This is a genomic window from Patulibacter sp. NPDC049589 (assembly GCF_040675535.1).
Classification (GTDB): domain Bacteria; phylum Actinomycetota; class Thermoleophilia; order Solirubrobacterales; family Solirubrobacteraceae; genus Patulibacter.
This window is the reverse complement of record NZ_JBFAPC010000022.1, coordinates 1-46,970: the sequence shown is the minus strand read 5'-3', so window position 1 is coordinate 46,970 and position 46,970 is coordinate 1. Positions and strand designations below refer to the sequence as shown.

The 46,970-nt window shown below is 73.9% G+C and carries 43 protein-coding genes, 1 pseudogene and 1 riboswitch; of the genes and pseudogenes, 18 read left to right on the top strand and 26 right to left on the bottom strand.

Annotated features, from left to right (window positions below):
* The 3 genes and pseudogenes from AB0L40_RS06395 to glpX form a co-directional block, all read left to right on the top strand.
* Positions 1-640, top strand: a pseudogene (locus AB0L40_RS06395) (hypothetical protein); the annotation flags it as partial.
* 330 nt (positions 641-970) lie between these two features.
* Positions 971-1,140: riboswitch (cyclic di-AMP (ydaO/yuaA leader) on the top strand.
* A 79-nt stretch (positions 1,141-1,219) separates the two neighbouring features.
* Positions 1,220-1,999 (top strand): septal ring lytic transglycosylase RlpA family protein, encoded by a 780-nt coding sequence (locus tag AB0L40_RS06390; RefSeq protein ID WP_364350908.1) that lies wholly within the window; start codon positions 1,220-1,222, stop codon positions 1,997-1,999.
* 214 nt (positions 2,000-2,213) lie between these two features.
* The gene (glpX, locus tag AB0L40_RS06385) at positions 2,214-3,203 is read left to right on the top strand and encodes a class II fructose-bisphosphatase (protein ID WP_364350905.1); all 990 of its coding nucleotides are present in this window, start codon (positions 2,214-2,216) and stop codon (positions 3,201-3,203) included.
* Between the two features lie 75 nt (positions 3,204-3,278).
* Here the strand turns inward: glpX and AB0L40_RS06380 are convergent, their stop codons facing one another.
* Together AB0L40_RS06380 and AB0L40_RS06375 are read right to left on the bottom strand one after the other, a co-directional pair.
* Positions 3,279-4,082 carry a hypothetical protein gene (locus AB0L40_RS06380; RefSeq protein WP_364350902.1) on the bottom strand — a complete coding sequence of 268 codons (804 nt, stop codon included), beginning with the start codon at positions 4,080-4,082 and terminating at the stop codon, positions 3,279-3,281.
* A gap of 62 nt (positions 4,083-4,144) precedes the next feature.
* Positions 4,145-5,062, bottom strand: coding sequence for an NAD(P)H-binding protein (locus AB0L40_RS06375; RefSeq protein WP_364350899.1), 918 nt, complete (start codon positions 5,060-5,062; stop codon positions 4,145-4,147).
* A 97-nt stretch (positions 5,063-5,159) separates the two neighbouring features.
* Between AB0L40_RS06375 and AB0L40_RS06370 the strand changes: the two genes are divergently transcribed.
* The 9 genes from AB0L40_RS06370 (at position 5,160) to AB0L40_RS06330 (ending at position 15,681) form a co-directional block, all read left to right on the top strand.
* On the top strand, positions 5,160-6,077 hold the full coding sequence (locus AB0L40_RS06370) for an ROK family protein (protein WP_364350896.1): 918 nt from the start codon (positions 5,160-5,162) through the stop codon (positions 6,075-6,077).
* Positions 6,074-7,744: a glucose-6-phosphate isomerase gene (locus tag AB0L40_RS06365; RefSeq protein WP_364350893.1), complete on the top strand. Its 1,671-nt coding sequence runs from the start codon at positions 6,074-6,076 to the stop codon at positions 7,742-7,744. The genes AB0L40_RS06370 and AB0L40_RS06365 overlap by 4 nt, the downstream gene beginning before the upstream one ends.
* A complete protein-coding gene (gene gnd / locus AB0L40_RS06360; protein WP_364350890.1) occupies positions 7,744-8,682 on the top strand; it encodes a phosphogluconate dehydrogenase (NAD(+)-dependent, decarboxylating) in 939 nt (312 codons plus the stop codon). The genes AB0L40_RS06365 and gnd overlap by 1 nt, the downstream gene beginning before the upstream one ends.
* A 27-nt stretch (positions 8,683-8,709) precedes the next feature.
* Positions 8,710-10,233 carry a glucose-6-phosphate dehydrogenase gene (gene zwf / locus AB0L40_RS06355; RefSeq protein ID WP_364350887.1) on the top strand — a complete coding sequence of 508 codons (1,524 nt, stop codon included), beginning with the start codon at positions 8,710-8,712 and terminating at the stop codon, positions 10,231-10,233.
* A gap of 2 nt (positions 10,234-10,235) precedes the next feature.
* On the top strand, positions 10,236-11,351 hold the full coding sequence (locus tag AB0L40_RS06350; protein ID WP_364350884.1) for a glucose-6-phosphate dehydrogenase assembly protein OpcA: 1,116 nt from the start codon (positions 10,236-10,238) through the stop codon (positions 11,349-11,351).
* Positions 11,342-13,249, top strand: coding sequence for a glycoside hydrolase family 15 protein (locus tag AB0L40_RS06345; RefSeq protein ID WP_364350881.1), 1,908 nt, complete (start codon positions 11,342-11,344; stop codon positions 13,247-13,249). The genes AB0L40_RS06350 and AB0L40_RS06345 overlap by 10 nt, the downstream gene beginning before the upstream one ends.
* The gene (gene pgl, locus AB0L40_RS06340) at positions 13,249-13,992 is read left to right on the top strand and encodes a 6-phosphogluconolactonase (RefSeq protein WP_364350878.1); all 744 of its coding nucleotides are present in this window, start codon (positions 13,249-13,251) and stop codon (positions 13,990-13,992) included. Before AB0L40_RS06345 ends, pgl begins: the two co-directional genes overlap by 1 nt.
* Complete coding sequence (locus AB0L40_RS06335; protein ID WP_364350875.1) at positions 13,992-14,696, top strand: histidine phosphatase family protein; 705 nt, start codon at positions 13,992-13,994, stop codon at positions 14,694-14,696. The genes pgl and AB0L40_RS06335 overlap by 1 nt, the downstream gene beginning before the upstream one ends.
* Positions 14,697-14,910: 214 nt before the next feature.
* Complete coding sequence (locus tag AB0L40_RS06330) at positions 14,911-15,681, top strand: SDR family NAD(P)-dependent oxidoreductase (RefSeq protein WP_364350872.1); 771 nt, start codon at positions 14,911-14,913, stop codon at positions 15,679-15,681.
* 9 nt (positions 15,682-15,690) lie between these two features.
* On the opposite strand, the gene wecB is transcribed toward AB0L40_RS06330, so the two are convergent.
* From wecB to AB0L40_RS06315, 3 genes are all read right to left on the bottom strand, one after another.
* The gene (wecB, locus tag AB0L40_RS06325; RefSeq protein ID WP_364350869.1) at positions 15,691-16,785 is read right to left on the bottom strand and encodes a UDP-N-acetylglucosamine 2-epimerase (non-hydrolyzing); all 1,095 of its coding nucleotides are present in this window, start codon (positions 16,783-16,785) and stop codon (positions 15,691-15,693) included.
* A 23-nt stretch (positions 16,786-16,808) separates the two neighbouring features.
* The gene (locus AB0L40_RS06320) at positions 16,809-17,843 is read right to left on the bottom strand and encodes an ATP-dependent 6-phosphofructokinase (protein ID WP_364350866.1); all 1,035 of its coding nucleotides are present in this window, start codon (positions 17,841-17,843) and stop codon (positions 16,809-16,811) included.
* A 186-nt stretch (positions 17,844-18,029) separates the two neighbouring features.
* Complete coding sequence (locus AB0L40_RS06315) at positions 18,030-18,752, bottom strand: hypothetical protein (RefSeq protein ID WP_364350863.1); 723 nt, start codon at positions 18,750-18,752, stop codon at positions 18,030-18,032.
* 272 nt (positions 18,753-19,024) lie between these two features.
* Here AB0L40_RS06315 and AB0L40_RS06310 point away from each other — a divergent pair, with 272 nt between their 5' ends.
* Positions 19,025-19,546 carry a MarR family transcriptional regulator gene (locus AB0L40_RS06310; RefSeq protein ID WP_364350860.1) on the top strand — a complete coding sequence of 174 codons (522 nt, stop codon included), beginning with the start codon at positions 19,025-19,027 and terminating at the stop codon, positions 19,544-19,546.
* A 164-nt stretch (positions 19,547-19,710) separates the two neighbouring features.
* Here the strand turns inward: AB0L40_RS06310 and AB0L40_RS06305 are convergent, their stop codons facing one another.
* The 3 genes from AB0L40_RS06305 to AB0L40_RS06295 all read right to left on the bottom strand — a co-directional run bounded on the left by AB0L40_RS06305 (position 19,711) and on the right by AB0L40_RS06295 (position 22,198).
* Positions 19,711-20,337 carry a metallopeptidase family protein gene (locus AB0L40_RS06305; RefSeq protein WP_364350857.1) on the bottom strand — a complete coding sequence of 209 codons (627 nt, stop codon included), beginning with the start codon at positions 20,335-20,337 and terminating at the stop codon, positions 19,711-19,713.
* A gap of 146 nt (positions 20,338-20,483) precedes the next feature.
* Entirely contained in the window at positions 20,484-21,641 is a 1,158-nt protein-coding gene (locus tag AB0L40_RS06300) for an acyl-CoA dehydrogenase family protein (RefSeq protein WP_364350854.1), read from the bottom strand.
* Between the two features lie 119 nt (positions 21,642-21,760).
* On the bottom strand, positions 21,761-22,198 hold the full coding sequence (locus AB0L40_RS06295) for a Fur family transcriptional regulator (protein WP_364350851.1): 438 nt from the start codon (positions 22,196-22,198) through the stop codon (positions 21,761-21,763).
* 91 nt (positions 22,199-22,289) lie between these two features.
* Here AB0L40_RS06295 and AB0L40_RS06290 point away from each other — a divergent pair, with 91 nt between their 5' ends.
* Positions 22,290-22,646: a rhodanese-like domain-containing protein gene (locus AB0L40_RS06290; protein WP_364350848.1), complete on the top strand. Its 357-nt coding sequence runs from the start codon at positions 22,290-22,292 to the stop codon at positions 22,644-22,646.
* Between the two features lie 84 nt (positions 22,647-22,730).
* Here the strand turns inward: AB0L40_RS06290 and AB0L40_RS06285 are convergent, their stop codons facing one another.
* The 10 genes from AB0L40_RS06285 to AB0L40_RS06240 form a co-directional block, all read right to left on the bottom strand.
* Positions 22,731-23,456: a TIGR00730 family Rossman fold protein gene (locus tag AB0L40_RS06285; RefSeq protein WP_364350845.1), complete on the bottom strand. Its 726-nt coding sequence runs from the start codon at positions 23,454-23,456 to the stop codon at positions 22,731-22,733.
* Between the two features lie 36 nt (positions 23,457-23,492).
* A complete protein-coding gene (locus AB0L40_RS06280) occupies positions 23,493-24,656 on the bottom strand; it encodes a M20/M25/M40 family metallo-hydrolase (protein ID WP_364350842.1) in 1,164 nt (387 codons plus the stop codon).
* A gap of 51 nt (positions 24,657-24,707) precedes the next feature.
* On the bottom strand, positions 24,708-26,288 hold the full coding sequence (locus AB0L40_RS06275; RefSeq protein WP_364350839.1) for a cellulase family glycosylhydrolase: 1,581 nt from the start codon (positions 26,286-26,288) through the stop codon (positions 24,708-24,710).
* 200 nt (positions 26,289-26,488) lie between these two features.
* Positions 26,489-27,775: a Fe-S cluster assembly protein SufD gene (gene sufD / locus AB0L40_RS06270; protein ID WP_364350836.1), complete on the bottom strand. Its 1,287-nt coding sequence runs from the start codon at positions 27,773-27,775 to the stop codon at positions 26,489-26,491.
* Entirely contained in the window at positions 27,772-29,223 is a 1,452-nt protein-coding gene (gene sufB / locus AB0L40_RS06265) for a Fe-S cluster assembly protein SufB (protein ID WP_364350833.1), read from the bottom strand. Before sufB ends, sufD begins: the two co-directional genes overlap by 4 nt.
* Positions 29,223-29,537: a non-heme iron oxygenase ferredoxin subunit gene (locus AB0L40_RS06260; RefSeq protein WP_364350830.1), complete on the bottom strand. Its 315-nt coding sequence runs from the start codon at positions 29,535-29,537 to the stop codon at positions 29,223-29,225. Before AB0L40_RS06260 ends, sufB begins: the two co-directional genes overlap by 1 nt.
* 232 nt (positions 29,538-29,769) lie before the next feature.
* Complete coding sequence (locus AB0L40_RS06255) at positions 29,770-30,594, bottom strand: MBL fold metallo-hydrolase (RefSeq protein ID WP_364350828.1); 825 nt, start codon at positions 30,592-30,594, stop codon at positions 29,770-29,772.
* A gap of 52 nt (positions 30,595-30,646) precedes the next feature.
* Positions 30,647-31,177 (bottom strand): cysteine dioxygenase family protein, encoded by a 531-nt coding sequence (locus AB0L40_RS06250; RefSeq protein WP_364350825.1) that lies wholly within the window; start codon positions 31,175-31,177, stop codon positions 30,647-30,649.
* On the bottom strand, positions 31,174-32,163 hold the full coding sequence (locus tag AB0L40_RS06245; protein WP_364350822.1) for an amidohydrolase: 990 nt from the start codon (positions 32,161-32,163) through the stop codon (positions 31,174-31,176). Before AB0L40_RS06245 ends, AB0L40_RS06250 begins: the two co-directional genes overlap by 4 nt.
* 124 nt (positions 32,164-32,287) lie before the next feature.
* On the bottom strand, positions 32,288-32,902 hold the full coding sequence (locus AB0L40_RS06240; protein ID WP_364350819.1) for a TetR family transcriptional regulator: 615 nt from the start codon (positions 32,900-32,902) through the stop codon (positions 32,288-32,290).
* 108 nt (positions 32,903-33,010) lie between these two features.
* Here AB0L40_RS06240 and AB0L40_RS06235 point away from each other — a divergent pair, with 108 nt between their 5' ends.
* Positions 33,011-34,480 (top strand): MFS transporter, encoded by a 1,470-nt coding sequence (locus AB0L40_RS06235; protein ID WP_364350816.1) that lies wholly within the window; start codon positions 33,011-33,013, stop codon positions 34,478-34,480.
* Positions 34,481-34,523: 43 nt separating this feature from the next.
* Here the strand turns inward: AB0L40_RS06235 and sufU are convergent, their stop codons facing one another.
* Positions 34,524-34,961: a Fe-S cluster assembly sulfur transfer protein SufU gene (gene sufU / locus AB0L40_RS06230; RefSeq protein WP_364350813.1), complete on the bottom strand. Its 438-nt coding sequence runs from the start codon at positions 34,959-34,961 to the stop codon at positions 34,524-34,526.
* A 127-nt stretch (positions 34,962-35,088) separates the two neighbouring features.
* On the opposite strand from sufU, the gene AB0L40_RS06225 reads away from it, so the two are divergent.
* Positions 35,089-36,342, top strand: a complete 1,254-nt coding sequence (locus tag AB0L40_RS06225) for an esterase-like activity of phytase family protein (RefSeq protein ID WP_364350810.1) — start codon at positions 35,089-35,091, stop codon at positions 36,340-36,342.
* 54 nt (positions 36,343-36,396) lie between these two features.
* On the opposite strand, the gene AB0L40_RS06220 is transcribed toward AB0L40_RS06225, so the two are convergent.
* From AB0L40_RS06220 to AB0L40_RS06205, 4 genes are all read right to left on the bottom strand, one after another.
* Positions 36,397-37,647, bottom strand: a complete 1,251-nt coding sequence (locus AB0L40_RS06220) for a SufS family cysteine desulfurase (RefSeq protein ID WP_364350807.1) — start codon at positions 37,645-37,647, stop codon at positions 36,397-36,399.
* A gap of 57 nt (positions 37,648-37,704) precedes the next feature.
* Entirely contained in the window at positions 37,705-38,541 is an 837-nt protein-coding gene (locus AB0L40_RS06215; RefSeq protein WP_364350911.1) for an undecaprenyl-diphosphate phosphatase, read from the bottom strand.
* Positions 38,542-38,668: 127 nt separating this feature from the next.
* Positions 38,669-39,457 carry a Fe-S cluster assembly ATPase SufC gene (sufC, locus tag AB0L40_RS06210; RefSeq protein ID WP_364350805.1) on the bottom strand — a complete coding sequence of 263 codons (789 nt, stop codon included), beginning with the start codon at positions 39,455-39,457 and terminating at the stop codon, positions 38,669-38,671.
* 102 nt (positions 39,458-39,559) lie between these two features.
* Positions 39,560-40,072, bottom strand: a complete 513-nt coding sequence (locus AB0L40_RS06205) for an Rrf2 family transcriptional regulator (protein ID WP_364350802.1) — start codon at positions 40,070-40,072, stop codon at positions 39,560-39,562.
* 130 nt (positions 40,073-40,202) lie between these two features.
* On the opposite strand from AB0L40_RS06205, the gene AB0L40_RS06200 reads away from it, so the two are divergent.
* Positions 40,203-40,403 (top strand): hypothetical protein, encoded by a 201-nt coding sequence (locus AB0L40_RS06200; RefSeq protein ID WP_364350799.1) that lies wholly within the window; start codon positions 40,203-40,205, stop codon positions 40,401-40,403.
* 77 nt (positions 40,404-40,480) lie between these two features.
* On the opposite strand, the gene AB0L40_RS06195 is transcribed toward AB0L40_RS06200, so the two are convergent.
* The 3 genes from AB0L40_RS06195 to AB0L40_RS06185 all read right to left on the bottom strand — a co-directional run bounded on the left by AB0L40_RS06195 (position 40,481) and on the right by AB0L40_RS06185 (position 45,370).
* On the bottom strand, positions 40,481-41,701 hold the full coding sequence (locus AB0L40_RS06195; protein ID WP_364350796.1) for an FAD-dependent oxidoreductase: 1,221 nt from the start codon (positions 41,699-41,701) through the stop codon (positions 40,481-40,483).
* A 106-nt stretch (positions 41,702-41,807) separates the two neighbouring features.
* A complete protein-coding gene (locus tag AB0L40_RS06190) occupies positions 41,808-44,162 on the bottom strand; it encodes a bifunctional diguanylate cyclase/phosphodiesterase (protein WP_364350793.1) in 2,355 nt (784 codons plus the stop codon).
* Between the two features lie 107 nt (positions 44,163-44,269).
* Positions 44,270-45,370: a mechanosensitive ion channel family protein gene (locus AB0L40_RS06185; protein ID WP_364350790.1), complete on the bottom strand. Its 1,101-nt coding sequence runs from the start codon at positions 45,368-45,370 to the stop codon at positions 44,270-44,272.
* A gap of 358 nt (positions 45,371-45,728) precedes the next feature.
* Between AB0L40_RS06185 and AB0L40_RS06180 the strand changes: the two genes are divergently transcribed.
* Positions 45,729-46,970, top strand: a 1,242-nt coding sequence (locus AB0L40_RS06180; RefSeq protein WP_364350787.1) for a DEAD/DEAH box helicase, incomplete at its 3' end; no start/stop codon positions are given.

Genomic DNA, 46,970 nt, shown 5'->3' with positions numbered 1-46,970 from the left:
CAAGGCTCCCGCGCGCGCCCGGGCGTCGACGCCCGCCAAGCCGCGGGCCGCCGCCAAGCCGCGGGCCGCCGCCAAGCCGCGGGCCGCCGCCAAGCCACGGGCGGCGACCGCGAAGGCGGCCGGCGGCACCGGGTCCGCCGCGAAGCAGAAGGCCGCCGCCTCGAAGACCGCCGCCACCCCCAAGGCCGCTGCGAAGCCCAAGGCCGCCGCGGCCCCCAAGGCCGCGACGCCGAAGGCGCCCGCGGCTTCGAGGGCCGCCGCGAAGCCCAAGGCCGCCAAGCCCAAGACCGCCGCGGCCCCGAAGGCCGCCGCCAAGCCCAAGACCGCCGCGACCCCCAAGGTCGCTCCGCAGACGAAGGCCGCGCCCGCGAAGCCGCCGGCCGACGCCTCCCCCGCGCGCCCCGCCCGCGGGACACGACGCGCCGCCGCCCCGGCCACGCCTCCCGTGCAGCCGCCGGTCCCGCCCGCGCCCAAGTCCGGCTGGGCGACCCCCTCGGGCGCGGACGCCCCCGGGTCGGGGCTGTCCGTCGGCGGGCTCGTCGGCGGCGCGGCGCGCCAGGGCGAGAAGCTGGCCGTGGACGCCGCGAAGCAGGGCGAGAAGCTCGTCCGCGGCGTGCTGAAGCGCCTCGGGCGCGGCTGAGCGCCGGGGCCCGCCCGCCACGCCGCCGGCTGCATCGAGTTCGGTACCTCAGCGGTACCGAACCCGACGACCACCGACGACCACCGCCGCCCGCCCTACCCGCGCCGCCGGTCGCATCGACTTCGGTACCTCAGCGGCACCGAACCCGACGACCACCGACGACCACCCTCCCGCGCCCACCCCACCCACGCCGCGGGTCGCGTCGGGCTCCGTACCCGAGCCTGGGGCGATCCGAAGCGGGTCGCCCCGCCTCCGGCCGCCGCGCCCCCGGCGCGCCGCGCCGTCCAGGCGGTTTGCAGGGCGGTTATGACGCCCCGGGGTCCTGTGCCATACTTCTCGACGCCGAGCGCGGGACGACCTGTTCGACCCGCGGCGGGGGACCCAATGCGAGCAGCCTGAAGAGGCCGCTCGTCGGGGCGAATCGGACCGGTTTCAGGTCCGTAGCGCACTCGTTCAGCGCGAGCCCGACAGCTCACCCCGTAGGCACGGAACGAGAACCAACTGGATGACGTGATCGCACCCATGCCCGTGCGGCGTACGGCCCTTGCCGGCCTCGTAGCGCTGCTCGCACTCCCAGCCGTGGCCTCCGCCACGGACTACCGCTCCGGCGGAGCCGCCCCTGCGGCGGCCACGACGGCCGCGCCCGCGACCCCCGCGGCGCCCGCGACGGACGGTCCGACGCCCACCCGCGCGTCCGCCGAGCTCGCCGGTGCCGGCACCTGGTCGGCGCTGCCGACGAAGGACGCCTCCCGCCCGGTCAAGGTCAGCGGCTCCTTCACGACGAACCTCGCGGACCGCCGCGTGAACGTCGAGCGCAAGACCCCGACCGGCCGCTGGGTCCGCGCGGCCACGGCCCGCGTGCGCTCGACCGGCCGCTTCGCCACCACCTGGAAGACGCGCTCGACGAGCGTGCACGAGCTCCGGGTCGTCCTCGCCCCGGACGCGGACGCGGACGCCGCGGTCGCCGGCGGGTCCACCGAGGCCGCCGCCGCGAGCACCCGCGCGACCACCGACGCCCCGACGGTGAGGATCGCGATCCTCGGCCGCGCGAAGGCCACCTGGTACGGCCCCGGCTTCTACGGCCAGAAGACCGCCTGCGGCGTCACGCTGCAGGCCGACACGGTCGGCATCGCGCACCGGACGCTCCCGTGCGGCACGCAGGTCGAGATCCGTCGCGGCGGCAAGTCGATCGTCGTCCCCGTCATCGACCGCGGACCGTTCGCCAACGGCGCGACCTTCGACCTCACGAAGACCGCCGCCGACGAGATCGGCGTCGACGGGGTGAACGCCGTCTCCTTCGTGCAGCGCGACGACCTCCCCCGCATCGCCACGCCCTCCAGCGCCCCCGCCGGGCGCTGAGGGTCCGCCACGGCGGGCGACGGGCCCACCGGACGGCGGATCGCCGTCGCCCCCCGGCGCCTGCCGCGACCCCTGCCGGCCGGGCGGGATCCCTCGAGACGGACCGCGTGATCACACGACGAGTCCATAAGCTGCCCGGATCGCCGTGCCGGAAGCGTCGTCCGTCCCGAGCGGGCGGCGCGTCCGGACACCCACCTCAGACGACCGAGAGCGCATGACCACCACGCCCGACCGCACCCTCGCCATGGAGCTCGTCCGCACGACGGAGGCGGCCGCCCTCGCGGCCTCCCGTCTCGCGGGACGCGGCGACAAGATCGCCGCCGACCAGGCGGCCGTCGACGGCATGCGCCACGTGCTCGAGTCCGTCGCCATGGACGGCGTCGTCGTCATCGGCGAGGGCGAGAAGGACGAGGCCCCGATGCTCTACAACGGCGAGAGCGTCGGCAACGGCGAGGGCCCGAAGGTCGACATCGCCGTCGACCCGCTCGAGGGCACGACCCTGACGGCGAAGGGCCAGCCCAACGCCCTGGCGGTCATCGCCATCGCCCCGCGCGGGTCGATGTTCGACCCGGGCCCCTGCGTGTACATGGAGAAGCTCGCCGGCGACCGCGACATCGCCGACCTGCTCGACCTGGACCGCCCGGTCGTCGAGACGATCGGCCTCATCGCCGAGCGCCGCAAGAAGAACATCTCCGAGGTCCTGACGGTCGTCCTCGACCGCCCGCGCCACCAAGAGCAGATCGAGGCGATCCGCGACGCCGGCGGCAAGGTCCGCCTGATCACCGACGGCGACGTCGCCGGGTCCCTGTTGGCCGTCATGGACGAGTCCGCCGTCGACCTGCTGTGGGGCATCGGCGGCACGCCGGAGGGCGTCATCGCCGCCGCCGCGATCAAGTGCCTGGGCGGCGCCCTCGTCGGCCGGCTCTACCCGCGCAACGCGGCGGAGCGCCAGGCCGCGATCGCCGGCGGCTACGACCTCGACCGGCAGCTGACGCAGGACATCCTCGTCAACGCCGACGAGTGCATGTTCTCCGCCACGGGCGTCACCGACGGCGAGCTGCTGCAGGGCGTCCGCCGCACCCCGAAGGGCGGAGCGACCACCGAGTCCGTCGTCATGCGCGCCGGCTCGGACACCGTCCGCCGCGTCCACGCCCGGCACCGCCGCCTGAAGCTGGCGGACATGCCCGGCTACGGCATCTCCTAGTCCGATCGGCCGGGCCTCGCGGGGCCCGGCGGCTCCCCCGGCGGGCGGCGACGTCCGCCCCCGGCGCGGGGGGGGTCAGCCCGACAGGCCCCGCGGGGTCGTCCCCGTCGGCTCGTCCTCGGACGCCGTCCTCCGGCGGCCCCGGCGCGGGATCCGCTCCGGCGACTCCTCGTCCCCGGCACTCTGGATCCCGGCGGCGAAGCGGCCGATCTTCGACGGCGCGAGGTCGGCGCGCGCCAGCGAGCGCATGAAGCCGTACGCCAGGAGCACGTGGTACCGCGACTGCGTGTGCTTGTAGACGAGGTAGGCGAGCCCGGAGTTCAGCGTCGGGTAGAAGCCCGAGACCTCGAGCTCGACGTACGCGCGGCTCAGCGGCGTGCCGTCCTTGCCCACCCCGTCGCGGCGGTGGACCTCGATCTCCAGGTAGCCGCGGCCCCGGCCCTTGCGCGAGATCAGCAGCCCGCGGTCGATCGGCCAGCGCACGACGCCGAGCGTCTCCCCGAACTCGTACTCGGGCTCCTTGAAGCCCAGGAGCGGGATGTGTCGCGACAGGAAGCAGACGTAGCGGCCGCGGTCGTCGTAGTGCACGCGCACGAGGCCGAGCGAGAAGCGCTCCATGTACAGCCAGTAGGAGCGCGCGAGGCGCTCGAGGTGGTGCGTGGACCACATGCCGTCGAGCCGCTCGGTCGGCGTCGTGATCGACGCCGTCTGGATCGAGTAGACCGCGCCGGTCTCCGCGTCGAGGCCCGTGTGGTTGACCAGCCGGCCGACGGTGATGTTCTCCCGTCGCTCCTGCGCCCGGAGCCGGGCGCGCGTGATCTTCAGGGCCACGTAGGTCGTGACCATCATCACGACCGCGACCAGGGGGACGAACGGCATCGGGGTGCAGTCAAGCAGCCGCGGGCGCCCCGGGCCACCGCCCCGGGCGCCGCGGGCGGCCGTCAGTCGCCGGCGATCGCCTCGGCGACGGCCGCGTCGAAGCCCAGCGGGGCGTCGTTGACCCCGGCCGGCGGGGGCGCCGTGACGATCATCTCGGCGCGCAGACCCTCGACCAGCGGCCGCACGAGCGGGTACTCCACCCCGCCGAACAGGCTGACCCAGAGCGACGACAGCCGCGGCGTCATGAACGGCACCGGCACCATCGGCGGACGGCGCCGCTCCAGCGCGTCGGCGGTCCGCAGCATCATCTCGCGGTAGGTCAGGACCTCGGCGCCGCCGAGCTGGACCTCGTCCGGCACGCCGTCGACGGCCGCCAGCGCCAGCAGCGCCGCGGTCACGTCGCGCGCGGCGATCGGCTGGCTGCGGGTGCCGACCCACTCGGGGCAGATCATCACCGGCAGCCGGCTGACGAGGTGCTTGAGGATCACGAACGACTGGCTGTCGGACGCGATCACCATCGCGGCGCGCGCATGGACGGGCTCGGGCACGTGGGCGGCGAGGATCTTCGCGACCTCCGCCCGGCTCTGCAGGTGGTGGGACTCCTCCGCCTTCTTCCCGCCGAGCCCGCCGAGGTAGATGATCCGGCGGACCCCGGCGCGCTCGGCGGCCTCGCCGAACTTCCACGCGCCGCGCCGGTCGAGGTCCGCGAAGTCCCCCTTGTTGCCCCGACCCATCGCGTGGATCAGGTAGTAGGCGACGTCGACGCCCTCCAGCGCGGCGTCGAGGCCCTCCCCCGCGAAGACGTCGCCGCGGACGACGTCGACCGCGTCCGGGAGGCTGGCGCGCGCCGGGTCGCGGACCAGCGCCCGGACCGCCGGACCCGTCCCGTCGCCGGCCACGAGGCCGGGCACCAGTCGCCCCCCGATCGCCCCGGTCGCGCCGGTCAGGAGGATCCGCTCGGGAGCCGCGCTCTGCACCATCACCGCAGGGTACGTGCGCGTCCGTCCAATGGTTGTCGGTGCGGAACTTCACCTGCGGACAGCGAGAGCCCGGCGGCGATGTGCGAACCTCGCCGGGATGGATCGCACGGCCCGGACCGCGGGAGTCGACGTCGGAGGGACCAAGGTCGCCGTCGGCCTGCTCGACGGCACCACGCTCACCCCCCAGGGGCTCGAACCGACGCAGGTCGACGAGCCCGAGGCGCTGCTCGCGCAGATCGTCCGGATGGTCCGTGATCTCGGGCCCGTGGACGGCGTCGGGATCGGCGTCCCGTCGGTCGTGCGCATCGCCGACGGCCGGGTCGTCTCCAGCGCGAACATCGACGCGTTCCGCGACGTCGCGCTGCGCGACGAGCTCGCGCAGCGCCTCGGCGTCCCCGTCAGCGTCGACAACGACGCGAACCTCGCCGCGCTGTCGGAGGCGTGGGACGAGGACCTGCGCCTGCTGTTCCGCTCGCTCGTCTGCGTGACGGTCGGGACCGGCATCGGCGGCGGCGCCGTCATCGAGGGCCGCCCCTTGCACGGGTCCCGCACCTCGGCGTTCGAGCTCGGACACCTGACCGTCGGCGCCGACCTCACCGACGGCGCGCCGCCCGCCGGCGACGCGCCGCTCCCGGGCTCGCTCGAGCACTGGGCCAGCGGCCGTGCCCTGGACCGCCTCGCGCGGGACCGCGGCTTCGCCGACGGCCCGGCGCTGACCGACGCCGCCGAGACCGGCGACGCGACCGCGATCGACGGCCTGCGGGTGCTCGGCGAGCGCCTCGGCGTCGGCATCGCCGCGGTGATCACGCTGCTGGAGCCCGAGGTCGTCGTCGTCGGCGGCGGCGTCTCCCGCGCCGGCGAGCTGCTCGTGGCCCCCGCCCGCGCCGCCGCCCGCCGCCTCCTCCTTCCCGGTCTCGGCAGCGAGACCGAGATCCGCGTCGCCCAGCACGGCCCCCAGGCCGGACTGCGCGGCGCCGCCCTGTTGGCCCGACTCGAGGAGCTCCCGTCCCGATGAGCGACCCCACGCCCCCCGCCCTCCGCTGGCACCTGACCGACGAGCAGCGGCTCGCCGTCGACGCGGAGGTGGCGCGCGCCGCCGAGGAACGCGTCCCCGAACGGCTGTGGGACCGCGACGACACGCTGTGGGGGCCCGCCGGCCAGGCGGAGGTCTCGGACCGGCTCGGCTGGCTCGACGCGCCGGCCCGCGGGCTCGAAGAGCAGACCACGCTCGAGGACCTGGCCGCCGCCGTCGCGAGCGAGGGCTTCACCGACGTCGTGCTCGTCGGCATGGGCGGGTCGTCGCTGGCCCCGGAGGTCGTCTGGCACTGGAGCGGCCCGCAGAACGGCCGCCTGCGCCTGCGCATGCTCGACTCGACGGACCCCGACGCGGTCGCCACGGTCGACGCGGCCACGGAGCCGGAGCGCACGCTCGTGCTCGTCTCCACGAAGTCCGGCGGCACGCTCGAGACGGTCTCGCTCTTCCGCCACTTCTGGTCGCGCAACCCGGACGGCAAGGCGTTCGTCGCCGTCACCGACCCGGGCTCCGGGCTCGAGGCGATGGCCAAGGCCCACGGGTTCCGCGCGATCTTCCACGGGGACCCCGAGATCGGCGGCCGCTACAGCGCGCTCTCGCCGTTCGGGACCGTCCCCGCCGCGCTGACCGGCGCCGACCTCGGAGCCCTGCTGCACGGCGCCGTCGGCGCGCTGGAGGCGTCGAGGGCCCCGGTCGAGCAGAACGCCGCCGTCCGGCTCGGCGCCGCGATCGCCGCGCTCGCGAAGACCGGCCGCGACAAGCTCGCGCTGCGGGTGCAGGACCCGCGCCTCGGCTCGTTCGGCCTGTGGCTGGAGCAGCTCGTCGCCGAGTCCACGGGCAAGCACGGCCACGGCGTCCTGCCGGTCGTCGACGATCCCGCCGCCGACCACGGCCGGCTCCCGACGGTCTCCTCCGACCGCCAGCTGCTCGTGCTGCGGGGGACGGAGGACGACGCGGAGCTGACCGCGGCGATCGAGGAGTCGACCGCCGCCGGCGTGCCGGTGCTCGAGCTGATCGTCGCGGGCGACGGCGCGCTGGGCGCCGCCTTCGCCGCCGCCGAGGTCGCCACCGCGGTCGTCGGCTGGGGCCTCGGTATCAACCCGTTCGACCAGCCCGACGTGCAGGCCGCCAAGGACGCCACGAAGGTCGTCCTGGCCGAGGTCGCCGACGGCACGCCGATCCCGGGCGCCGACGAGGTCGACCCGGCCGCCGTCCTCGCGTTCGTGGACGGCCTCGCCGCCCCCGAGTACCTGGCGATCCTGGCCTACCTGCCGCCGAGCGCCGACGCCGCCGCCGAGGTCGGGCGCCTGCGCACCGCGCTGGCGGGCCGCACCGACGCCGCGATCACGACGGGCTTCGGGCCGCGCTACCTGCACTCGACCGGGCAGCTGCACAAGGGCGGGCCGGCCGTGGGCCGCTACCTGATCCTCGAGCACGACCCGCGGGCCGAGCGGACCATCCCCGCCCCGGACTCGGAAGACGAGCCGTCCAATCCGACCACCTCGTTCCGCACGCTCTTCCACGCCCAGTCGCAGGGAGACCTGCGCACGCTGGGCGCCCACGACCGACCCGTCCTGCGGGTCAGCCTGGGCAGCGACTGGCTCGAGAGCCTGGCCGCACTGACCACCGCCATCCAGGGGGACTCCTGATGCAGATCGCGTTCATCGGACTCGGCAAGATGGGCGGCAACATGGTCCGCCGGCTGCGCCGCGACGACCACGACGTCGTCGCGTACGACCGCGACGCCGACCTCGCCGCCGCGCTGGCCGAGGAGACCGGCGCCCGCGCCGTCGGCTCGCTCGAGGACCTGGTCGGCGCCCTGGAGGCCCCGCGCCACGTCTGGGTGATGGTCCCCCACGGCGACCCGACGATCTCGACCGTCCAGGCCCTCGGCGGCCTGCTGTCGTCGGGCGACGTGATCATCGACGGCGGCAACAGCCGCTGGAGCGACGACGCCGCCCGCGCCGACGAGCTGTCGGGCAAGGGCATCCACTACCTCGACGTCGGCACCTCCGGCGGCGTCTGGGGCCTCGACGTCGGCTACTGCATGATGGTCGGCGGCCCGTCCCAGGCCGTGGAGACCCTGTCCCCCGTGCTCGACTCGCTGGCGCCCGAGACGAACGAGAAGTCGCGTCACGTCATCGGCGACCGCGGCTGGGAGCACGTCGGCGGCTCCGGCTCGGGCCACTACGTGAAGATGGTCCACAACGGCATCGAGTACGGGATGATGCAGGCGTTCGCCGAGGGCTTCGCGCTCCTGCACAAGAACAACCCGGAGCTCGACCTCGCCCGCGTGGCGCACCTCTGGGAGCAGGGCTCCGTCGTCCGCTCGTGGCTCAACGAGCTGTCCGCCCGGGCGTTCGAGCAGGAGGGCACCGGCCTCGACGCGCTGCAGCCGTGGGTCGACGACTCCGGCGAGGGCCGCTGGACGATCGAGGCCGCGCTCGACGAGAGCGTGCCGCTGCCCGTGATCACGGCGTCCCTGTTCGCGCGCTTCGCGTCGCGGACCGAGGACGACTACGGGTCCAAGGTGCTCGCCGCGTTGCGCAACCAGTTCGGCGGACACGCCGTCAAGCGGAACGACTGACCGCCCGCGCGCCGGTCGCCCGTCTCCATGAGCACCGAGATCACGCAGGACGCCAACCCCCTCGGCGAGGGGCTCGACCAGCTGCCCCCGCCGTCGTCGGTCCTCGTGATCTTCGGCGGCACGGGCAACCTGTCGAAGCTCAAGCTGCTGCCGGCGCTCTACAACCTCGCCCACGACGGGGCGCTGCCGGAGCGCTTCGGGCTCGTCGGCGTCGCGATGGACGACCTCGACGACGAGGGCTACCGCGCCCTCGTCGAGGAGGCGATCCGGGAGCACTCCCGGCGCCCCTGCGACGAGCTCGTCATGGAGACCTTCCTGAGCACGGTCTCGTTCGTCTCCGGCGGCTTCGAGGAGGACGCCGCCTACTCCGAGCTGGCCCCGCGGCTGAAGGCGCTGGACGACCGCGCCGGACAGGCGCTCAACCGCGTCTTCTACCTCTCGACCGCCCCGCGCTTCTTCGGCCCGATCATCGAGCAGCTCGGTGCCCACGGTCTGTCCGATCGCGCCGAGTCCGACGTGCGGGTGATCATCGAGAAGCCGTTCGGGACCACCAAGGCCGAGGCCCTCGCCCTCAACGCCCGGGTCCTGGGCGTCCTGCGCGAGGATCAGGTCTACCGGATCGACCACTACCTGGGGAAGGAGACGGTCCAGAACCTCCTGGCGCTGCGCTTCGCCAACGGGCTGTTCGAGCCGCTCTGGAACCGCAACCACATCCAGTCGGTGCAGATCACGGCCGGGGAGTCCGTCGGGGTCGGGGGTCGCGCCGGCTACTACGACACCTCCGGCGCGCTGCGCGACCTCGTCCAGAACCACCTGCTGCAACTCCTGTGCAACCTGGCGATGGAGCCGCCGACGACGTTCACGGCCGACGACATCCGCACGGAGAAGGTGAAGGTCCTCCGGGCGATCACGCCGATCGACCCGGACCGCATCGAGGAGGTCGCGGTCCGCGGGCGCTACGGCCCGGGCTCCATCGGCGGCGAGGACGTCCACGGCTACCTCGAGGAGCCGGACGTCCCAGAGTCCTCGACGACCGAGACGTTCGTGGCGCTCCGCCTGGAGGTCGACACGTGGCGCTGGGCCGGCGTGCCGTTCTACATCCGCACCGGCAAGCGGATCTCGCGCAAGCTGACCGAGATCGCGGTGACGCTGCGGCCCGTGCCGCACAACGCGTTCGACGGCACGACCGTCGAGCCCAACCAGATCGTCTTCTCGATCCAGCCCGACGAGCACGTGTCGATCAAGCTCGCCGCGAAGGTCCCGGGATCGGGCATGAACCTGCGCCCGGTGACGATGGACTTCTCGTACGGCACGGCGTTCCTCTCGGCGTCCCCGGAGGCCTACGAGCGGCTGGTCACCGACGCGATGCGCGGGGACGCGACGCTGTTCACCCGCGCGGACGAGGTCGAGGCGCAGTGGACGGTCATGGACCCGATCCTCACCGCCTGGGGCCGGTCGTCCGGGGCCCCCGACGAGTACCCGGCCGGCACCGCCGGCCCGAAGACCGCCCGCCGGATCCTCCTGCCCGGCGACCGCTGGCGGGCGATCTGACCATGGCCCCCGAGCGCACGGACACCGCCCGTCCCGGGGTGTCGAACCCGGACGGCCTGGCCGTCGAGCACACGGTCTGGCAGCAGGACGACGTCGACCCCGGCGCCGTCGAGGAGGCGATGCTCGCGCTCGAGCGCGAGCGCTTCCACCGCGCCGGCGGCAAGCTGCCGGCCCGCGCGCTGAACCTCGTCGTGGTCGTCGACGCCGACTACACCGGCGAGATCGTCCGGCGGCTCGACGCCGTCGGCCGCAACGCGCCGTCGCGGACCGTCCTCGTCCGGGTGCACGGCCGGCGGAAGGGCCTGTCGGCGCGCGTCACGATCGCGACCGTCCACGAGGGGACGCCGGACGAGGCATCGACCGAGCTCGTCACGCTCGACGTCGCCGAACGGCACCTCACGCGGCTGGACTCGATCGTCGACCCGATGGTCATGACCGACGTCCCGACCCTCCTCTGGGCGCCCCACGGCCACGTCGTGGCGCTCGAGTCGCTGGGGGCCCTGGGGCAGACCGTTCTGCTGGACTCGGGCGACGCGGCGGAGTTCACGGCGGGGCTCGACGGCGCGCAGCGGCTGATCGACGACCACGGCCTGTCGATCGTCGATCTGTCGTGGTTGCGGGCAACCCCGTGGCGACTGCGCCTGGCGGCCCACTACGAGCCGGCGCAGCGCCGCGCGGAGCTGCGGTCGATCGCCGACGTGCAGGTCCGTCACCAGCCGGGGTCGGAGACCGCCGCGTGGCTGTTCCTCGGCTGGCTCGGCGACCGCCTGGGCTGGACCGCCGAGCTCGGCCGGACGCGCGACGCGTCGGGTGCCGAGGTGGCGCTGCGGCTGAGCCCCGCCGACGTCGGCGTGCAGGGCCTCGCCGGCGCGACGATCACCTCGCGCGACGGCGCCGTCTTCTCCCTGGACCGCAACCGCGGTGGCCTGCGGGCCAGCCGCACGGACGTCTACTCGTCCGTCGGCGAACACACCAGCACCGAACGTCATTGGACCGTCCTCGGCGCCTCCCGCGGGGAGGCGGGCGTGCTCGGTCGCGCGCTCCGCCGCACCCTCGTGCCCGACGACGGCTACATCGGCGCCCTCGCCACAGCCCGGAGGCTGCTTTCGTGCACCTGAGTCCCGTCGATCGACCGAACCCCAACTCGGCGTACCCCCCGATCGCCGACTACGCGTTCGTCTCGGACTGCGAGAGCAACGCGCTGATCGCGCCATCGGGCAGCGTGGAGTGGATGTGCCTGCCGCGGCACGACAGCCCCTCGGTGTTCGGCGCGATCCTCGACCGCGACGCCGGGCAGTTCCGGGTCGCGCCGGTCGGCCAGGCCGTCCCCGCGGGCCGGCGGTACCTGCCGGGCACGATGATCCTGGAGACCACCTGGGGCACCCGCACCGGCTGGGTCGTCGTCCGCGACGCGCTGCTCGTCGGCCCCTGGCACCACGAGGCCGAGCGCTCCGAGAGCCACCGCCGCTCCCCCACCGACGACGACGCCGACCACGTGCTGCTGCGGACGATCCGCTGCGTCAACGGCTACGTCGAGATGTACATGGAGTGCGAGCCCGTCTTCGACTACGGCCAGCGCCACGGCCGCTGGGAGTACGGGTCGGAGGGCTACGGGATCGGCAAGATCAAGGACCCCGAGGGCACCACCGAGCTGACGCTGACGACCGACCTGCGCCTCGGCTTCGAGGCCCAGCGCGCCCGCGCCCGCACGACCGTCCGCGCCGGCGACACGCACTTCATCGCGCTGTCGTGGTCCCACCACGGCGGGCCGCAGACGTACGAGGACGCCCACGCGCGGCTGAACTACACGGCCGACTTCTGGCACGAGTGGCTGAGCCACGGCGAGTTCCCCGACCACCCGTGGCGGACGCACCTGCAGCGCTCGGCGATCACGCTGAAGGGCCTGACCTTCGCGCCGACCGGCGCCATGCTCGCCGCGGCGACGACGTCCCTGCCGGAGACCCCACAGGGCGAGCGCAACTGGGACTACCGGTACTCCTGGATCCGCGACTCCACGTTCATGCTCTGGGGCCTCTACACCCTGGGCTTCGACGAGGAGGCCAACGACTTCTTCTACTTCATCCAGGACGTCGCGAAGGGCGACACGCCCCTGCAGGTGATGTACGGGATCCGGGGCGAGCGGCAGCTCGACGAGTTCGAGCTCGACCACCTGGAGGGCTACGACGGCGCCCGCCCGGTGCGCATCGGCAACGGCGCGTACCACCAGAACCAGCACGACGTCTGGGGGGCGATGCTCGACTCGATCTACCTCCACACGCGCTCCCGCGACCAGCTGCCGGAGTCGATCTGGCCGATCCTGAAGAAGCAGGTCGCCGAAGCCATCGCGCACTGGCGCGAGCCGGACGCCGGCATCTGGGAGGTCCGCGGCGAGCTCCAGCACTTCACCTCGTCGAAGGTCATGTGCTGGGTCGCGCTCGACCGCGGCGCCCGCCTGGCGGAGCTGCGGGGCGAGCACGAGATCGCCGTCGGCTGGCAGGCGATCGCCGACGAGATCCACGCCGACATCTGCACGAACGGCGTCGACGAGCGCGGCGTGTTCCGCCAGCACTACGACACCGACGCGCTCGACGCGTCGCTCCTGATGATGCCGCTGGTGCGGTTCCTGCCGCCCGACGACCCGCGCATCCGCGCGACGGTCCTGGCGATCGCCGACGAGCTGACCGAGGACGGCCTCGTCCTGCGCTACAAGGTCGAGGAGACCGACGACGGCCTGTCGGGCGAGGAGGGCACGTTCACGATCTGCTCCTTCTGGCTCGTCTCCGCGCTGGTCGAGATCGGCGAGGTCGAGCGCGGCCGCGCCCTCTGCGAGCGGCTCCTGAGCTTCGCCTCGGACCTGCAGCTCTACGCCGAGGAGCTCGACCCGAAGACCGGCCGGCACCTCGGCAACTTCCCCCAGGCGTTCACCCACCTGGCCCTGATCAACGCGGTCATGCACGTGATCCGCGCGTCGGAGGCCACCGGGCCGTTCGGCCCGACACCCCCGGAGGCACGCTGATGCCCGACCCGATCGTCCGTCCCACCGACCTCACCGCCACGGGCGGCTTCCGGGTCGTCCCGGTCGCCGACGCCGAGGCCGCCAAGGACGTCGCCGCCCGCGCGCTGGCCGAGGCGATCGCCGCCGTCCGGGCCGGCGGCGCCGCGCGCGTGCGCCTGGCGCTGTCGGGCGGCGGGACGCCGGTCGGGGCCTACGAGCGCCTCGCGTCGCTCGTGGAGGACTGGCCCGCGGTCGACGTCTTCCTCGCCGACGAGCGCTGCGTGCCGTACGGCGACGACGACTCCAACGCGCGGCTCGTCGACGACGCGATCGGCCGCGACCGCGGCTACGTCCTGCACCGCCTGCCGGAGTCCGGGACCGCCGCGGACCGCGCCCGCGCGTACGCGCACGACCTCGGCGCGGAGCCCCTCGACGTCGTCCTGCTCGGGCTCGGCGAGGACGGCCACACCGCATCGCTGTTCCCCCGCCACCCGGCGCTCGAGGCCGACGGCGTGACGGTCGCCGTCGTCGACTCCCCCAAGCCGCCGCCGGAGCGCGTCTCGCTGACCCTGCCGGCGCTGCGGGCCGCCCCACACCTGATCCTGCTCGTGACCGGCGAGGGCAAGTCCGAGGCGCTCTCGCGGACGCTCACGACGCAGGGCGTCGAGGCGCCCGCGAGCCTGCTGCCCGCGGAGACCCTGCTCGTGATCGCCGACGAGGCCGCGCTGACCCAGGCGCGGGCCGACGGCGCCTTCGAGGCGTGATGGCGGGCGGGTCCGGAGCCCCGGGCGCCGAGCGTCCCGCGCCGGGCCCGGCGGGCACGCCCGGCGCCGAGGCCGGGTCCTCCGAGGCCGTCTCGGTCCGCCTCTGGCTCGTCCGCCACGGCGAGACCGAGTGGGCGCGCGACGGCCGCCACACCGGCCGCACGGACATCCCGCTGACGGACAAGGGGCGCGAGCAGGCCGCGTCGCTGCGCGGCCGCCTGGAGGCCGAGCGCTTCGCGGCGATCCGCTGCTCGCCGCTGTACCGCGCCCGCGAGACGCTGGAGCTCGCGCTGCCGGGCGCGGTGCCGGAGCTCGACGACGACCTGCAGGAGCGCGACTACGGCGCCGCGGAGGGCCGCACGACCGCCGAGCTGCGCGAGGGGCAGCCCGGCTGGACGTCGTGGACCACCGCGACCCCGGGGGCCGAGTCGATCGACGACGTCGGCGTCCGCGCGGACCGGGCGATCGCGCGCGCCGTCGCCGCCGGCCGGCACGCCGTCGACGACGCCGACCCGCGCGCGCCGCACGACACCCCCGGCGCGGCGGTCCTCGTCGTCGCCCACGGGCACCTGCTGCGGATCCTGGCTGCGCGCTGGCTCGAGCAGCCGGCCGGGTTCGGGGCGCAGCTGGTCCTCGGGACCGCCACGGTGTCGGTGCTCGGAGCGGAGCGCGGACGGCCCGCGCTCGTCCGCTGGAACGCCTGAGCGAGGAGGGTCCGCCGGGCGCCGGCGCGCCCGTCCCGGCGTCCGCCCTCCGCACGTGGAGCGCCCGTCATGGGTCCCACGGGCGGTCCGCCGTGGCACCTCGACGCCGTCCGCCGTGGGTCCCCGGGCGGGTCGGTCGCGGGCGCCGCGGGGCGTACGCCGTGACGGTCGGCGGCTCCTGGCCGCGCGGCCAGCCGCCGCTAGTGTGGGTCGCATGGCTGATATCAAGGGCAAGAGCGCCCTCATCACCGGCGGCGCTTCCGGACTGGGCGAGGCGACCACCCGCCGGCTGCACGCCGAGGGCGCGTTCGTGACGATCGCCGACATCCAGGAGGAACGGGCCACGGAGCTGGTCGCCGAGCTCGGCGAGCGCGCGCGGTTCGTCACGACCGACGTCACCGACGAGGCCCAGGTCCAGGCCGCGGTCGACGCCGCCGTCGAGGCCGCCCCGCTGTGGGCCACGGTCTCGTGCGCCGGCATCGGCCACCCGCAGCAGACCTACCACCACAGGAAGGGACCGCTCCCGATCGCCTCGTTCGAGCGCGTCGTGCGGATCAACCTCTTCGGCACCTTCAACGCCGTCCGCCTCTCCGCCGCGGCGATGGCCGACAACGAGCCCGACGAGAACGGCGAGCGCGGCGTCCTCGTCAACACGGCGTCGGTCGCCGCGTTCGACGGCCAGATCGGGCAGGTCTCCTACTCGGCGTCGAAGGGCGCGATCGTCGGCATGACCCTGCCCGTCGCCCGCGACCTCGCGCGCTACGGCATCCGCTGCATGACGATCGCGCCGGGACTCTTCGACACGCCGCTGCTGGCGGAGCTGCCCCAGGACGTCCGCGACGCGCTCGGCGCCCAGGTGCCGTTCCCGCCCCGCCTCGGCAAGCCCGCCGAGTACGCCGACACCGCGGCGTTCATCATCAGCCAGCCGCTGCTCAACGGCGAGACGATCCGCCTCGACGGCGCGATCCGGATGGCGCCGAAGTAGGAGCGCTCGTCAGCCGAACGCGCGCTCGAGCGCCGTCACGACGCGCTCCCCCGCCTGCCCGTCCCCGAAGACGTCCGGGCGGACGGGCGGCAACGGCACGTCGATCGCGTCGACGGCGGCGCGGGCGTTGAGGTCGACCAGCGCGTTCCAGCCGGCGGTCACCGTCTCGCCCCACTCCGTCGTGTCGCGCAGCGTGACGCAGCGGACGCCCGCGAGGTACGCCTCCTTCTGCACGCCGCCGGAGTCCGTCAGGACCGCGTCGGCGCCGACGAGGAGCGTCGCGAAGTCCAGCGGGCCGACCGGGTCGACGAGCCGCACGCCGGGCGCGCTGCGCAGGCGCTCGTCGAGGCCGTGCTCCCGCAGCCGGGCGGCGGTGCGCGGGTGCAGCGGCAGGACCAGCGGGCGCTCCGCGGTCGCCGCGGCGGTCAGCACGTCGACGAGCGCCGCCAGCCGCGCGGGGTCGTCGACGTTGCCTGCCCGGTGGGCGGTGGCGAGCAGGTAGCCGCCGGGCGTCAGGTCGCGCTCCGCGAGCCACGCGTCGGCGCGTTCGCGGGCGCGCGGGTGGACCAACAGCGTCACATCCGTCATCACGTCGCCGACGTCGACGGTGAGGTCCGCGAGGCCCTCGCGCTCGAGGTTGCGCGTCGCGGTCGGGGTCGGGACGAGCAGCAGCTGCGCGAGATGGTCGGTGACGACGCGGTTGCGCTCCTCCGGCATCCGGCGGTCGAACGAGCGCATCCCCGCCTCGACGTGCGCGATCGGGATGCCGAGGTCCGCGGCGACCAGGGCGCCGGCGAGGGTCGTGTTCGTGTCGCCGTAGACCAGCACCGCGTCGACCGGCCCGGCGTCGCGCGCGGCGACGATCAGCGCCTCGAGCTCGGCGATCATGCGCGAGGTCTGCTGCAGGTTCGTTCCGCCGCCGAGCCGCAGCTCGTGGTCGGGCGCCGGCAGGTCGAGCTCGCGGAAGAAGACGGCCGACAGCGCGTCGTCGTGGTGCTGCCCGGTGTGGATCAGCACCTCCTCGTGCCGCTCGCGCAGCCGCCGCGAGACGGCCGCGGCCTTCACGAACTGGGGCCGGTTGCCCACGACGGTGACGATCCGCATCGCGCCGGATCCTCGCACCTCTGTCAGAAGAAGACCTCGGCCAGCTCCAGCAGCCGCAGGTCGATGCCCTTGACGCCCACGACGGTCTCCAGGGGGATCGGCTCGATCTCGGCGCCGCGCAGCGCGACCATGGTGCCGAAGGTGCCGGCGAGGACCGTCTCGGCGGCCGCGACGCCGTAGCGGGTGGCGAGCACGCGGTCGGTCGCGGTCGGCGTGCCGCCGCGCTGGATGTGGCCGAGCACGACGACGCGGGTCTCGTAGCCCGTCGCCGACTCGAGCTCGGCGGCGAGGGCGTTGCCGATGCCGCCGAGGCGCTCGTAGCCGTACTCGTCGGTCTCGGCGTTGGCGACGACCTTGTGGCTGCGGCCGTCCTCGAACGCCAGCCGCGCGCCCTCGGAGACCACGATGATCGAGAAGTCCTTGCCGCGGTCGTGGCGCTGGCGGATCGTCGCGGCGATCTTCTCGACCGGGACGTCGACCTCGGGCACGAGCACGCCGTCGGCGCCGCCCGCGATGGCGGCCGTCACGGCGATCCAGCCGGCGTTGCGGCCCATCACCTCGACGACCATCACGCGGTCGTGCGACTGCGCGGTGGAGTGCAGACGGTCGATCGCCTCGGTGGCGACGTGGACGGCGGTGTCGAAGCCGAAGGTGCGGTCGGTGCCGACGATGTCGTTGTCGATCGTCTTGGGCACGCCGACCACGGGCAGGTCGAGCTCGTCGTGCAGCTGCCGGGTGATCTCCATCGTGTGCTCGCCGCCGATCGCGATCACCGCGTCGACGTCGCCGCGAGCCATCGCGTCGCGGACCAGCTGCGGGCCGTCGTCGTGACGGAACGGGTCGTAGCTCGACGTCGAGAGGATCGTGCCGCCCAGCGGCAGCAGGCCCGAGAGCGCGTCGTGGTCGAGCTCCCGGTGGTCCTGGTAGGCGAGCCCGCGGTACCCGCGCAGCAGCCCCACCGGCTGGTGGCCCTCCCGCAGCAGCTTGCGCCCCGCGGCGCGGATGACGGCGTTGAGGCCGGGACAGTCGCCGCCGGCGGTGAGGATCCCGATGCGCATGGACCGACCCTACGGGCGCGACCGGAGCCCCCGACAGTCCTGACGTCCGACGCACCCGCCGTCCGGGGCGCCGCGGCGGACGGGTGGTCCAGCGGCCGGGGCCGTTGCGGGGCTCCCCGTCCCCGACCGTTCCCGCCGTCATCGGCGACGACCGTCCCTGGCCGGCGTCCCGCCCGGCGATCGCCCCTAGACCGGCGTGCCCTGGTTGATCGGGGCGTCGTCGGCGCCGACCCGGACCCAGTCGTCGATCTTGCCGTCCTTCACGTGCAGCGAGACGGCGACCGGGTTGCCGGCGCCGTCGCACGGGGGCTGGCCGGCCTTGTTGACGAGCTTCAGCGTGAGGACGACGTAGCCGCCGCGGGCCCCGCCGACCGCCGTCGGCACGGCGCCGCACGGGAGGCTCTCCGCCGCCTCGGTGCGGGCCGCCCGGTCAGGCAGCAGCGCGACGGCGACGTTGGCGAACCGCGAGCCGTTCGCCATCAACGCCCCCGCCTGCGCGTCCTTGCCCTGCCGCACGAGCGAGAACCACCGCTCGGCGATCCGCCGGGTCGTCGCGTCGGCGTCGCGATCCGCGGTCTGCGGGACGCGCTTGAGCGGCACGACGTTCGGGAAGACGCGGCGCTCGACGTCCGGCGGCACCGCGCTCGGCGGGTCGGCACCGGTGGGCGGCGTGGCGTCCGTCGTCCCGCCGGGCGGCACCTGCTCGGTCGTCGTGCCCGTCCCCGGCGTGGCCTCCGTCGTCGTGGCGCCGCGCGGGGCGGTGGTGGTCGCCGGAGACGCCGTCGTGCCCGTCACCGCGGCCGAGGGCCCGGCGTCGTCGTCCCCGCCGCAACCGATCAGGCCGGCGCCGGCGGCGATCGCGGCGACGCACGCGGCGGCGCGGAGGGACGTGCTCAGGGGTCCGGCCATCTCCTCGAACCTACGCCCCCGTGCGGCGAACGGATGCGGCACGGCGTCGGCGTCGCAGGGCGGCGCACCGTCCCGGCCGGGACGCGGGCGCCGTCTCTCCCGTCGGCGCGACCGGCGTCGACCCGGCCTCAGCGCTCGGCGACGGGCGTCGACTCCGCCGTCGGCGAGGTGCGCGCCGATCGTCAACACGCGGCCCGGGCGGCGGTGACGGTCGGCAGGCGCATGTCCGCTCCTCCGCTCCGCACCGGGACACGCCATCATCCCGGGGACCGATGCCGCAGACCGAGCCCGCAGAGCCCGGCGCCCCCGAGGGCGCCCCCGCCGCCCCCGGGCCGCTGGTGCAGCAGATGACCCGGCTCACGCGCGCCCTGCGCCGGGTCCGCGGGCACGGCAACCAGCACCTCGGTCTGCTCTCGATGCCGCAGTACCACCTCGTCGAGCCGCTGCTCGATGCGCCCGAGCCGCTGGCCGTGGGCACGCTCGCGGAGATCGCGGGGATGGCGGCGCCGACGGCGACGACGATGGTCCGCAAGCTGGAGTCGCAGGGACTCGTCGAGCGGTCGCGCGACGCGGCCGACGGGCGGGTCGTCCTGCTCGCGCTGACCGACGAGGGCCGCGCGGCGACCGCGGAGCGCCGGGTCAAGGTCCGCGCCTGGCGGCAGGGGGTCGCCGACAGCGTCGCGCCCGAGGACCGCGAGGCCGGGGCGCGGGCGCTGGCGGCCCTCGCCGACGCCGTGGAGGCGTCCGCGGACGCGCTGGCCGCGCTCGGGCGGCCGCCGGCCGACGGCTCCTAGATGATGGATTCCACGATCTCGCGGCGTGGTGCACGTCCCGGACGGCACCTGACGCCACCCGGCACCTCCGTCAGACTTCCAGTCTGGCTCTCGGCATCGTGCGACCCAGGACACCGCCCGGAGCGCACCCCACATCCACGACCGCGGTCGAATCAACCATCGAGCTACAGCCCGAGGTCGCGCACGCCGAGCTCGTCGAAGCCCACGTGGTGGGCGAGCTCGTGGCGGACGGTGATCGTGACCTGCTCGCGCAGCAGGTCCGGGTCGTGCCCGAAGTCGCGGCGCAGGGTGTCGCGGAAGATCATGATCCGGTCGGAGTGGTCGTCCCGGGTGGCGCCGTCGCCCATGTAGAGCCCGTAGGCCCCGTGGCGCCGGCCGTCGTCGGAGATGACGACCGCGACGTTGCCCTGGAGCACGCCGATCAGGAGGTCGGGGAGGTCGTCCAGCGCGTCGCGCACGAGCTCCGCGAAGTCGGTGTCGTCGTACGGGTCCTTGGCGAGGAACTCCCCCTCGTCGGGCTCCACCGCGAGGCCCTGGGCGGCGAGGTACTCGGAGCGCGCGACGACCTTCTCGAACTCCTCGTCGCTGGCGGGCTCCCGGTAGTCGGCCAGCCGGCCCGTGATCAGGGCCAGCGCCCCGACGATCACGCCGACGACCGTCCCGATCACGCCGATCTGCTGCACCAGGCGGACGCCCTCGGTGCTCGTCCACCTGCCCATCAGCAGGTACGCGACCGTCGATGCCACACAGACGCCCGCCACGGCGACGACGAGGGGCAACCGAGCGTTCATACGCCCAGCGTACGCCACGCGTACCGTCGGCAGGGAGGGACACGGGATCCGTCGCCCCGCGGCTGCGTCGCGCCCGGCCGACGGCCCGCGAGCGGCCCGTCCGACACGCCCGCGGGCACCCCGGCGGACGCGCCCGGCCCCACCGCTCAGCCGACCATCGAGCGGGCGATCACCACCCGCTGGATCTCGTTGGCGCCCTCGTAGATCTGGGTGATCTTCGCGTCGCGCATGAAGCGCTCCATCGGGTAGTCCTTGACGTACCCGTAGCCGCCCAGGATCTGGAGCATGTCGACCGTGACGTCCATCGCGGTGTCCGACGCGAAGAGCTTCGCCATCGACGACCACTTGCCGAAGCCGTCGCCGCGGACCGAGCGGTCCGCCATCGCGCAGGCCTTGTAGAGCAGCTCGCGCGCCGCGGCGGTCTTCGTCTCCGCGTCCGCGAGCTTCCACTGCAGGCCCTGGAACGTCGAGATCGGCTTGCCGAACGCGATGCGGCCCTGCGCGTACTCCGTGGCGTAGTCGATCGCGCCCTGGGCGATGCCCACGGCCTGGGCCGCGGCGCCCAGGCGCGTGCGCTCGAGCGTGCCGAGGGCGACGGACATGCCGCGGCCGACCTCACCGACGACGTTCTCGTGCGGGACGCGGACGTCGTCGAAGACCGGGGAGCCCGTCGGCGAGCCCTTGATGCCCATCTTGTGCTCGAGCGGCCCGTACGAGAAGCCCTCGCGCTCCTTCTCCACCACGAACGCCGTGACGCGGCCGGACTCGAGATCGGTCTTCGCGAAGACGACGTAGAAGTCCGCGATCGACGTGTTGGTGATCCAGTTCTTGCCGCCGTTGATGACCCACTCGTCGCCGTCGCGGACGGCGTGGGTCTTCATCGAGCCCGGGTCGGACCCGGCCTCGGGCTCCGACAGCGCGAACGCCGGCGACCACTCACCGGTCGCGATCTTCGGCAGGAAGCGCTGCTTCAGCTCGTCGGACCCGAACAGCCGGATCGGCAGCGAGCCGAGCTCCTGGATCATCAGGATCAGCGCACAGGAGGCGTCGACCTTGGCGATCTCCTCGACGGCGATCTGCAGCATGAGCGTGCCCATGTGCGTCCCGCCGTACTCCTCCGGGACGGCGAGCCCGAGGATGTCCTGCTCGCCCAGCAGCTTGCGAATGTCCCACGGGTACTCGCCGGTCGCGTCGATCTCGGACGATCGCGGCTTGATCTGCTCCTGGGCGATCTGGCGGACGAGGTCGCGGAACTCCACGAACTCCTCCGGGATGGCGTACAGCGAGGACCCGAGATCGGACATGACCCCGATCCTACGACGCCGCCGGGATCCGTCCCGTGTGGCGGCGGACCACGGCGTACACCCGGCCGTGGGCCCCAGACCTGCGCCGCGCCGGTCGCCCGTGACCGGTGGCGCGCTGCTCAGGCGAGGCAGGCGGCGCAGACGCCGCTGACCACGACCGTGGCCGACTCGACCGCGTGGCCGGCACCCTCGGCGGCCCGGCGGGCCGCGGCGCGGCCGGCGCTGGTGTCGAGGTCGTACAGTTGCCCACAGCGCACGCACGTGAAGTGGTCGTGCGGGGACGGGTCGGTGTCGTAGCGGGCGGCGCCGGGCGCGGCGACGCGTCGGACGACGCCGAGCTCCGCGAAGAGCTCCAGCGCCGAGTAGACCGTCGGCAGCGCGAGCCCGGGGAGCTCCGTCGCCGCCTCGCGCAGCAGCGCCTCGGCCGTCAGGTGCCGCGGGCTCGCGGCGATCAGGCGGTGCAGGGCGAGCCGCTGCGGAGTGACGCGCAGCCCGGCACCGCGGAGGCGGGCGACGAGCACCGCGTCCACGTCGGCGGGGGTGGCGATCGACTCCATACCAGCATTCTACGGGTCCTGCTTCCGCGCGGGCCGCCCGACTCGCGCAAGCGGCCCCGGGTCCGTTCCCGCCGCCCGATACCGTGCGCTGATGTCCTCCCGCGTCTTCGACCATCCCGGCCTCGAGGTCGACGGCGACCAGCTCGCGACGGCGCTGCAGCGCGGCACCGTGGTGCTCGTCGACGTCCGTGAGACCTACGAGTGGGACGCCGGCCGCATCGACGGCGCCGTCCACCTGCCGCTCGGCGAGCTCGGCGCCCGGGCCGGCGAGCTGGACCGGGACGCCACGATCGTCGTCAACTGCCGGGTCGGCGGCCGCTCGGGGATCGCCGCCCAGGCGCTGCGCGACGCGGGCTTCGACGCCTGGTCGCTGCGCGGCGGCCTCCTGGACTGGGACCGCGAGGGCCGCCCGCTCGTCCCCGAGGGCGGCACGGTCGCCGACCACTGAGCGGTCGCCCGGCGCCGCGCCGGGCGAGCGCCCGGTGCTCCTCGCCAGGGGAGGAACGCCGCGTCGCCGACCGAGAGCGGCCGCTCAGGCCGGCGGCGCGACCGACCCCGACCGCAGGTCGCAGGCCTCGCCGCAGATCCGGACGACCTCGTCGAGGTCGTCGGTGCAGGTGATGAGATCCTCGTCGCCGGGCGAGATCAGGCCCTCCGCGAGCACGCGCTCGCGAATCCAGTCGACGAGCCCGCCCCAGTAGGCCGTCCCGACGAGGATGACCGGGTACCAGCGGATCTTCTTCGTCTGGACCAGGCAGAGGACCTCGAAGAGCTCGTCGAGGGTGCCGAAGCCGCCGGGCATGGCGACGAACGCATCCGAGTAGCGGACGAACGAGACCTTGCGGGTGAAGAAGTAGTGGAAGGGCACCTCGAGCTCGACGTACGGGTTCGCGCCCGTCTCGAACGGCAGGTCGATCAGGAGCCCGATCGAGCGGGCGTCCCCCTCGTGGGCGCCGCGGTTGGCGCCCTCCATGATCCCGGGGCCGCCGCCGGTGATCACCGACGCGCCGGCCTCGGTCGCCAGCCGGCGCGAGAGGGTGCGGGCCAGCTCGTACTCCGGGGTGCCCTCGCCCAGCCGCGCGGAGCCGAACACCGTGATGCCGCGGCGCACGTGCGAGAGCGTCGAGAACGCCATGTCGAGCTCGGCGGCGATCCGGTCGATCCGCTGCGGATCGGTCAGCTCGGTCTCGACCTGCGCCCATTCGGCGCTGAGCAGCTCCTCGTCGGCGGATTCGGGACGGCGGGCGGGATCGGTCACCGGCGCGACTCTAGCGGCCCGTCCCCATGGGGTCGATCAGGGCACGAGGACGCCCGCGAGCACCGCGAGCGCGACCGCGGCACGGTCCCGCAGCGTGCCGGCGTCGACGTGCTCGTCGATCGCGTGCGCCCCGCCGCCGAGCGGCCCCAGGCCGTCGATCGCGACCCGGGTCCACGACGCGAGGTGGCTGGCGTCCGAGGCGCCGCCGCGGCTGGACGCCACGATCGGCCGGCCGAGCAGCGCGCCCGCCCGCGCCAGCACGGGCGCCGACGCGGCCCGGTGGTCCATCCCCGGCCACACGCGGCTGAAGCGCGGCGCGAGCGCCACGCCGTCGAGCTCCGTCGGCAGGCTCGCGAGGAAGCCCTCGAGCGAGCCGATGGCCGCCGCCCGGACGTCGATGACGAGCTCGCCGTCGTCGGGGACGACGTTCAGGGCGGTGCCGCTCCGGACCATCGTCGGCACGACGCTGAGCAGCTGCGGCCCCGAGGGGTCGTGGGCCGCGGCGGCCGTGGTCGCGACCCGGGCGAGCGCGAGCAGCGCGTTGCGGCCGTCGTCGGGCTTCGACCCGGCGTGGGCGGAGACCCCCGCGGCGACGACGGTGATCGCGGCCGCGGCCTTGCGCCGCACGACGACCGCCTCCTCGCCCGTGGCGGTCCGCTCGCCGCCCTCGAAGCAGAGGCACGCGTCCCAGTCCTGGAAGCGCGGCCCGTGGGCGAACTCCTCGGTCCGCCACTCCTCGTCGGCCACGAGCAGCAGGGCGGCCTCGGCGAACAGCGCCCGGGCGCCCGGCGTCGCGGCCAGCGCGCGCAGGACGCCGATCGCCAGCGCGTCGCCGCCCTTCATGTCGAACGTGCCCGAGCCGGTCCAGCGGTCGCCGTCGACCTCGACGGGCCGGTGGCGGTCGTGCGGGATCACGGTGTCGAGGTGCCCGAGGAGGACGATGCGGGCGGTGCCGGAGCCGCGGATCCGCGCGAGCAGGTCCGGGGCGCTGCCGGTCGTCGAGCACGGGAGGCGCTCGACCTCCGCGTCGGCGGGGAGCGCGGCCACGACGAGCTCGACGCACGCCTCGAGGCCGGTGTGGTCGCCCGAGGGCGAGGAGACGGCGCAGAGCGGGCCGACGAGCGCCGCGGCGTCGGCGGCGACCGTGTCGGCGGCGCCGAGCAGCGACCGGACGGTGGTGTCAGTCGCGGGCGCGGCCATGGCCCCACCTTCGCACGGCGCGCGTCCGGGCCGCGCGCCGACCGGCGGCGATCAGGGGCGCAGGCGCAGGGTGTGCTCGCCGGCGGGGAGCGTCACGCGCAGCCGCTGGCCGCCGAACGTGGCCCCCGGCACGGTCGTCGCCACCGAGCCCGCGCGGACGGTCATCGCCGCCGTCGGCAGCGCGCCGTCGACGGTGAGCTGCGCCGCGCGCCCGCGGCTCGCGAGGCCCCCCTGGGCCATCCCGTTCCAGAGCTCGACGTCGCCGGCGCCGCGCGTCACGACGGTGAGCGTCGTGCCGTCGAACGCCTGGCTGACCACGCCCGGGGCGGAGTCCACGAGCCGCGGGCGGCCGAGGTCGAACGCGGCCTGCCCGTCGGGCTGCAGCGCGCCGGACGGCTGCAGGATGCCCCAGCCGTAGTCCTTCGTCGGGTGCTGCTTGAGGATCCAGACGATCGAGCCGACGAGGGTGCGGTCCTGCGAGCGCATGCCGTTCTGCCGGTAGGACTCCCAGATGCCGCCCCGGGCGCCGGGGTACTCCCCCACCACCGGCGCGGCGCGGAAGGCGCGCGCCTTGCGCTGGACGTCGTCGTACGCGGCGCTCAGGCGGGACGGGGTGCCGTCGTTCGGGAAGCCGCCGAAGACGTCGGTGTAGACGTGGGGCGCGTAGACGAGGTCGTCGTCGGCGTTGAAGCGCGAGGCGGCCTCCCCCGGGCTGTCGAACCAGATCGGTGCCGTCATGCCCGCGCCGCGCAGGCGCTTGATCAGCCGGTCGTAGAACGGCCAGAGCTGCGGGGCGAGCCAGGCGTCGGACTGGCTCGGGTCGGTGCTGCGCGGCTCGTTGTAGAGCTCGACGCCCGCGAACGCCGGGCCGAGCGTCGCCCCGACCCCCGCGACGGCCGCGACGGCGTCGCCGTAGGAGTCCTGGAGCGGGCGGCCGGCGACGGTGCGGTTCTGGAACAGGCCCTCGGCGGCCTTGGCGGCGCACGCGGTCGTGTAGTACGTCGCGTTCCCGCCCAGCGTGCCGAGGAGCAGGTCGCAGGAGGCGCCCTGCGCGTCGATCGCCCAGCGCGGGGCGCCGTCGGACTCGGTGAGGGACGGCTGCCCGAGGCCCGCCGCGTAGCGGTCCTGGTGCATGTCGATCAGGACGTAGATCCCGCGGTCGGCGAACACGCGGGCGGCGCTCTTCACCTGCGCGAGGTAGGCCTGGTCGATCGTGTTCGGCGCGGGCTGGATCCGCGACCACGAGACGGCCAGGCGCACGACGTTCAGCCCGAGCGCCCGGGCCTGGTCGCCGTCCGGCGCGGTGACCGCCACGGCGCCGTGGGCGCCGCCGTAGTCGACCAGCCCGTTGACGTTGGCGCCACGCAGCAGGACGCGCTTGCCGGACGTGGTGCTGAGGATGCGGGAGCCGTCGGGCGCCGAGCGGACCTGCAGCGCGTCGGACGCGCTGAACAGGCCCGGAGCGTCGGCCTCGGCGGCGCGGGCGCGGTCGGCCCACAGCGACGCGGTCCTCGAGGACGCGACGCGCGGCTTGCCGTCGGCCCGCAGGCGGTCGGCGGCGGACACCGGCGCGACGGACACGGCACCGATCGCGGCGGCAGATACGACGGCGGCGCCGACGACGCGGAGCACGCGACCCCGGGAGGACCGGGGACCGGCAGAGCGGGCGGCGGGAGGCCGACCGTCCGCCGTGGCGCGGCCTGTCGGTGGGCGTCGTGCGACCCGGGACACGGCGCGCATGCTGCCAGACCGGGACACCGTCCGCGCCGGGGACGGGACATCGCCCGGCCGGACGGGGGCCGAGGAGGGCGGCCCCGGTCCCGCCCTCCGTCCTAGATCAGGACGGCGTCGAGGCGACGCTGGAGGATCTCGCCGAGCGCCTCGCGCACGGGGCCCTCCTCGAACCGCGTGACGAGCTCCGCGAGGAAGCCCTCGATCACGAGGCGGCGGGCCATGTTCAGGCCCAGGCCGCGCGAGCGCAGGTAGAAGAGCTGCTCGGGATCGATCTGCGCGATCGCCGCCGCGTGGGTGCAGCGGACGTCGTTGGCCGCGATCTCGAGGCCCGGGATGTTGTCCGCGTGGGCCTTGCGTCCGAGGAGCAGGTTGCGCGACTCCTGGAAGGCGTCGGTCTGCTGGCCCAGCTCGTCGACCTTGATCATGCCGCGCCAGACGGTGGAGCTCTTCTCCGCCAGCACGCCGCGGAAGGCGAGGTCCGACGTCGTGTTGGGCGCCATGTGCGTCTGCAGCGTGTCGAAGTCGAGGTGCTGCTTGCCGTGCGTGGCGTAGCCGCCGGTCACGCGGCCGTGGGCGCCGGCGCCGTCGAGCGACGTCTCCTGGAAGACCTTGCCCTTGGCCGAGCCGAGGCCGAGGGTGATCCAGTCCATCCAGCCGTCGCGCTCGATCGTCGCGCGCTGGGCGCCGAAGATCCACGACTTCTCCGACAGGTCCTGCACGTCGACGAAGCGCAGGCGCGCGTTCTGGCCGACGTGGATCTCGACGACGCCGTTGACGAGCGCCTCGAGGTCCGGGGTCGCGGACGTCGTCTGCGACCAGACCTCGGCGGATGCGCCGTCCTCGAGCACGATCAGGGTGCGTGGCGCGACGCTGCGGCCGGCCTGCTCCTGGATCAGGGTCAGGAGGACGGGGGCGTCGAGCTGCACGCCGCGCGGGACGTAGACGAAGAAGCCGCCGGTCCAGTCGCGGTCGTTGCGGGCCGTGAACGGCGTGCGGGCGGTCTCGATCTTGCCGAGGTACCGCTCGACGAGGTCGGGGTGCTCGGCGGCGGCGACCTCGAGCGGCAGGACGATCGCGCTGTTCGTCGCCGGATCGCGCAGCGCGGCGGACTCCGGCACGACGGCGTGATCGACCTGCGTCAGGCGGATCGTGCCCTCGGGCAGGTGGTCGAAGACGCGCGGCGCGTCGTCGGCCGCGGAGCCGACGAGCGACGGATCGACCGTCTGCGCCGCGGGGAAGGCGTCGAGGTCGAGCTCGGGGATCTCGGTGAACTCCCACCCCGGCGTGCCGCGGAAGGTCGGCATGGCGATCTGCGGGAGCTCCTCGGCAGCACCGCTACGGAGAGCCGAGAGCCAAACAGGTGCAGGTGCGGTGGTCGTGCTCAACCGATGCTCCCTTCCATCTGGAGCTCGATCAGGCGGTTCATCTCGACCGCGTACTCCATCGGGAGCTCCTTGACGATCGGCTCGATGAAGCCGTTGACGATGAGCTTCGCGGCCTCCTCCTCGTCGATCCCGTGGGACTGGAGGTAGAAGAGCTGCTCGTCGCCGACCTTCGAGACCGTGGCCTCGTGACCGATGTCGACCTGGTCCTCGTCGATGCGGATCGTCGGCCACGTGTCCGTGCGCGACTGGTCGTCGAGCAGCAGGGCGTCGCAGACGACCTTGGACTTGGAGCCGACGGCGCCCTTGCCGACCTCGAGCAGACCGCGGTAGCTCGAGCGCCCGCCGTCCTTGGAGATCGACTTGGCGAAGATGTTCGACGTCGTGTTCGGCGCCGCGTGGACGATCTTCGCGCCGGCGTCCTGGTGCTGGCCCTTGCCGGCGAAGGCGATGGAGAGGACCTCGCCGTGCGCCCGCTCGCCCATCAGGTAGACGGCCGGGTACTTCATCGTCAGCTTGGAGCCGAGGTTGCAATCGACCCACTCGACCGTCGCGTCGCGCTCGGCGATCGCGCGCTTCGTGACGAGGTTGAAGACGTTGTTGGACCAGTTCTGGACGGTCGTGTAGCGGATGCGGGCGCCCGGCTTGGCGATGAGCTCCACGACGGCGGAGTGCAGCGACGAGCTGGAGTACGTCGGGGCGGTGCAGCCCTCGACGTAGTGCACGTAGGAGCCCTCGTCGGCGAGGATGATCGTCCGCTCGAACTGGCCCATGTTCTCCGTGTTGATGCGGAAGTAGGCCTGCAGGGGCATCTCGACGTGGACGCCCGGCGGGACGTAGACGAACGAGCCGCCCGACCACACGGCGCTGTTGAGCGCGGCGAGCTTGTTGTCGTTCGGCGGGATCACCGTGGCGAAGTACTCGCGGACGAGCTCGGGGTGCTCGCGGAGCGCCGTGTCCATGTCGGTGAAGATGACGCCCTGCTTCTCGAGCTCCTCGTTCACCTGGTGGTAGACGACCTCGGACTCGTACTGCGCGCCGACGCCGGAGAGGAACTTGCGCTCGGCCTCCGGGATGCCCAGGCGGTCGAACGTCTTCTTGACGTCCTCGGGGACGTCGTCCCAGGAGCGCTCGGAGCGCTCGGACGCGCGGACGAAGTAGTGGATGTCGTCGTAGTCGACCTCGGCCAGCATCGGGCTGCCCCAGGTCGGCTGCTCGCGGGCGAGGAAGTAGTCCAGCGCCTTCAGGCGGAAGTCGCGCATCCACTGCGGCTCCTGCTTGAACTCCGAGATCTTCTCGACGATCTCGCGGTTGATGCCCTTCGGCGCCTTGTAGAGGTAGTTCTCGGCGTCGTGGAACCCGTACTTGGCCGTGTAGTCGGCGTTCAGGTCGACGAGCGAGGACTCCTCCTCGTTCAGGAGGGAGCCGGTGGTCTCGGGAGGCGTGGGCATTAGTCCATCTCCAACTTGATCGTGTCCCCGTCGATCACGACGGGAAAGGTGTCGACCGGCTGGTACGCCGGAAGGGTCTTCGGTCGGCCGGTGCGGAGGTCGAACACGGAGCCGTGGCGCGGGCACTCGATGGTGCACGCCTCACGATCCAGCTCGCCGTCCGACATGTCGCCGTCGTCGTGGCTGCACCGATCCTCCATCGCGAGGATCTCGCCACCGCAGTTGACGACCATGACCTCGACGTCGTCGTGCTCCAGCGTGACGCGCCCCCCGTCGGGGAGCTCGTTCAGCGGGCAGACGTCGATCAGGGGCACAGGGAGGCGGTGGCGATATGGATCGGACGACTTCGGGGCGCAGGTCGCGCTCCGCGGTCATGTCCGATGCCGATGGACGGGATTGTATCGCGACCGGCCCCCGATCTCCCTCCGCATTTGAAGGGATTACAAACTCGGGCGCCCTAAGTGCTGCCCAGGACGGGGATCGCCGACGCCGACGCCGCGTGGGACACGGACGATCCCGCGCGCTCCGGACCGGCGCGGCCGGGCCTCAGGCCGACTGACGGCGTCGCAGCGCGACCGCGTCGTGCGAGCAGAAGACGTCGACCTCGGCGCCGTGGTCGCGGGTCAGGTCGCCCAGCCGGGCGGCGTTCTCCCCCAGCAGCCGGTGGTCGGCGCTGTTGACCCGGTGGTAGGCGCGCAGGCCGCGACTCCGGACGGGCGGGGTGGCGATCTCGTCGGGGTGGAGGAACGCGTCGCCGGCGTGCAGCAGCCAGCCGGCGCCGGTGTCGATCGCGTAGCCCGCGTGACCCGCCGAGTGGCCGGGGAGCGGCACCAGGGCGATGTCGACCCCCACGTCCTCCACCAGGGACGCCCGCTCGAAGCCCATCCAGCGGTCGCCGTCGAGCGTCGCGTGCGGGGCCCAGCGCGGGCCGTGCGCCCACTGCGCGGGGCGGTAGCGGAGCTTCGTGTCGCCGCGGCGCGCGCGGGCCGCGGCGAGCTCCGGGGCGTGCAGGTGGACCGTCGCGTTCGGGAAGTCCCCGAGACCCCCGGCGTGGTCGAGGTCCAGGTGGGTGATGAGCACGTGCCGCACGTCGGCGGGGTCGTGCCCGAGCGCCCGGACCCGCTCCACCGCCGTCTGCTGCGGATCGAGCCGCGCGCCGAGCAGGTGCCGCGCCGGCCCGAGCCGCCGCGGGGCGGCGACATCGCCCGTCCCGTAGCCGGTGTCGACGAGGACCAGCCCGTCCGGCGCCTCGATCAGCAGGCAGTGCGCCACCAGGTGGCCCGGGTCGCGCGGGGCGAGCCCGAGCCCGACGAGTCCGTGCGGGCACATCGTCCCGCAGTCGAGGTGGTGGATCCGTGGTGGCGCGCTCACCGGCGGCGAGCCTACCCTCGCCGCCGCGTCCCGACCGGGGTTCTCGTCGGGCTCAGCGCGAGCCGACCGGCACGAGCGCGTCCTCGCCCGGCTGCGCGTGGCGCAGGAGGCGGCCGTCCTCGGCCACCTCGTAGGCGCCCGTCCGCAGCAGCGGCGGCGAGTACGCGTGGACCGAGACCGCCGGGGCACCGCCGGTGTGGTGCATCCGGTGGATCTCCGTCGGCTCGATCGTCGCGCCGTTCTCCGGGTCGAGCCGGCGCTGGATCGGGTCGCCGAACGCCGTCAGGCGCTCGTCGACGATGGACCCGGTGGCGAGCGCGACGCCCGCGCTCGAGACGTCGTGGTCGTGGAAGCCCGTGTCGTGCCCGGGGCCCCAGCAGATCAGCCAGATCGTGACGTCCTCGTCCTGATGCAGCAGCGCGTAGGTGCGCTGGTCCGGGTCGTGGTGGACGACGTGCTCCCAGCGGGCCGGGTCGTCGGCGATCGAGCGGGCCAGCGCCGCGAGCTGGGCGGAGTCGAGCGTGCCGGTGCGGTGGGTGTACTCGCCCTCGAGCTCGTCGGCGGGGCGGGCGACGACGCTCATGCCGCCACCACGACGACGGGACGCGGAGCCGCGTCGTCGGCCGCGGCCGGGGCGGCCGGCTCGCCGAGCAACCGGCCGGCCGCGACCGTCGCCAGGCGCAGGCCGTCGATCCCGGCGACCCGGGGGACGTGCTGCTCCTCCGGGGCGACCACGGGCCGGTCGCTGCCGAAGGCCAGGTTGTCGACGCCGACGGCCTGGGCCGCGGCGGCGATCGTGCGCGGGCCGAACGACGACGTCTCGTAGACGACGTGCTCGGAGCGGGCCAGGTCGACCGGTCCGCCGCGGGCGGCGAGCCGCTCGAGCATCAGGGCGCCGCCGCCGGCCAGGGCCGCGAAGGCGACGCGCAGCGTCGGGTGGGCACGGTGGCCGCGGTCCAGCCAGGTCGCCCAGGCACGGAGCAGCTGACCCGTGTAGTCGCCCAGCGCGGGCCACCACGCGGCGTCGTCGGGGCGGCCGGAGGCCTGCCCGCCGGCGGGCGCGCCGGGATGCACGAACAGCGGCTTGCCGGCGCGGGCCAGCTCCTCGAGCACCGGGCCGAAGCGCTCCAGGGAGTCCGCGTCCGCCAGCGCGGCGGCCGGCAGCGCGAGGCCGATCGCCCCGCGCGACAGCGCGATCCGCAGGTCCCGCGGCTGCGGGTCCCGCGACGGGACCGCGGCCCACACGCCGAACGGCCCGCCGTGGGCGAGCACGCCCTCGTGCCACGACGTCAGGAGCTGTCGGGCGTCGTCGACCTCGAGGCCGTCGATCCCGATCGCCAGCGGCGGCACGAGGAGCGCGCGGTCCAGGCCGGCGGCGAACAGCGCGCCCTCGCGGCGGTGCAGGTCGATCTCACACTCGCCGAGCACGCAGTCCGGCTCGCCCGGGAGCAGCAGACGCCAGCTCCCGTCGGCCTCGACGCGGGTCCGGGGACCGTCCGTGCGCGCGGAGAGCGCGGCGAGGAACGGCTCCGGCCATGCGTGCTGGTGCAGGTCGGTCGGAGTGCTCACGGGACAAACCTAGCAAACAGGTCGGGGTTTAAGGGTTTTAATCCCACCGGAATTCCCGGGTTTACGCCGGAACGCCCTGGTGGACGGGGGGCTGCGACCCCGAACACCCGTCCGCGGCCGTCCCTCAGGACGCGAGCACGGGCGCCCAGGAGCGCAGGAGCTGGCGCGCTCCGACCCGGATCACGGCCGGGTCCGCCGGGTCGTGGGAGAGGTGGTCGAGCAGCAGACCGTCGACCGCCGCGCCCATCGCCCGGCCGTCGAGGACCGGGTCGGCGGAGCCCATCGCCAGGACGATCGGCTCGCACATCCGCCAGAAGACCTCCGCCGCCGCGGTCATCCGCTCGCGCAGCCGCGCGTCGCGGGCCGCGGCGAGCTCCAGCTCGAAGCGCGCGAGGTGCAGGTGCCGCCCGTCGTCCATCCAGCGCACGAGCGCGTCGGCGACCGCGTCGAGGTCCAGCCCGGAGTCGCTCGCCCGGCCGGCGGCACCGGCGAGCGCCATCGAGACGTCACGGGCGATGACCGCGACCTCCTGCTCGCAGGACGCGACCATCCGCTCGACGAGCGCGTCGATCAGGTCGTCGCGACTGCCGAAGTGGTAGGTGACCGACCCGTGCGGGACGCCGGCCGCCCGCTCCACCGCGCGGTGCGTGACCGCGGCGAGGCCGCCCTCGGAGACGAGCTGCAGCGCCTCGTCGAGGAGCTGGTCACGGCGGTCGGGCTGATCGGAACGGCGGGCCACGACTCCGAGTATGCCAGCGGGCTTGACGACCGGCGACCGTTCTTCTACAACTGTAGAAAGAAATCCGTCTACATTCGTAGAAGGCTCACCGACACGCGGAGAACGCCGATGTCCTCGCCCGCCCCGACGGCCCGCGCCGCCGCGCCGATCCTGATCCTGCTGCTCGCGTGCGTCGCGCAGTTCATGCTGATCCTCGACGACACGATCGTGAACGTCGCGCTGCCGACCGTCGGCGCCGACCTCGGGTTCTCCGAGCGCGACCTCTCCTGGGTCGTCAACGCGTACTTCCTGACCTTCGGCGGCTTCCTGCTGATCGGCGGGCGCGTGGCGGACCGCTTCGGCGCCCGTCGCATGTTCCTCATCAGCCTCGCAGCGTTCGCCGCGGCGTCGGCCGTCTGCGGCGCCGCCTGGTCGCCGGAGGTGCTCGTCGGCGCCCGCGCCGTCCAGGGCCTGGCCGCCGCGATGCTCTCCCCCGCCGCGCTCGCCATCCTGCTCGCGACGTTCCGCGAGGGGCCGGAGCGCAGCCGCGCGCTGGCCGCATGGGCGAGCCTCATCGGCCTGGGCGCCGCGACGGGCCTGCTGGCCGGCGGCGCGATCACCGAGGCGCTCGACTGGCGCTGGGTCTTCCTCATCAACCTGCCGGTCGCGCTCGTCGCGCTGGCGGTCGTCCCGCGCGTGATCCCGAAGGACGATCTGTCGGGCGCCCGGACGGCCCCGAACGTCGGCGGCGCGCTGCTCGGCACCGCGGCCCTGCTGCTCCTCGTGTTCACGGTCGTCGAGACGGACGGCGCCGGCTGGACGTCCGCCCGGACGCTCGGCGGCTTCGGCGTCGTGCTGCTCCTCGGCGCGCTGTTCGTGCTGTCGGAGGCGCGCTCGACCTCGCCGCTGCTGCCCCGCACGCTGCTGCGCCGCCGGCAGCCGATGACGGCCAACGGCCTGGTGCTGCTCGCGGCGGCGGGCCTGATGGCGATGTTCTTCTTCCAGACGCTGTTCATGCAGCGGGTCCTGGGCTACGGCGCGCTGCAGACGGGGCTCTCGTTCCTGCCGTTCAGCGTCTCGATGGGGCTCGCGTCGGTGGTGACCGGGAAGCTCCTGACGCGCGTCGACCCGCGGCTGCCCGTCGCCGGCGGCATGCTGCTGGCCGCGGTCGGGCTGTACCTCATGAGCACGCTCACCCCGGAGAGCTCGTACCTCGGCCACCTGGCCCCGAGCCTCGCGATCACGGCCTACGGCGTGGGCACCGCGTTCGTCGTCGCGATGGAGATCGCCACCGGCGGGGCGGAGGACCGCGACGGCGGGCTCGCGTCGGCGCTCCTGACGACCGGCCAGCAGATCGGCTCGGCGATCGGGATCGCGGCGATGGTGACGATCGCGACCGACCGGACGACCGACGAGCTCACCCGCGGCACCACCCCGCTGCTCGCCCAGACCGACGGCTTCACCGCGGCCTTCGGGGTGATGATGTTCCTGATGCTCTTCGCCGCGGTCGCGACGGTCGCGTTCCTGCGGCCGACCGGCGAGCGGGCGCACGCCCCGGCGCGGGGCGCAGGCCAGACCTCGCCCGGCGCGGCGGACTGACCCGTCGCGCCGCCGGAAGCCCGCTGCCGACCCCGCCCAGCCGCTAGAAGCCGGCCGCCGACCCCGTGCCGCCCGGGGGCGGTACGGCCTCGGCGTCGTCCTCCCAGTCCACGGATGCGCCGAGCGCGGCGGACTTGATGATCTTGAGCGAGAGCAGCGCGCACTTGATGCGCGTGGCGGAGATGTCGATCCCCAGCAGCTCGAGGATGAAGTCCTGGTCCAGCGCGCGCAGCTCCTCGACGGACTTGCCGACGAGCTCCTCGGACGCCATCGAGGCGGAGGACTGGCTGATCGCACAGCCGTGGCCGTCGAAGCGCACGTCGGTCACGACGCCGGCGTCGTCGACGCGCATCATGACCTTCAGCTGATCGCCGCACGACGGGTTCTTGTCCTCGAACTCCAGGTCGGCCGGGTCGAGGGTGCCCCAGTTCCGCGGACGCTTGTAGTGATCGAGGATGTTCTCGCGGTAGAGCTCGTCCATGACCACTCCATGGTCGCACGTGCGGGGGAACGTCCCGTTCCCGCGCGGAGATCCTGCCCGACGGGCCGCCGGGCGACTTCACCGCGGGGTGACACCAGCGGTGCGGCACCACGGAAGGCTGGCGGCGATGCGCTCCCCACGCTCCGTCCTCCCCCTGCTCGCCGCCGCCTCGGTGCTGGCCCTCCCGACCGCCGGCGCCGCCGCCCACGGCGGGCCCGGCCACGACGGCCCGGGCCACCCCGGCCCGAAGCCGCCCGCCGCGCCGACGCTCGTCGCCCGCGCGACGCTGCCGGCCACGACGTACCTGCCCGGCGGCCCGTCCGGCGCGGCGCTCGGCACGGCGACGATCAACGGGGTCACCCCGCCGTTCCCCGGCCAGCCGATCCCCGGGTTCTCCGGCGTCCTGGCCGACCGCGACGGCGACGTCCTCGGCCTGCCCGACAACGGCTACGGCGCGAAGACGAACTCGGCCGACTTCCTGCTCGCCGTCCACCGCGTCCGTCCCGCGTGGCACACGGCCAGGGGCGGCGCCGGCACGGTCGCGGTGCGCGAGACGCTGGCGCTGCGCGACCCCGACCACCGCATCCCCTTCCCGCTGACCCGGGCGGACCGGCGGCTGACCGGCGCGGACCTGGACGTCGAGTCCATCCAGCGCGGCGACCGCGGCAGCCTCTGGATCGGCGACGAGTTCGGCCCGTACCTGCTGCACGTCGACCGCACCGGCAAGGTGCTCGAGGCGCCCGTGCCGCTGCCGGGCGTCAAGAGCCCGCAGAGCCCCGACCTGGCGCCGGGCGAGACCCCGAACCTGCCGGCCAGCGGCGGCTTCGAGGCCACCGCCGCGCTGCCGGACGGCCGGACGCTGCTGCCGATCACCGAGAAGGCGCTGACCACCGAGCCGGACCAGACGCGCCACGTCGTCCACGAGTTCGACGCCCGCCGGTCGCGCTACACCGGCCGCACCTGGACCTACCGGACGGAGCGTCCCGACACGTACGTCGCCGACGCGCAGGCGCTGGACGCCCACCGCCTGCTCGTGCTGGAGCGCGACAACTTCGGCGGGCCGGACGCGAAGCTCAAGCGGCTCTACGTCGTCGACCTGCGCCGGGCCGACGCCACCGGCGCCCTCGTCAAGCGCCAGGTCGCGGACCTGCTGGACCTGCGCAACCCGGGCGTCACGCAGGACGCGCCCGGCACCTTCGGGCTGGGGCAGCCGTTCCGCTTCCCGTTCGTGTCCGTCGAGTCGGTCCTGCCGATCGGCGGCGACCGCGTGCTCGTCGCCAACGACAACAACTTCCCGTTCGACGCCGGCCGGCAGCCCGGCAAGGCCGACGACACCGAGCTGATCCAGGTCGACGTGCCGGGGCTGCGCGACCGCCGTTGAGCGTCGTCCGGCCCCGTCGTCCGGCCGGGGGCCGGGCGGCGGGGGCCGTCGGCGCTAGGAGAAGATGCGCTGCGCCTCGCCCAGCGCGTCGATCAGGGCGTCGATCTCCTCGCGCGTCGTCGTGACGCCGAAGCTCGCCCGCGTCGTCGCCGGGATGCCGATCGCGCGGTGCAGCGGCTCGGCGCAGTGCTGGCCGGCGCGGACGCAGACCTCGCGGCGCGCGAGGATCTCGGCGACGTCGTGCGGGTGCAGGCCGTCGAGCGCGAACGACGTGAGAGCGCCGCGGCCCGCGGCCTCCGGCGGGCCCACGACGCGCAGGCCCTCGACCTCGGCCAGGCGCTCGAGCGCGTAGGCGGTGATCGGCTCCTCGTGCGCGTGGACCGCGGCCGGGCCGCCGATCGACGTGACCCAGTCGCAGGCGGCGGCCAGCCCGACCGCCTCGACGATCGGCGGCGTGCCGGCCTCGAAGCGCTGGATCCCGGCGGCCCAGGTCGTCTCCTGGAAGTCGACGACGTTGATCATGTCGCCGCCCGTCAGGAACGGCGGCATGTCGGCGAGCAGGTCGCGGCGGACGTGCAGGACGCCGATGCCGGTCGGCCCGTAGAGCTTGTGCCCGGTCCAGCCGTAGAAGTCGGCGCCGATCGCGGTGACGTCGACGGGCTCCTGCGGGACGGCCTGGGCGCCGTCGACCATCACGCGGGCGCGCGCCGCGTGCGCCCGGCGGACGATCTCGGCGACCGGGTTGCGGGTGCCCAGCACGTTGGAGACGTGCGCGACGGCGACGAGCTTGACCTTCCCCCCGGCGAGGAAGCCGTCGAGCTGGTCGAGGTCGATGCGGCCCTCGTCGTCGACCTCGAGGTAGCGCAGCGTCGCGCCCGTCCGCAGGCAGAGCTGCTGCCACGGCACGAGGTTGGCGTGGTGCTCCATCTGGGTGATCACGACCTCGTCGCCCGCCCCGACGTGCTGGGCGCCCCACGTGTTCGCGACGAGGTTGATCGCTTCGGTGACGCTCTTGGTGATGATCGTCTCGCGCGCCGTCGAGCCGACGAACGCGGCGATCGTCGCCCGCGCGGCGTCGTAGCCGCGGTCGGCCTCGACCGCCAGCCGGTGCACGCCGCGGTGGACGTTGGCGTAGTGCGAGCCGGCGAACGCGTACATCGCGTCGAGCACCGCGCGCGGCTTCTGCGCCGAGGCGCCGCTGTCGAGGTAGACGATCCCCTCGGGGCGCTCGAGGTACGGGAACTGCGCCCGGACCGCGGCGACGTCGAGCGTGGCGGGGGCGGTGGAGGCGGCGACGTCGGACATCCCGACAAACCCTACTCCGGCGGACGGAGTTCCTCCGTGCGCTGTGACCGCCGCCCGCTACGTCGGGGAGAGCGCGCCGGTGCCGACGAGGATCAGCACGATCGCGCCGAGCGCCACGCGGTACTTGATGAAGATCCCGAGGCCGTGGTGGGCGATGAACTTCAGCAGCCAGGCCACCGCCGCGTAGCCCACCACGAACGAGACGACCGTCGCGGTGATCGTCGGGCCCCACCCCACGCCGTCGGCGATGTTCGAGAACTCGGAGACCGACTGCAGGAGCGTCGCGCCGGCGAGGGCCGGGATCGCCAGGAAGAACGAGAGCTTCGTGACCGCGACGCGGTCGATGCCGAGCAGCAGGCCGGTCGACATCGTGGCGCCGGAGCGCGAGATCCCCGGGATCAGCGCGAGGCACTGGGCGATGCCGATGGTCAGCGTGTCCCGGAGGGTGATGTCGCCCTCCTGCCGCCGCTGGGTGCCGACCTTGTCGGCCCACCACATCACGCCCGAGAAGAGGATCAGGGCCGTCCCCACGAACCAGAGGGAGCGCAACGTCGTCTCGATCTGGTCCTTGAACGCCAGGCCGATGATGCCGATCGGGATCGAGCCGGCGAGGATGTAGAGCGCGAAGCGGAAGTCCCGGGTCTGCCGCTCCCCGGGGGTGCGGACGCCGCGGAGGAACGCGCCGACGAGGCGGATGATGTCCTGGCGCAGGTAGATCACCGTCGCGAGGACGGCGCCGATCTGGATGATCGCCGTGAAGGCGGTGACGTCGGGATCGTCGATCGAGTAGCCCATGAGCTTCTCGGTGATCGTGAGGTGGCCCGTGCTGGAGACGGGCAGGAACTCCGTGAGTCCCTCGACCGCCCCGAGGATGACGGCTTCCCAGATGTGCATCCCCGAGGTCACCCGGGAGAGAGTACGGGCCCCGCCCCGAGCTTCGCGGGGCGGGCCTCACAGGACTCCGAGGAGGCCCGGCGCACCCGTGGGGCGCGCGGCGGACCGCGGTGCGCGTGCCGCCGGCCTAGGCCACCGTCGAGACATCGGCGCCCAGCGCCTCGGCCTCGGCGCGGATCGCCTTGTAGCCCTCGGACTCGATCTGCTCGACGAGCTCGGGGCCGCCCTCCTTGACGATCCGGCCGTCGACGAGGATCGACACGCGGTCCGGCTTGATCAGGTGCAGGATCCGCTGGTAGTGCGTGATGATCAGCGCGCCGAGCGGGGACTCCTCGCGGATGGTGTTCACCGCCTGCGAGACGATGTTCAGGGCGTCGACGTCGAGGCCGGAGTCGGTCTCGTCGAGGATCGCCACGTCGGGGCGCTGCAGCGCGAGCTGGAGCATCTCGAGGCGCTTCTTCTCGCCGCCGGAGAAGCCGTCGTTGAGGTACCGGGAGCCGAACTCCTTCGGGACGTTCGTGCGCTCCATCTCGGCCTGGACGAGCTTGCGGAAGTCCTTCAGCGAGATGTCGCCCTCGCCACGCTCCTCGCGGTGCGCGTTCAGGACCATGCGCAGGTACTTGACGATCGTCACGCCGGGGATGGCGACGGGGTACTGGAAGGCCATGAAGAGGCCCTTGCGTGCCCGGACGTCCGGGTCCAGCTCGGTGATGTCCTCGCCCTTCCAGAGGATCTGGCCCTCGGTGACGTCGAGCTGGGGGTTGCCCATGATCACGTTCGCCAGCGTGGACTTGCCGGAGCCGTTGGGCCCCATCAGCGCGTGCACCTCGCCGCGGTTCACGGTCAGGTTCAGACCCTTGAGGATCTGCTTCTCCCCGACGCTCGCGTGCAGGTTCTTGATCTCGAGGTCAGCCATCGGTCTTCCGGTGTTGGGGTGGAGGGTGGTGGTGCCCCGTCCGCGCGGTGCGGGCGGCGCGACGTCGCCGGTGGTCCGTGAGGGGACCGTCCGGCGACGGAGTCAGACGGTCGTGGCCGGGGGGCGCACGGTGAGGACGGACGGACGCGGCTCCGCGTCGCCCGGGGACTGGAAGGTGACGAGCTCGGCGAGCGTCGTCTGCTGCAGGGCGCGGAACACGCCGCCCTGGACGCGGGTCCACAGGAGCTTCGTCGCGCAACCGGTGCCGCTGTCGTCCAGGTGCGAGCAGAGCACCCGGTCGGGATCGCGCTCGCCCTCGCCCTCGCGGTCGTCGACGAAGCACGACATCGGCGCCACGGAGCCCTCGAGGGCGAGGATGACCTCGTCCATGCGGATCTCGCCCGCGGGACGCGCCAGGCGGTAGCCGCCGTGGGCGCCGCGGGTGCTCGCGACGAGCCCCGCCTTGCGCAGCAGGGCCACGATGCGCTCCAGGTACGCGAGCGGGAGCCGCTCGGTCTCGGCGACGGTCTTCAGGGAGACGGGTTCGTCCCCCGGGAGCTCGCCCAGCCGCACCATGAGCCGGACGCCGTACTCGGCCTTGGTCGTGAAGATCACGGCCTCAAAGCCTACCAGCGAGGTAGGAAACGCCCCGGACGGCTCCCGGGGCCACCCGTAGACCCGCTGCACAGGGACGCCGGCGGCCTCGCGGGCGGGCGTCGGGAGGGTCGGATATGCTGACGCGGTCATGACGTTGCTCGCCACCACCGGTGCCGCCACCTACACGATCTGGCTGATCATCCTCTGGGCCGTGATCATCCCGGCCTTCGCGATCATCCCGGTGATGTACGCCCTCGCCCAGATCGCCGGCGAGCGCAAGGAGAACCTCGACTACGAGCGCGGCGCGCGCCCGGTCGACGATCCCGACAAGGTCGTCGTCGACGTCTGAGCCTTCCCGGCGCCCGCGACGGCCGCCGACCGCCGTCCCGACGGGCCCCGAGAGGGGCCCGTCGTCGTTCCCGGGTCCTAGGAGGGGACCGGCCCGCCGGCCTTCAGGATCTCGCGGCCGCGGTCCAGGTCGCCGGCGCCGTTGAAGCTCGCGTAGCCCAGCGGGCGGTCGCCCTTCAGCAGCCAGACGGCGAACGCGTCGTCCTCGAGGCTGCCGTCGATCCGGACGCTGTCGAAGTCGCGCCCGACCGTGACCGACTCCAGCGACACCCAGTCGGCGAGGTCGCTGAAGAAGTACGGCACCTCGGCGTAGGCCTCGTCCGCCCCGAGCCACTGACGGGCGACGAACGCGCCCTGCTGCTCGGCGACGTCCTCGTGCTCGATCCGCACGCGCTCGCCGTGGAGCACCGAGTCGTACTCGGCGCAGTCGCCCGCGGCCCAGATCCCCGCGGCGGACGTGCGGAGGCGGTCGTCGCAGAGGATGCCGCCGCTCTCCCCCAGCGCGAGGCCGGCGCGCTTGGCGAGCATGACGTCCGGCTGGGCCCCGACGCCGATGACGACGACGTCGCCCTCGACCGTCGTCCCGTCGGCCAGCGCGACGCCGCCGACCCGGCCCTTGGGCTCCTCCGGGTCCTTCGGCACGAACGCGCTGACCTCGACGCCGCCACGGATCTCGATTCCCTCGCGCTCCAGGCGGCGCCGCACCCAGCCACCGACCTCGGTGCCGAACGTGCGCTGCAGCGGCTCGTCCTCCTGCATCAGGACCGTGACCGGGTGGCCCTGGGACGCGAGGCTGGCGGCGACCTCGCAGCCGATGTAGCTGCCGCCGACGAGGACGACGCGCGCGCCGGGCCCGACGCCGTCGATGTCGGCCTTGATGACCTCGGCGTTGCGCAGCGAGCGCAGGTAGTGGAGGCCCTCGAGGCCCGTGCCGTCGACGGGCAGCCGGCGGACCATCGCGCCGGTCGCCAGCAGCGCCCGGTCGAAGGAGATGACGTCCTTGGTCTGCAGCTTGGCCGTCTTCTCGGCGGCGTCCAGCGAGAGGACCCCGCTGCGCAGGCGCAGGTCGACGTCGTGCTCGGCCCACCATCCCTCGGGGACCACGAGCGCGTCGTCGCGGGAGGCCTCGCCCCGCAGATGCTCCTTCGAGCCCGGCGGGCGGTGGTAGGGCGCGTCGAGCTCGCGGGTCAGCAGCACGATGCGGCCGTCGTGGCCGCCCTCGCGGAGCGTCTTGGCGGCCGAGGCGCCCGCCACTCCGCCGCCGATGATCAGGACGTCCGTGCTCTCCGTGCTCGTCATGCGGCGACGCTACCAACCGCCGGCCGACATACCCCGTTCGATCCGCCGGTCCGCGTGGGTGGCATCGACAGCGGGGACGACGCGCTGCCGGGCGCTCCGGCCGGGGTCAGCGGCGCGTGCGCCGGACGAGCGGGCGGCCGCCCCGCTCGGTGACGAACGCCGCGGAGCGCTGGGGCACGCCCAGGTGCCAGCCCTGGCCGATCGTGACGCCCAGGTCGCGGACGATCTCGAGCTGCGTCTGGCGCTCGATGCCCTCCGCGACGATCTCGAGGTTCAGCTGCTCGGCGATCGACACGAGCGCCTTGATCAGCACCCGGTCGTCGCCGCCGTGCTCGCCGTCGAGGCGCTCGGTGAAGGAGCGGTCGATCTTCACGACCGCCCCGGGGATCCGGCGCAGCTGGCGCAGCGACGAGGCGCCGATGCCGAAGTCGTCGATCGCGACGCGCACGCCGAGGCCCTGCAGGTCCTCCAGCACGGCGATCGTCCGGGTGTCGACGAGGACGTCCTCGGTGACCTCGAGGCAGAGCCGCCCGGGCGGCAGCCCCTGGAGGTCGAGCTGCTCGCGGACGGTCGCCACCAGCAGCGGGTCGTGGATCTGCCGCGGCGAGAGGTTGACGGACACGATCAGCCCCGGGACCGCGACGGCGGCCGCGCACGACTCGGCGAGGATGTGCTCGCCCATCGGGATGATCATGCCGCTCTCCTCCGCCACCGGCAGGAAGCGCCCGGGCAGGATCATCCCGTGCTCGGGGTGGCGCCAGCGGATCAGCGCCTCGGCGCCCCACAGGCGGTCCTCGTTCAGCAGGGCGAGGGGCTGCAGGTGGACCTCGAAGCCTGCGCAGGTCTGGAGCGCCCGGCGCATCTCCTGCTCGATCTGCATCCGGTCGTGGCTGCGCGCCCGGAGGTCCTCCTCGAAGAGCTCGACGCGCGCGCGGCCGCCGGACTTCGCCTCGAACATCGCGAGGTCGGCCTCGCGCACGATCGTCTCGCCGTCGACGAGGCGCGGGCTGATCGCGACGCCGGCGGAGGCCGTCACGACGACCTCGCCACCGTCGTTCAGGGCGATCGGCCGCTCGACGTCGTCGAGGGCGTCCTGCGCCAGGCGCAGGGCCTCCGGCTCCGACGCGATGCCCGGGAAGAGGAGGACGAACTCGTCGCCGGCGAAGCGCGCCGCGAGCCCGCTCGTCCCGTCGACGAGCCGCTCGAGCCGCCCGCCGATGGCGTGCAGGACCGCGTCGCCGACGGCGTGGCCGAGGGTGTCGTTGATGCCCTTGAAGCGGTCCACGTCGATGAACAGCAGCGCGAGCGGCTGGCCGTCCCCCGCCTCGGACTCGTCGCGGAGCCGGTCCAGCCGGTCGATCAGGCCGCTGCGGTTGAGCAGGCCCGTCAGCTCGTCGTGCTCGGCCCGGTGGGCGAGCTCCTGCACCGAGCGGCGCAGTCGGCCGTTGAGCTGCTCGTTCTCGCGGACCGCGAAGACGTGACGGAAGCCGAGCACGATGATGATCGCCGCCGCGCCCACGACCATCGGCTCGTCGACGTCCCCGCGGCGCGCGGCGACCACCAGGACGCCGGCCACCGGGATCAGGAACGTGTAGGGCATCGTCAGCCACCACGGCCAGCCCTCGACGACCTCCCGCGCGCCCGCGCGGGCGCGGCGGGGTATCGACACCGCGAGCGCGAAGCACGCGAGCGCCGCGATCACGCCGAGCTCGCTGAGCGCGCTGGACCCGCGGGGGCCGGGCAGGTAGTGCACGATCCGCACGACGTCGGCGAACAGCAGCAGCGCGAGCCCGACGACCGCGAGGGCGAAGGTCCGCCGCAGGTCCTCCCGCGACCGCGACAGGATCAGCAGCCCGAGCGCGAAGGCGACGGCGTCGAGCACCAGGTAGGCCATCGCCGACGTCGCCGTCAGGTCGGAGCCGAGCGCCGCGTCGCGGAGCGGTCGCACCGCGACGTACCAGCCGAGCACGATCGTCGAGCACGCGATCGCGGCGCCGTCGGCCAGGATCCTGAGCGCCTGCACGCGGTTGCGCACCGGCCGGGCGAGGACCAGCAGGCCGCCCGCGGCCAGCGGCGCCAGGGCCATCTGCAGCAGGTTCGTCGGGAACGGCCCGTAGAGGCGGCCGCCCATCGTCGGGTCGACCGCGAAGGCCGCCAGCGTCGCGAAGACCGCGGCGCCGAGGCAGCCGATCGCCAGCCAGGCGACCCGCTCCCCCGGCCGCGACGAGTCCAGGCGCCGTTGGAAGACGCCGACGACCACGATCGCGCCGAGCAGGGCCTCGGCCAGGCGCAGGACCCGGCTCTCGACGAGCCCCGACGGGCCGTCCGAACCCGTCAGCGTCGCGACGGCGGCCACGACCACGAGCGCGGAGATCGCGGCGATCGCGACCGGCGGCAGGCCCGGGTCCCCGGACTCCGGGGCTGGACGCGGGGTCGCACGTCGGAGGGTCGGCACGCTCACGTCCGCCCGATGCTACGCCTGGCGACCGCGTTCGGGGCAACTCCTGCTGCAGGCGACGGCGAACGCGGGCGGAGCCTCCCGCGCCCGGGGTCGGCGCGCGGGAGGGGCTACTCGTCGGGCTCCGCGGCCTCGACCACGCCTGCCATCTCGACGCCCTCCTTCTCGAACTCCACCATCAGGGCCTCGCGCACCTTGCGCGTGACCCGCCACTGCTGCGACGGGGTCGTCTTGATCACGAGGCGGATCGAGTACGTCTCGGTGCCCATCGACTGCACGCCCCAGACCTCCGGGGGCTCGAGGACGCTCGGGTCGTTCTCGCGAACCTTCTCGGCGGCGCGGGCGATCAGGGCCTTGGCGCGCTCCGGGGCGACGCCGTTGGCGATCGGGACGTCGAGCACGGCACGCGACCAGAGCTGGCTCGTGTTGCCCACCGCGCGCATCTCGCCGTTGGGGACGTGCCACAAGGTGCCGTCCAGCGAGCGCAGCCGCGTGTTGCGGAGCGTCAGCGCCTCGACCGTGCCGACGACGACCTGACCGTTGGTCGACTTGGGCCGGAACGAGACCTCGTCGCCGACGCCGTACTGGTCCTCGACGAGGATGAAGATCCCCGACAGGAAGTCGCCGACGAGCGTCTGGGCGCCGAAGCCCAAGGCGACGCCGACGACGCCGGCGCCGGCGAGGAGCGGCCCGAGGTCGATGCCGACCTTGCCCAGGGCCATGAAGATCGCCGTCGCGTAGATCAGCCCGCTGACGATGCTCTTGAGGATCCCGAGGACCGCCTCGCGGCGCTGCTCTCCGCGGACGCCGATCTCCTGGGTCTCCTGGAGGACGTTCGGGGTCATGCGCCTGACCACCGACAGGCCGCGGGTGATGCGGCCGTGGCCGACGCCCCGGCCGACGTTGACGAGCACCCGCCGGGCGACGCGGTTGACGATCCACGCCACCACGAAGATCACGAGGATGTCGAGGAAGCTCGTCGTCAGCCAGTGGACGACATCGGCGGCCAGCTTGTTCCACGGCTGGCCGGTCGATCCGTCGTAGATGTGCCGGCAGAGGTTCCCCTGCCAGCTGCCCTCCGCACCACATGCCATCTCCGCGCGGTCGAGCTTGCGCTGTGCCGCCTTCTCCGCGGCGTCCGCGGCCGCTGCCGCTGCCTTCGACGCGGAGGACTGGGCGAGGATCGGTGCGACTGTCGAGATCAGACTCACGTCCACGACCGTAACGAAGGCGAACGGATCCGCGTCACGGTCGTCGTGCATCGATGATGCAGCCGGGTGCTCCCCGGGTCCGGCATCGCGAAATCCCTGCTCCTGGCCGATTCCTCAACGCTGGGGGTGCCACCGCTCACGCACCGGGACCGGCCGGGGTGTAGTCTCCGTTCTCGGTGCGCTCGAGCGCCGCCGCCGTGGGAGGTTCCCCGCGACGGCGCCGGTCCACCGTGTTCCCGCGTTCTCTCCACGCGCGACGCCCCGCTCCCACCACGAGGACGGGCCCCGATCGCGGCCGGAAGCTGAGCGCTCCCACCGGCCGGCATCGCAGCTCGCCACGTCCTCTCAGAGGAGCATCATGTCCCAGACTTTCGCCGAACTCGGCGTGTCCAACGCCGTCGCCACCGCCCTTGCGGACCGCGGCATGGAGTCCCCCTTCGCGATCCAGGAGCTCGCGCTCCCGGACGCCCTCGCCGGCCGCGACATCCTCGTTGCCTCCCCCACCGGCTCCGGCAAGACGATCGCCTTCGGCGTCGCGCTCGTCGAGGGCATCGAGGCCGAGGATCCCCGCCCCAGCGCGCTGGTCCTCGTCCCGACCCGTGAGCTCGCGACGCAGATCGTCGACGAGATCCGCGAGATCGCGCACTCCCGCGCGCTCGCCATCACCGCCGTCTTCGGCGGCGCCGGCATCGAGAAGCAGGCCCGCCTGGCCACGCGCTCGCACATCCTCGTCGCGACCCCGGGCCGCCTGGAGGACCTCCTCCAGCGCCGCGCCGTCTCCCTCGCGGACGTGAAGATGCTCGTCCTCGACGAGGCCGACCGCATGCTCGACATGGGCTTCCAGCCCGCCGTCAAGCGGATCGTCGCCCAGTGCCGCTCCGAGCGCCAGACGCTCTTCCTCTCCGCGACGCTCGACGGCCGCGTCGGCGAGATCGCCCGCGCCTACACCCGCGACCCGAAGCTCATCGAGTTCGCCGGTGAGAAGAAGGACGAGGGCAAGATCGAGCACCGCTTCCGCCAGGTGACGCGCGACGACAAGATCGAGCACCTCGTCGACCAGCTCAAGGACCGCGACCGCGGCCTGGCCGTCGTCTTCGTGAAGACGAAGTTCGGCGCCGACAAGCTCGTCCGCAAGCTCGCGCAGTACAAGGTCGAGTCGGTCGCCCTGCACGGCAACCGCTCGCAGGCCCAGCGCCGCAAGGCCCTCGCGGCCTTCGAGGACGGCCAGGTGACGACGCTGGTCGCCACCGACGTCGCCGCCCGCGGACTCGACGTCGACGACGTCACCCACGTCATCCAGTACGACATCCCGGTCGACATGGAGACCTACACCCACCGCGTCGGCCGCACCGGCCGCGCGGGCCGCACCGGCATCGGCGTCACGTTCGTCGAGCCGGAGGAGCGCCTCGACATGGGCGTCATGGCGCGCGACCTGCAGCTCGGCACCCAGCTCGAGGCCGCCGGCATGCGCGTCGGCGCCCCCGGCGAGAAGGGCCCCGGCGTCCAGCGCAAGCAGGGCTCCCGCGCCCCGCGCGGCGAGGGCCGCGGCGGCCAGGGCGGCGGGCGCCCGGGCCAGGGCGGCGGCCGTCACGGCCAGAGC

Excerpts from the sequence above, each read along its gene's own strand:
- AB0L40_RS06330 (WP_364350872.1), top strand. The coding sequence starts at position 14,911 with ATGGCTGATATCAAGGGCAAGAGCGCCCTCATCACCGGCGGCGCTTCC.
- AB0L40_RS06375 (WP_364350899.1), bottom strand. The coding sequence starts at position 5,062 with ATGGTGCAGAGCGCGGCTCCCGAGCGGATCCTCCTGACCGGCGCGACC.
- AB0L40_RS06195 (WP_364350796.1), bottom strand. The coding sequence starts at position 41,701 with ATGACGAGCACGGAGAGCACGGACGTCCTGATCATCGGCGGCGGAGTG.
- AB0L40_RS06310 (WP_364350860.1), top strand. The coding sequence starts at position 19,025 with ATGCCGCAGACCGAGCCCGCAGAGCCCGGCGCCCCCGAGGGCGCCCCC.
- gnd (WP_364350890.1), top strand. The coding sequence starts at position 7,744 with ATGCAGATCGCGTTCATCGGACTCGGCAAGATGGGCGGCAACATGGTC.
- zwf (WP_364350887.1), top strand. The coding sequence starts at position 8,710 with ATGAGCACCGAGATCACGCAGGACGCCAACCCCCTCGGCGAGGGGCTC.
- sufB (WP_364350833.1), bottom strand. The coding sequence starts at position 29,223 with ATGCCCACGCCTCCCGAGACCACCGGCTCCCTCCTGAACGAGGAGGAG.
- AB0L40_RS06305 (WP_364350857.1), bottom strand. The coding sequence starts at position 20,337 with ATGAACGCTCGGTTGCCCCTCGTCGTCGCCGTGGCGGGCGTCTGTGTG.
- AB0L40_RS06235 (WP_364350816.1), top strand. The coding sequence starts at position 33,011 with ATGTCCTCGCCCGCCCCGACGGCCCGCGCCGCCGCGCCGATCCTGATC.
- AB0L40_RS06290 (WP_364350848.1), top strand. The coding sequence starts at position 22,290 with ATGTCCTCCCGCGTCTTCGACCATCCCGGCCTCGAGGTCGACGGCGAC.
- AB0L40_RS06295 (WP_364350851.1), bottom strand. The coding sequence starts at position 22,198 with ATGGAGTCGATCGCCACCCCCGCCGACGTGGACGCGGTGCTCGTCGCC.
- AB0L40_RS06365 (WP_364350893.1), top strand. The coding sequence starts at position 6,074 with ATGAGCGACCCCACGCCCCCCGCCCTCCGCTGGCACCTGACCGACGAG.
- AB0L40_RS06380 (WP_364350902.1), bottom strand. The coding sequence starts at position 4,082 with ATGCCGTTCGTCCCCCTGGTCGCGGTCGTGATGATGGTCACGACCTAC.
- AB0L40_RS06315 (WP_364350863.1), bottom strand. The coding sequence starts at position 18,752 with ATGGCCGGACCCCTGAGCACGTCCCTCCGCGCCGCCGCGTGCGTCGCC.
- AB0L40_RS06200 (WP_364350799.1), top strand. The coding sequence starts at position 40,203 with ATGACGTTGCTCGCCACCACCGGTGCCGCCACCTACACGATCTGGCTG.
- AB0L40_RS06320 (WP_364350866.1), bottom strand. The coding sequence starts at position 17,843 with ATGCGCATCGGGATCCTCACCGCCGGCGGCGACTGTCCCGGCCTCAAC.
- AB0L40_RS06300 (WP_364350854.1), bottom strand. The coding sequence starts at position 21,641 with ATGTCCGATCTCGGGTCCTCGCTGTACGCCATCCCGGAGGAGTTCGTG.
- AB0L40_RS06370 (WP_364350896.1), top strand. The coding sequence starts at position 5,160 with ATGGATCGCACGGCCCGGACCGCGGGAGTCGACGTCGGAGGGACCAAG.
- AB0L40_RS06225 (WP_364350810.1), top strand. The coding sequence starts at position 35,089 with ATGCGCTCCCCACGCTCCGTCCTCCCCCTGCTCGCCGCCGCCTCGGTG.
- AB0L40_RS06335 (WP_364350875.1), top strand. The coding sequence starts at position 13,992 with ATGGCGGGCGGGTCCGGAGCCCCGGGCGCCGAGCGTCCCGCGCCGGGC.
- AB0L40_RS06220 (WP_364350807.1), bottom strand. The coding sequence starts at position 37,647 with ATGTCCGACGTCGCCGCCTCCACCGCCCCCGCCACGCTCGACGTCGCC.
- sufC (WP_364350805.1), bottom strand. The coding sequence starts at position 39,457 with ATGGCTGACCTCGAGATCAAGAACCTGCACGCGAGCGTCGGGGAGAAG.
- AB0L40_RS06215 (WP_364350911.1), bottom strand. The coding sequence starts at position 38,541 with ATGCACATCTGGGAAGCCGTCATCCTCGGGGCGGTCGAGGGACTCACG.
- sufU (WP_364350813.1), bottom strand. The coding sequence starts at position 34,961 with ATGGACGAGCTCTACCGCGAGAACATCCTCGATCACTACAAGCGTCCG.
- wecB (WP_364350869.1), bottom strand. The coding sequence starts at position 16,785 with ATGCGGATCGTCACCGTCGTGGGCAACCGGCCCCAGTTCGTGAAGGCC.
- AB0L40_RS06250 (WP_364350825.1), bottom strand. The coding sequence starts at position 31,177 with ATGAGCGTCGTCGCCCGCCCCGCCGACGAGCTCGAGGGCGAGTACACC.
- AB0L40_RS06280 (WP_364350842.1), bottom strand. The coding sequence starts at position 24,656 with ATGGCCGCGCCCGCGACTGACACCACCGTCCGGTCGCTGCTCGGCGCC.
- pgl (WP_364350878.1), top strand. The coding sequence starts at position 13,249 with ATGCCCGACCCGATCGTCCGTCCCACCGACCTCACCGCCACGGGCGGC.
- AB0L40_RS06350 (WP_364350884.1), top strand. The coding sequence starts at position 10,236 with ATGGCCCCCGAGCGCACGGACACCGCCCGTCCCGGGGTGTCGAACCCG.
- glpX (WP_364350905.1), top strand. The coding sequence starts at position 2,214 with ATGACCACCACGCCCGACCGCACCCTCGCCATGGAGCTCGTCCGCACG.